The organism is Kitasatospora hibisci, from assembly GCF_043950205.1.
Taxonomy (GTDB): Bacteria; Actinomycetota; Actinomycetes; order Streptomycetales; family Streptomycetaceae; genus Kitasatospora; species Kitasatospora hibisci.
In genome coordinates, this window is the sequence record NZ_CP171642.1 from 8429742 (window position 1) to 8487412 (window position 57671).

Genomic DNA, 57671 nt, shown 5'->3' on the forward strand with positions numbered 1-57671 from the left:
CGGGATCACCGTCCAGCGCGTGCTGACCGACAACGGCTCCTGCTACCGCTCCCGGGTCTGGCGCGATGCCCTCGCAACCGAGGGCATCGCGCACAAGCGCACCCGCCCCTACCGGCCCCAGACCAACGGCAAGGTCGAACGCTTCAACCGCACCCTGCTCGACGAATGGGCCTATGCCCGGCCTTACCGCACCGAGCAGGAACGACGCGACGCCTACCCTGACTGGCTCCACACCTACAATCACCACCGCGGACACACCGCACTCGCAGGCAAACCACCCGCAAGCCGCGTCCCCAACCTCACGGGTCAGAACACCTAGGGCTTGCCTGCCAGAATGTACACCGCCATCGAGCCGGGGTCCGCATAATCGACTGTAACCTTATGGCTCGGACTCTTCATGTCGCCCTCTTTCGCTGGAGCCATGATCCCCTTCACCGGATGTGTGGGGTCAATGAACCATCCAGTCATTTCAAGGTCGCTTGAAGTGAATGCCGTGACACCGGGAGTCATGCTTTCTTCGCCGATCCCGAGACCAGAGAGGAAAGAATCGAGTCCGTCCTTTCCAGTCTTGAAAGACACCCACAGGTCGCCGCCACCCTCAACCTGGAGCTGGCCAAAGGAAGCGTTTGTCGCACTTTTTGGAACGGAAATTCCATAACGCTTCTGCAGATCAGGATCAGGAGTCCCGTTGATGGAAGGCTCAGCCCTCCGGGTGGACGCCGATGAAACGGCAGCACCTGCAGCCCCAGAGCCACTAACCTCACTTCCGCACGACGCAACTGTCAGCGTTGAAGCACCCAGCAGACATATGAGTGCTACCTTCACCGCCGGCCTCATCCAGGAACTCCTTGCATCATGGAAGAACCAACCACATCGAAGTCCCTGGCCAGCCCAACCATATTGAGGTGAGCCATCTCCGGCTGACTCATGTCGATCCACATCTTATGCACATTGTCACGCCCCTCGCTGGGAGTCCCCCAGTCGTAGCGCTTGCGAATCTCCAGCTTGTACTCAGCCCCCCCTTTCCTCCGGTTCACACCAGTCACTCGCCATTGGAAGTTGTTGAGGGCATAGAACCATCCGACACTGGAAGTACCATCGGTCTCCACCGCTTGAGCGTTCTGCCAGCCGAAGTCAAACTGATCCTTCCCCGATGCGAAGTCCGTCAAATACTCTTCAACACCCTTCTTGAAGTTCGGAATCTCATTCAGCATGCTATCCGGATGCAGCTCGATCGGCGTCCCACTTACATCCAGCCAATGCTGCAGAAGCTTGGCCGCGACATCATATGAGTTCTCCTCTCGCGCCACCCCCTGGAGACTCAAGCCAGCGACTACCTGATACATCCAATTCTTGATCTTCATGCCATGCGGACCAGGTGCATGCTTATTGAAGACCCTGCCTTCGGTATCTGAGTAGTCGTCTCCGGTTTCAGACATCAACTTCCTCATCTTCATCCGATACTTCAAAACGTTCAGCTGAGTCTCGGTAGGAGCATTGTCCTCCCAGCTCGTTCCGTCCGGACAAACAAGTGGTCCTCGGACTCCATTTCCGCCACAGTTCTGCTCTTCGGAAGCCTGCTTCTGAGCCTTCTGCTCGGCCTGCACTGCCGCCCTGATGTCCGGATCATAGAGCCCTGACGGATCGGCCTGGTTGACTGGGGCGTTATGTCCGTAGGCGTAGCTATTCCACTGTTGCGGATCGTTCTTCACAAGTAGCGGGTCCGGGCTGAGGAAGCGGCCGGTGGTGGGCTGGTACTGGCGGGCGCCGAGGTTGGTGAAGCCGGTGTTGTCGTCCTTGAGACCGCCGATGTAGCCCTTGTCGCCGGCCCAGGGGGTGGTGAGGGAGCCGGGGCCGCGGGTGACGCCCAAGGGGTCCGTGGTGCGGCGGGTCTCGGCGAGGGTATCGCGGTCGATGGAGAGGGAGTTGGTGCCGTGGTGGTCGGAGAACTGGCAGGTGAGGTTGGTGGGGCCTTGGCGGACGAGGGTGATGCCGCCGGGGATGTGGTTGTAGAGGGTGCCGGGGCTAACGCCGAGGATCTTGGCGATCGAGGTGATCGAGTTCCCTGGGTTGGGGAGCATGTCGCGGGCGGCACGGATGATCTCGGGGGTGGCGACGGTGGGTCGGCCGCCGACGCGGCCGCGGGCGCGTGCGGCGTCCAGGCCCTCGCGGGTGCCGGAGACGATCAGCTCGCGGATGAACTCGGCGAGGGCGGCGAAGACGTGGAAGACGAGCCGGCCGCCGGGGGTGGTGGTGTCCAGGCGCTCGCGCAGGGGGGGGAGAAGCCGATCTCGCGGCGCCGGAGTTCGCCGACCATGTTCACCAGGTCCTTGAGGGATCGGCCGTAGCGGTCGAGCGCGGGGACCACCAGGGTGTCGCCGGCGGCGAGGAAGGAGTGGCAGGCCTTGAGCTCGTGGCGCAGGTCATCCTTGCCGGACTTCTCGTCGGCGAAGATCCGTCGGCATCCGGCGGCGGTGAGGGCGTCGATCCGGCGGCTGAGCTTCTGCCCGCCGGTGGAGACCCGGGCGTAGCCGATGAGGATCTCGGTCCGGTGGGCGGGTTCGGCGACCAGGAGGTCGAAGGCGTCGGGCTCGAAGGGGGTGCTCACGCCGGGGATTCTGTCGGAGAACGGTGTTCCCGGGTTCTTGAACCACTCTGGTTTTTGAAGGAGTTTTGCAGGCTCTGAGGGGCCGTCGGGTGGCCGCTCGGCACTCTTCAAGAAGCGATGGTTTGTTGAACGGTCGGCGTGATGGTCAACTACTCCGGCGCGATCCCATTGATCACGCGGTCGAGGAGACGATCGAAAACCGCTTGGGGGTTCTGGTCGGCACCCGGTGCGGCCAGGGCTTGGCCGAGATGGGCATAGTTGCCGCTGGCGACGGCGGCGCGGAGGTAGCGAGTCTGGGCGTCGAGGATTTCGCCGGGAGTCCGCCCTGCCGCTTCGATCATGCGCTCTTGGGCGAGTTCGTGCGACACGTGGCTGGTCACGAACCCGGTGAGGAGGCTGAAGGTCTCCAGCCGCGCCTGGGCGTCCAAGCCGGTGGGGGTCATCACGGCGAGCACGTGGTCCAGGACGGCGAGGGTGTTTGGGCCGAGGGTCTGCCGGGCCGGGAGCGCGGCGGGAAGCCACGGGTGGCACCGCATGATGGTGCGTTGCTCATGGGCGATTCGCCGAAGGTCTGAGCGCCAGTCGCCGGATGGCTCGGTCGGCAACCGGTGCTCGCCGCTCACTTCGTCGATCATCAGCTCCAGCAGCGTCTCCTTGTTAGGGACGTAGCTGTACAGGGACATGGTCCCGGCGCCGAGCCGGGCCGCGACCGCGCGCATCGTGACGGCGGCGAGCCCTTCGGCATCGGCGATGGCGACGGCAGTCGCGGTGATCTCGGCACGACTGTGGGCAGGCGGCCTGCCGCGTCGTGGGCGTTCTGTCGCCGACCAGACCGCCTCCGGATCCAGCCCAGTGCGGGCACCTGACTGGGCTGCCGAGCCTGTGCGGGCCATGGTGACGCCCCTCTCCTTCTGACGGTCAATCCAAGCATGAGCTATTCTCGTACATCGTACGAGAAGTGGGGGCCTGCCCGCCCCATCCCAGAATCGAGGCACCGTGACGATGCCCACGCACCGCCCAGTCGGGAAGAAGCCGCCCCTGAGCACCAGGGCAATGCGGCGGTCCATGAGGGGACTTCCGCCCAAGCTGCACGACATCGCCTACGACCCCGGACTCGTCGTACCCGCAGCAGACGGCAGCCCTCTGCTGACTGACCACTACTTCCCACTGGACGGCGGGGACTTCCCCACACTGCTGGTGCGCTCGCCCTACGGCCGGGGATTCCCCTGGGCGCCGATGTACGGCATGCTCCTTGCCGAGCAGGGCTTCCACGTCGTCCTCCAGAGCTGCCGCGGCACCGGCGGCTCCGGCGGCGACTTCCACCTCTGGCGCAACGAGGCCGCCGACGGCCAGGCCACCGTCGCCTGGTTGCGCAGGCAGCCCTGGTTCTCGGGTGTTCTGGGGACCGTAGGCCCCAGCTACCTCGGCTACGTCCAGTGGGCGCTCGCCACGGATCCGCCTCCGGAGCTGCGCGCGATGGTGGTCCAGATCGGCCTGCACGATCCGCACGGCTTCTTCCACCCTGGAGGCGCCTTCTCCCTGGAGAACGCGCTCGTCGTCGCCATGGGCCTCACCACGCAGCACCAAGGCGTACCGAGCTTTCTCCGAGCGACCCTGCGGCTGCGGCTCCATCTGCGAAGGGCTGCCGCCGAGCTCCCCCTCGCCGAGGCATACCGGCTTGCCCTCGGAGGCCCGGTGCCGTTCTTCGACGGGGCCATGGACCACCCCGACGCCGGGGATGTCTACTGGGACGGCGCGGATGCGGGGCCCGCCGCCGATGGGCTGACCGTGCCGACCGCCCTGATAGGCGGCTGGCACGACGTGAATCTCGACCAGACCCTGCAGCAGTATGAGCGACTGCGGCGTGCCGGCTGTGAAACGGCCCTGCTCACCGGCCCCTGGTCGCATCAGTCGGCACTTCAGCAGGGCTGGCCCGAAGTCTTCACCGATAGCCTCGCTTGGCTGCGGGCCCACCTGTGCGACGATCGGTCAGCCCTGCGGCCGACAAGGGTTCGCGTCCACGTCGGAGGCCAACGAGCCTGGCAGGATCTGCCCGACTGGCCGCCGGTCTTCCGGAGCCGCCGCTGGTACATCGACACCGATGGCGCCCTGACCCACCGATCGCCCGGGAACACAACCGAGCCGCTGTCTTTCCGCTACGACCCGGCCGACCCGACCCCCTCCCTCGGCGGTGCCCTGGTCAGCGGGAAGGCCGCACAGACGGACAACCGCCCTCTGGAGGCACGGAAGGACGTCCTGACCTTCACCACGGCGCCGCTCCCCGAGCCGGTCACCATCCTCGGACCGGTGAGCGCGATCCTGCAGATCAGTACGGACACCGGCCACGCCGACGTGTTCGCGCGGCTCTGCGACGTCGACCCCCAGGACCAATCCACCAATGTCTGTGACGGTCTTCGGCGGCTCCAGCCCGATGAAGAGAACCCGGCCACCGTCACCGTGGCCATGAGCTCCACCGCCTACCGATTTCCCGCCGGACACCGGATCCGCCTGCAAATCAGCGGTGGAGCCCACCCACGCTTCGCCCGCAACACCGGAACCGGCGAGCCCACGGCAACGGCTACCCGCCTCGCACCCGTTCGGATCTCGCTCCACCACCCGTCCGTGCTCGTGCTCCCCATCGCGGAGGAGGCCGCAGCTGACTAAGCATTTCCGACTTCCTCATCGGGCGACGGTTCGCGCAGCGGCCGTCGTCCGGCCTCCTGCGGGCGGAAGAATGCGTAGCTGCCGAGGAAGTTGATGTGGTCGAACTGGAACGGGGACAGGCGGGCCAGCAGGTCGTCGGTGACGGGGAAGCCGTCGGCAGCGAGCTGCTTGGCGGCCCGGTCGAGGTAGAGGCTGTTCCAGAACACCACGGCGTTCAGCCCGAGTCCGAGTGCTCCGAGCCGGTCCTCCATGCCTTCGCGGTAGTTCTGCCGGAGTTCGCCGCGCTGGCCGAAGAAGATGCGGCGGGCGAGGCGGTGGCGGGCCTCGGTGATGTCGAGCTGCTTGCCGATCATGCGGCGGTAGCCGTCGTCGGAGATGAACTGCAGCAGGTGGAGGGTCTTGAAGATCCGGCCATAGTGGGCGAAGGCGTCACCCAGGCCGGTCGGGCGCCCGTCGCGGGACAGCATGCGGATCAGGTCGTGGCCGCGGACCTCGCCGGGTGTCAAGAAGCCAGCCGGCCCCCGACGAGAAGTACCAACGCGATGCTGATCAGGGGCACCGACCAATCCCGCAACAGCCGCAGCGGCACATGGTCCGTTTGGTGAGAGGCCCTCAGCCGCGGTAGGTGAACCGGCCGAGGTAGTGCAGAGAGGTGCCGTGCGGGTTGGTGACCACGTTGGGAGCGAAGACGCAGATCGCAGCATCGGCCGGCTCGGCTGACTCCACGTGCGGCAGCCACTGGTCAGCATACGAGACCTCCCGAAGGAGCACCTCAGGGGCAACCGGAGCGAGATGGCCGCCGTCTTGAGCGTGGACGGCCTCGACGCACGTCGGTTCGAGTTCGGCGATCCCGGCCTCTCCCATGAGAACGGACGGCTCCGCGTCCCCGTCCCCCGACCACCTCTGATCGACGTAGTCGCGGATGTCTTCAAAGGAGGAGAACCGGCCGCGCGAGAGGAAGACGTGCACCACGTTAGCTTCGGACACCCGACGATTGTCGCCCCACGCGGAACCCGCCCGCGACCGCCACGAGACACTGTTCACGCCTCGGGCCCGCCATCCACGAGCTCACTGTGGTCACTTCCGAAACACGGCTTAGGATCTGCGGCATGGCAACACGACTCGTGCAGATCACCATGAAGGCCCGGGACGACGACGCGCTCGGCCGGTTCTGGGCGGAGGCACTCGGCTGGGGTGTCGACAGCGAGGGCCCCGGCGTGACCAACCTCGAACCGGTCGGTTTCGTATACCCCGACCCCGAGGCAGTCTGCATCGACCTTGTCGCCCGCCCGGAACCCAAGACGGTGAAGAACCGGGTGCACCTCGACCTCGCCACCACCTCGACGGCCCATCAGGCGGATTTGGTCGCGCGCCTGAAGGACCTCGGTGCGACGCTCGCCGACGTGGGGCAGGGTGACGTCCCGTGGACGGTCATGGCCGATCCGGAGGGCAACGAGTTCTGCGTCCTGGAGCCCCGGGAGGTCTACCGGGACACCGGGCCGATCGCCGCGGTGGTGGTCGACTGCACCGATCCGCGGGCGCTGGCCCGGTTCTGGGGCGAGGCAATGGACTGGACGGTGCACGAGGTCGCCGACGACCACTCGACCATGCGATCCGCCCACGGCGTCGGCCCCTACCTGGAGTTCGTCCGCACCCCCGACACCAAGAGCGGGTGGAACCGCGTCCACCTTGACATCAGCCCCTACCGCGGTGACGACCCTGCAGCCGAGGAGGCCAGGCTGCGCGCCCTGGGCGCCGGCGACCCGGGCATCGACCAATCCGCCATCTCGTGGCGGATCCTGACCGACCCGGAGGGTAACGAGTTCTGCCTGCTCAGCCCCCGTTAGGCCCGCTCCGCCCCAGGCCGATCGCCTGCTCGACCACCACTGCGCTCGGGCCTTCGGGCCGCCCGGCCGAACGGCCCGAAGGCCCGAAGGCCCGAAGGCCCGAAGGCCCGAAGGCCCGAGCGTCAGGGTTTGCGGCGCGCCCGGGGGCCGGGGAGCGACGCCACCCGAGGCCCTCCCCCGACCCTCATGCGGGCTGCCGAGCTACCCGGCGTCCAGGGCCGCCGCAAGCTGCGGCAGCGCCCCTGCGGCGACGGCGAGGGCCAGGTGGTCGTGGTAGTCGCGGCTGTGGACGATCCGCCCCTCGCACACCCGCAGCACCTGGATGTTGGCGGCCTCGAAACAGCGCCCGCTGTCCCGGTGCTCAACCCGGTAGTCCCACTCGGCGACGACCACCTGCGCATCGTCGGTCCCCCGCACCACCACGTTCTGCGCCTCAAGGCGCAGCGGCAAGTGCGCGGCGACCTGGGCGAAGCGCTCCTCCAGCGCGGCCCGCCCCTGGATACGGCGCGGTCCGACGGGTTCGAAGACGGTCTCCACGACCGCGTCCTCGGCGTACAGCTCGCCGAGTTCGTCGAAGCGTCCTGCGGTGACGCGTTCCAGCAGCGCTTCGAAGACCTCGCGCGGCGACCGCGTTTGCGACATGATCAACCCCCTGGTTCCGTCCACCACCGGAACCGGACCGGTGACTCCGATTCGACGATACGGACTCGCCACTCCGGTTGTCCAGGGTGGAGTTTCGCCTTCCCCGGAAAGGAGTTGACCGCTTGAACGGCGCCCAGGAGCGCCCGCTGCGCGCGGACGCGGCCCGCAACCGGGCCAGACTGCTGGCCGCTGCCACCGAGGTGTTCACCACCCGCGGCATCGCCACGCCGACCGAGGAGATCGCCCGCGCCGCCGGCGTCGGGGTCGGCACGCTCTTTCGCCACTTCCCCACCAAGGAAGCGCTACTGGAGGCGGTGATGGTGCGCCGGCTGGAGGAGATCGCCACCGCGACCGCACGGCTGGCCGACAACGCCGAGCGCCCCGGCGGCGAACACGCTGACGGCGAACGCACTGACGGCGATGGCGGCGAGGACGGCAGCGGCGGCGGGGCGTTCTTCGCCGCGTTCCGTGTGGTGGTCGAACGGTCCGCGGGCAAGGACGAGTTCACCCGGGCGCTCGCCGCCGCCGGTGTGGACGCCCACGCTGCGCTGCACGCGTCGGGCACGGCGATCCGCGAGCACCTGGCCCGCCTGCTCGCCGCGGCGCAGCGCGCCGGTGCCGTGCGCCGCGAGGTGGGCATGGTCGAGCTGTTCGCGCTGCTGGTGGGCACCACCACCGCCGTGGAGCGGCTGCAGGACGACCCGGCGGCACGCGAGCTGGTGTTCACGGTGGTCTTCGACGGCCTGCGGCCGCACTGACCCCGGCAGCGCACGCCCGGGCGCCGCCGGGCGGACGTCGTGCACGCCGCCTCCCCGGCCGGCCGTGACGCCTTCGCCTCCGCTGCCCCGGTGCCACGCCGTTGCGTCCCTACGCCCACCGGCTCTGGACACCACGGCCCCCACCACCCGACCGGCCTCCCGCAGGGGCCGGGGCGGAGGTCGGTCGCCCGCCGCCCGGCCCCTCGCCGTTGCGGCGGGCCCCGCCGGAAGGGCGGTTCCCGGAACTCCTCTGCGCCCACGGGGGACTCTGTTGCTCTATTCGGTCCTGGGTCGCTGACTGCGGCATGATCGCTCGTGCGGTTGTCTCGTGGGCAGGCGGTCGCGGGGGTGGTGCGAGTGTCGATGAGAGCGGCGGGACTGCCGGAGGTCCCGGAGCAGACGGCGCTGGTCGCGGCGGCGGCCTTCCCGAAGGGGACGCTGGCGATGCGGATGCGGGAGAAGCTGGCCGAGGTCTTCGCGGACGAGCCGTTCGCACCTGCGTTCGGGGTGCGCGGGGCTCCAGGTCCGTCACCGGGGATGCTGGCACTGGTCACGGTGCTGCAGTTCGCCGAGAACCTGACCGACCGCCAGGCAGCCGGGATGACGGTCCGGGCGATCGACTGGAAGTACGCGCTCGTGCGCCACGAGGCGCCATCACTCCGGGCAAGGGTGAGAGACCCTTGCCGCTGGTCTGTCGCAGCAGACTAGCGAAGCTGGGGGCAGTCTGACCGCGGAGACGCGCGGGAGGGCGGCAAGCAGCCCCGACAACGACGGGACGCACCGGCACTGCCAGACGGTGCGGGTCCGGCAAGCAAGACGAGACGCCGTACGAGAGGAACCAGCGTCTGAAGCCCCGTAACACTTCCACCGGCTCCAATCTGGTGGATCTGGGCCGGGAAGCAGTGCTCGACCCCCGTGAATCGCGCGGGGGCGTCTCCGAAGCCGGATAAGTGCGCCGGTGGGGAGGCCATGCCGAAAGCCTGCGGCGTAGGCATGGCGATGCTGCCGGGGTACAGCTGGGCGGCTCACTCGACAACCGGATGGTGGTGAACGTGGGAAGCGGTCCGATGCCGCCCTTCCCGTCCAACAGCCAGTTGGGCGAAGGGCAGGCCCGTCGTCGGCTGACGGCACCGGGTCGTGGCGGAGTCCTCGTAGTAGTCCGAGCGCGCGAAAGGCGCGTACACGGCGAAGGAGGACAGCAAGTCAGCAGTGGAAGGACTGGAAGACCAGGAGGTTGTCGCCGGTGAACACCGACGAACTGCAGTCCGCCCTGTTCGGGGCGGAGCTACGGGTACTGGAGATCCAGACGAAGCTGCACCGTTGGGCCCGCGAGGATTCTCATCGCAGGTTCGATGACCTGTTCAATCTCGTTGCCGATCCCGCGTTCCTGCTGGTGGCGTGGGCTCGGGTGCGGGGCAACAAGGGAGCCCGCACGGCCGGAGTGGACGGTGAGACCGCCTACTACGTGGAGACCGTGCGGGGCGTCGAGGTCTTCCTCGACGGGCTGCGGACCTCGATCAGGGACCGCAGTTTCTGCCCGCTCCCGGTGAGGGAACGGATGGTCCCCAAGGCGGGCGGCAAGCTGCGTCGTCTGGGGATCGCGACCGTGACTGACCGGGTGGTGCAGGCGTCCCTGAAGCTGGTGTTGGAGCCGATCTTCGAGGCGGTTTTCCTCCCGTGTTCCTACGGGTTCCGCCCCAACCACCGGGCTCACGACGCGGTGGCCGAGGTCCGCCACCTCACCTCCCACTCCTACGAGTGGATCGTGGAGGGCGACATCAAAGCCTGCTTCGACGAGATCTCGCACACGGCCCTGATGGACCGGGTGCGCGCTCGCGTCGGGGACAGACGCGTCCTGGCCTTGGTGAAGGCGTTCCTGAAGTCCGGAATCCTCGGTGAGGACCGCGTCCTTCGGGAGAACAACACCGGAACCCCGCAAGGGTCGATCCTCTCCCCGTTGCTCAGCAACGTGGCTCTCTCCGTCCTGGACGAGCACATCGCCCGGGGTCCGGGAGGACCGGCGAGCACCTTCAACGACCGGCTCAAGCGCCGTCGTCGCGGACTGCCGAACTACCGGCTGATCCGTTATGCGGACGACTGGTGCCTGGTCGTGTCGGGCACCCGTGCCCACGCGGAGGCGCTCAAGGAAGAGGCCGCTGGGGTACTCGCCACGATGGGTCTGCGCCTGTCGCCGGAGAAGACCCTGATCACCCATATCGACGAGGGCCTCGACTTCCTCGGCTGGCGCATCCAGCGCCACCGGAAGCGAGGAACCGAGAAGCACTACGTCTACACCTACCCGTCCCGCAGGGCCCTGTCGGCCGTGATGGACAAGGTCAGGACGCAGTGCCGAAAGACAGGCACTGACCTGCCGTTCGACACCCTGCTCATCCAGCTCAACCGGATGCTGCGGGGCTGGTGCGCTTACTTCCGGCCGGGAGTGTCCAGCGCCACCTTCCAGTACCTGACCTCGTACGTCTGGGGCCGGGTCATCTGGTGGCTACGGCGAAAGCACCCCCGGATGAACTGGAAGGACCTCCGCCGGCGCTTCTGCGGCGGGGGCTGGTGGCCGGCCAGCGAGGAACGGGAGCTGTTCAGCCCGGCGAAGGTAGGCACCACGCGCTACCGCTACCGGGGATCAGTCATCCCCTCCCCATGGCCGACCACGGGATGAGAGAACTCCTCACGGGTCGACAAACGGGGCTTGTGGAGCGCCCGTTGCGCTGAGAGGCGCACGGCGGGTGCGGGAAGCGGTCCGGAGAAACGGGCCAGTCGAAAGGCCGAAACCGCGCTCCGGACCGACTTCACGGCCTGGAACTTGCCGATCCCGGCTTCGACTTCACGGTGCTGGCCAAGTTCCGAGCCCGGTTGGTCGAGCACGGTATGGAACGCCTGATCTTCGACCGGCTGGTGGAGCACTGCCGCCAGGAGGGGCTGATCTCGGCCGGGGGCAAGCAGCGCACCGACTCCACCCATGTCATCAGCGCCGTGCGGGACTTGAACCGGCTGGAGCTGGCGGGCGAGAGCGTGCGTGCGGCGCTGGAGGCGCTGTCCATCGCGGCTCCGGCCTGGCTTGGTCGGGCGATGCCGGTGGCGGAGCTGGAACTGCGCTACGCGGCCAGGGTCGACTCGTGGCGGCTGCCCACCTCGAAGACGAAGCGGGACCGGCTGGCCGAGGTCTACGGCCAGGACGCGCATCAGCTGCTGCACGCGATCCACGCACCCGACGCCCCGGTATGGCTGCGGGAGATCGAGGCGGTCCAGCTGCTGCGGCGGATCTTCATACAGACCTACTACGTACACACCGACACCCGGGGACGGGAGGTGGTCAGGAAGCGGGAGGCCGAGAAGGACGGCGTCCCGCCCGGCCAAGTCCGGCTCGCCTCCCCCTACGACCCGGACGCCCGCTGGTCCGCCAAGCGAGACGAGCTGTTCTGGTGCGGCTGGTCCGCTCCAGCAGTGCCGCCCCGAGCCGGGGTTCGAGCTGGCGGATCGCCCGTGACAGCGGCGGCTGGGCGATCCCGAGCCGCTGTGCGGCGCGCCCGAAGTGCAACTCCTCGGCGATGGCGACGAAGTAGCGCAGTTCCCTGGTCTCCATCCGGACACGGTACTTCGGATCAATACCGGGAAGGTATCGCCGCCCACCCGATCGGTCTTGGACCCCCGCCCGGGGCCGAGAGCAGCATGGTCCCCATGAACGAACGAACGATTGCGCTGGTCACCGGCGCGAACAAGGGAATCGGCTACGAGATCGCCGCAGGCCTGGGCGCCCTCGGCTGGAGCGTGGGCGTCGGCGCCCGCGACGACCTGCGCCGCAAGGCCGCGGTGGAGAAGCTGCGCGCGGCCGGCGTCGACGCGTTCGGCGTACCGCTGGACGTGACCGACGACGCGAGCGCGACGGCCGCCGCACGGCTGACCGAGGACCGGGCCGGACGCCTCGACGTGCTCGTCAACAACGCCGCCATCGCCGGAGGCGCGCCCCAGGAGCCCACCCGCGTCGACCCCGACACCATCCGCACGGTCGTGGAGACCAACGTCATCGGCGTCATCCGCGTCACCAACGCGATGCTGCCGCTGCTGCGCCGCTCCGCCTCACCGGGGATCGTGAACATGTCCAGCAGTGTCGGCTCCCTCACCCGGCAGTCGGGGACCGCCGCCGAGTCGGCCACGGGTCCGGTGGCCGTGGCGTACGCGCCGTCGAAGACCTTCCTCAATGCCGTCACCCTCCAGTACGCCCGGGAGCTGAGCGGCACGAACATCCTGATCAACGCCGGCTGCCCTGGCTACGTCGCGACCGACCTCAACGGCTTCCGGGGAGTTCGCACCCCCGAGCAGGGCGCGGCCATCGCCGTCACCCTCGCGACCCTGCCCGACGACGGCCCGACCGGCCGGTTCTTCGAGGACGCCGGCGTCGTGCCCTGGTGACGTGCACGGCCGTCATCACCCGGCGCGGCCGCCAGGGTGGGGCAGCTTCGCCCGCACCCCGGGGCCGGGGCGCCTTCGCCGCCCGCCCGACCGGCCACCGGACCCGGGTAGGCCGGCGCGGGTCGGCGACGGCCGGGTGGGGGATCGGCCAAGCCGGCCGGGGGAATCGGACACTCCGCCACCCCCGGCCGGCTCATGGCATGGCCAAGTCATGTGTGTGGGTGGTGAACTGGCGCCCCGATCCCTTGCGCAGCGGAGGAACGATGAAGCGATTCACCCGGGCGGCGGCCGTGGCGGCGGCGGTGCTGGCGGCCGTGGCGGTCAGTTCGGTTCCTGCCCAGGCCGGCAACCCCGGGGTGCTGTACAACCTGGCCTCGGGGTGGTGCGCCGACCTGCCCAACTACGGCGCGGAGTACGGCACCAAGGTGTACGAGTACTGGTGCGACGGGTCGAGCAACGACAATCAGCAGTGGAGCTTCGACTATGACGGCAATGTCTACCGCGGCCTGTCGGCCTTCACGATCCGCAACCTCAAGAGCGGCCAGTGCATGGACGTGCCGGACTACGGGGTGGTGGACCCGGGCACCCAGGTCGGGATGTACGCCTGTTCCCCGGGCGGCGGGGACAACCAGGAGTGGGTCTTCCAGCCGTCCTCGGACTACTCCGGCTACGGGGTGCTGATGAACGTCAAGACGCTGATGGCGACCACGCCGACGCTGTGCCTGGACGTCGCCAACTGGGGCGGCGAGCGCAACGGCCTGCCGCTGACCGTCTACAACTGCTACGGCGCCGGCTGGGCCTACGGCGGCACCGACGACCACCTCTGGACGCTGTCCTAGCAGTGGGCCTGCCAGGGCCTGCCGGAGTGCCCGGGTGAAGAGTCTGCCGTGCAACGCGGTGGTGGGTGTGACGAAACGCGTGCGGTGGCCGACAGCGTGTGGTGTGCAGCGCCCGCCCCGATGCGTCCCGACCGGATGCGTCCGGGCGGGCGCCGTGTTGTCGGCGCCCGCCCGGGGGGACGTACCGGAGTCGGGTCAGACCCGAATCCGCAGGTAGTGGCGGAGGCTGGTAGCTGATACGACGACAGGTGCGCTTTCGGTTTGAGAAGATTGAGGTTCCTACGCCTAATCGACTCGAACGTGAAAGTGCACCTGTCTGGTGAAGACGATATCGCGTCGCCGTACCGCCTCCCGTACTCCCGGTGGTCGCTGGACCCGTCTGAACGCCCAGGTGGGCGGGGTGGACGGGTCGCTGACCGAGAACGGCGGCCTGCTGCTGGTTGCCGAGCTGGACCGGGTGCTGGGGGTCACCGCCGCGCTGGACGCGGGGATCGGCCCGGTCAAGGAGCGCGACCGGGGCCTGTCCGGGGGCGAGTTCGCGCTGGCCTGCGCGGTGGTGCAGCTGACCGGAGAGGACCACCTGGTCGGCTTCGACCGTCTGCGCGCGGATGCGGTCGGCGAAGGGCTGCTGCCCGCACCGGTCCCGGCTGCTACCACAGCCGCCACGCTCGCGGCCCGGTTCGGGCAGCCGCAGCGGGAGGGCGTGGAGACCGCGTGCGCGAAGCTGACCGGGCGGGCGCTGGCAGCGCTGCCGGTCACCGAGCGGGCCCGGATCCTGTCCGGGCGGGTGACCGTCGACCTGGACGCGAAGGACGTCGAGGTGTTCTCCACCCGCAAGGAACAGGTGGTCCGCTCCTACAAGGGCGAGATCTCCGCACGGGTGCACGCCGCGCACTGGGCCCAGGCCGGCGTGGTACTGGTCGCGGACCTGCTGGACGGCCGCTCCGACGGCCGCACCCACGCCCTCGGCCAGATCGACCGGGCCGTGGACGCCGTCCGCGCGGCCAACGCCACAGGACAGGTCCTGTTCCAGGGGGACACCGGCTACTTCGCGGGCAGGGTCGCCGAGAAGATCGTGGCCCGTGGCGCGTTGTTCCGGCTCGGCGTCCCACGCAGCACGGCGCTGTGGCGAGCGGTCGCCCGCGTGCACGAGGACGACTGGATCGACGCCCTCGACTATCCCGACGCGCAGGCCGCCCTGCTGGACCACGCACCGGCCGGCTGGCCGGAAGGCACCCGGGTGATCGCCCGACGAGTCCGCTACGACGCGGCCGACCTCTCGGCCGACGCGCGCTCGCGTCGCTCGCGGACCGTCGGCAGGGACCAGCTCGCCCTGGTGCTGGACGGCATCGCCGATCAGGCGTTCGCCTACTCGTTCTTCACGACCAACGAGGTGCTGGACCTGGACGAGGAGATCGCGCTCGCGGAGTGGGAGTTCCGTCGCCGCACCGAGGTCGAGGAACTGTTCCGCGACACCGCCCACGGCGCCGGCCTGAACCACCTGCCCTCCGCGTCCCACGCCGTCAACGCCATGTGGATGTGGGGCGCGCTGCTGGCCTACAACCTCTCCGCCTGGCTGCAGATGCTCGCACCCATCGGCACCGCACGCCGTCGCATCGCCACCGTCCGTCGCCTGCTCATCGCCCGCGCCGCCCGGTTGACCAGCACCGGTCGCCGCCGTCGGCTCCGGTTCACCGCCGCAGCGGCCAGCCTGATCGGCCAGACACTGGCCCGCATCCGAGCCCACCGCCGCCTCCAGTCCGCCTGACCGACCGCCCCGACCGGTCCAGAACCACCCGCCACCGCCTTGGAAAGCCGCCCACCCGACGCGCCAGCCGGGCCATTGGCCTACCCACATACCCCACACTCCAGCCGACGACCAGCCAAAGAGATCAACTGACAGGCCGTCGGCCACTACCTGCGGATTCGGGTCAGAACTCCAGCACCTCGCGGTCGAGCGGATACTGCGCACGGTGAGGGCCCTCGTACGGTGAGGGCGTGATCGGCAGGACGCCGGTCGGTTGCAGGCCCAGGTTGTCGTCCCAGATCCGGGGTTCGACCTGTCCGAGGACGCGGAACCGCTGGAGGGTGAACGGCGGGCTGTCGGTCGGGAAGAACTCGGCCGTGGTCATCACCTGGAAGTGCAGGTGCGGCGTGGTGGAGTTGCCGCTGTTGCCGATCAGCCCGAGGACCTGGCCGGGCTCGACGCAGTCGCCCTCCCGGACCTTGAGCGAACCGGCCTCCAGGTGGCCGTAGAGCAGGTAGCGGCCCGGCGCGACTTCCAGGGTGACGTGGTTGCCGACGGTGTCCTCGATCGGCGGGACGGGCGGCGTGTGGGGCGGCGGGTTGTCCGGGATTGCGTCCTGGACCTCCACCACGCGGCCGCCGGCCGCGGCCGCGACCGGCTGACGGTAGCTCAGGTAACTGGTGAGCTGGGCGGGGTCGCCTTCCCAGGCCTGCCCCTGCTCGCCGACCCGGTACCAGTCGATCGCGAAGCGCTGCGGCACGCCGAAGCGGCCGTTGATCGGGGCCAGGCCGCGCCGGTGGTGGGTGTTGCCGCAACACGACTCGCTGGCGTACCAGGTGCCGGGCAGGACCGGCGCGTTCAGGTTCAGGGGCGCGGTGCGGGCGGTCGGGGTGGCCTGCACCGTCTCCTCGAACGCGGAGGGGCCGGAGGCGGTCAGGATGGCACCCGAGAGATGGTGTTCGAGGACCTCGGGCGCCGCCCGGCCGTGGTCGAGGGTCAGGTCGAGCCAGATGACCCACTGCTGGGAGCCCTGGATGACGGTCGGCGTCGGCACCGGGGGCGGCGGGGTGTACCCGTCCGCACCGGACAGGGGGTCGCCCACCGGATTGGCGGCCTCGGCCAGCGCCCGCCCGCTCAGCGAGCCGATGACCTGTCGGGTGCGGGCGTCTTTGACGTCGACACGGTCAAGCCGCACCGGCGTGCTGCTGGACAGTGCGCTCGTGGTGAGCAGTTCGTACGCCAGGTGCGTCTTGCCGTCCGTGGCGCCGAACGGCGTCGGTTCGGTCATCACCGCCGCCGTCAGCGGCGTGAACTGTGTGCCGGGCGCCAGCGCGGCCGCGCCGCTCCCGTATCCGGGCCCCGCTGAGGCCACCAGCATGCCGACTGCGAGCACGGCTGCGGCGAGCCCGCGAAACACAGGGCCGCGACCAGTGCGGTGACGAGGGTCGTGCTCTGCCATGGTGCTCTTTCATTCGTCGGGTCCGGGGCCGTGAAGGACGCCGGCACGCCCCGCGCCGAGGCGCAGGCCCATGCAACCCGCAGGCGCACCGCTTCGGGCGCAGGCCACCGGAGTCAGGTGTCGAACTACACCCGTCCAGCCGCACGCGGGTTTGCGCCGCCAACAGGACCAAAGGCGCCACTGCGCCCGCCCCTGCTGCGCCCCGCCGCCGGTGGGGCGGGCCTCTTGCCCCCCCCACTGCCGGGTCATGTACTTGTCAGGTGAGGGTGTGGGGATGCCCGGACAGGTGTGCCGTGTCGGTGTGCGGCGGTTTTGGGGGCGGTGCCGGTGGGGAAATCGGCGCCACCGGCCGCCGGCGGCGGGAAAAGGCGGGCCGGGCGGTTCCCGGGCGGGGGAGATTTGGCAGGGCCTAAACGGCCTGTGACGTTCGCTGACAGTCCTTGACAAAGCCCGACATGAGGAACGTTGCCCGCCCCGGCCGGGGCCGACAGGATGGTCATCGGCGCACCGCACCACCGCGCTTTGGCTCGATCCCCTCGCCCGTGACAAGGAGGGGCGGGAATTCAGTCCAGAGCCCGATCCGGGGGAATCCGCCCGGATAAGGAGGAGGGAACGGCAATGGCAACATCAGAGCACGGAGACAAACTCCCGATACTGCCGCACATATCCGATGCGACGCTGCGGGATTCCGCACATATGGCGGGTGTCGAATTCGGCCCCGGGGATGCGGCCCGCATCGCGGACCTGCTGGTGAGGACGGGCGTCGACCTGGTCGAGGTCGGGATGGTCGCCGGTGCGAACTCCAAGGACGCCGACCTGGTCCTCGCCACCCACGAGGCCGTCGGCCCGCAGCGCAGCATGACGCTTGTGGTGGTGCGCGACCGCCAGCAGGTGGCGACCGCCCTCGACGAGGCCGAGCGCCTGGGCGTCAAGCACGTCATGTACTCCATCCCCACCTCGGAGCAGCACGCCCGCCTCAAGCTCGGCTCCCCGAGCGCGAAGTTCCTGCAGACGCTGGCCCGTTCCGCGATCACGCAGGCCAAGGAGCGCGGCTTCCACGTCACCTTCAGCGGCGAGGACGGCGCACGCACCCCCGCCGAGCGCCTGGTGCCCTATGTGACGGCGGGCTTCGAGGCCGGCGCGGACCGCTTCCGCCTCGCCGAGACGGTCGCCTACCTGTCGCCGTGGCAGATGGAGGACGTGATCGCCGACCTCACGGCCATCGACGGCTCCGAGATCGAGATCCACTCCCACAACATGCTCGGCATGGCGGTCGCCAACTCCCTGGCCGCGGTACGCGCCGGCGCCACGTGGATCTCCGCCACGGTCGGCGGCATCGGCGAGCGTGGCGGCAACGCCCCGCTGGCGGAACTGCTCACCTCGCTGCGTGTCATCCATGGTGACACCCGGTTCGACCTCTCGCACCTGACCGAGCTCTCCAAGGTCGCGCTCAAGGGCGCGGGTCTGGGCGAGGCGTTCCAGTCCGGGCCGACCACCCCGCACTCCTTCGCCTACGAGCTGCCCGGCCAGCTCACCCACCCGGAGGCGTACGAGACGCTGCCGGCCGAACTCGTCGGTAACAGCCGCGAGCTGCTGGTCCGCACCCGCCTGACCCCGGCGCTGGTGAAGTGGGCGCTGACCGACTCCGGCGTGTTCGCCGACGTCGAGGCGTTCACCCCTTGGCTGATCAACCGTCAGGAGAGTAACGGGGCGCCGCTGCTGGATCGCGACGCGATCCGCAAGGCCGCCATCGAGTTCCAGGCCTCCTGACCCACCCCGGGTCCACCGGGACCGTCCCTACCCGGGGGCCGCCCCACCCGGGGGCGCTCCACCATGGCGGTCCCATCGCGGTGGTCCCTTCCGTGGGATCCCCTCCGGGGTGTGCCGTCCGCAGGGGCGCACCCGTGGCAGATTCCCTTCTCCGCTCCCGCGGAGCGGCGCTGCCGGGTCCTGACGCCCGATCCCGGAACACCTCTCATGTGCGGGGCCGGCCGGAGCAACCCGCGTGCACCGCCACCGCCTTGCGGGCCCTTCATCCCCCGACACCCCCTTGGGTCCCCCGGATCCCCGTGCCCTGGTCCCTGTCGCGGGCCGTCGGCCGCACGGGGCGGATCCGCCGGCACCCCGCGGCCGGTCACGGACCCGGAACCACCCTTCACCACCACACCGCACGGCCGCCAGCCCAACTGTCGTCCGCCCCAGACACGTTCGGGGGCGGGGTGTCCATTCCCGCTCCGACGTAAGCCGCACCACCGCACCACTGCACCACCGGCCTACCGGCCCACCGCGCCACTGGCCTACCGGCCCACCGTGCCACTGGCCTACTGGCCTATCGGCGCCGCAGGCCTAGCGCACGATCGCGCCGCATGGCTGTCAGCTCAACTGTTGTTCGCCCCAGCGTCGTTCGGGGGCGGGGTGTCGATCCCTGCTCCGACGTCAGCCGCACCACTGCACCACTGCACCACCGGCTTACTGGCTTGCCGCACCGCTGGCTCGCCGGCCTATCGGCGCCGCAGGCCTAGCGGGCGATCGCGCCGCATGGCTGTCAGCTCAACTGTTGTTCGCCCCAGCGTCGTTCGGGGGCGGGGTGTCGATCCCTGCTCCGACGTCAGCCGCACCACCGCACCACTGCACCACTGCACCACTGCACCACTGCACCACTGCACCACTGCACCACTGCACCACCGGCCTACCGGCCCACCGTGCCACTGGCCTACCGCGCGACTGGCCTACCGCGCGACTGGCCCACCGCGCGACTGGCTTTCTGGCCTACCGCGTCACTGGCTCGCCGGTCTTCCGGTTTGCCGCGCCACTGGCCTTCTGGCTTGTTGGCCTCATCGATGTCCGTTGTTCCGGCCTCACCCTTCTTGGAGTCCACTGATGTCCGTCGTCACTCTCTCCGGTGTCTGTCCCGAGTGCGAGACCGATCTGACCGTTCCGCCGGTCGTGCAGGGTGAGACCCTGGCCTGCCCGGAGTGCATGCTGACCCTGCGCGTGGAGGACGTGCAGGGCGGCCAGCTTGTCCTGCAGATGGTCGAGGTCCAGCTCCGTGACTGGGGCCAGTAAAGATGGCCACCAACGTTGCCATCGTGGCTGACCGGATCAGCTGGGAGGAACGCGAGCTGATCAAGGCCGGCCCCGTGTTGGGACTGAGCGTTGACTGGCTCAACGACGAATCCCTGTGTCTGGGTGGCCTGGACGCCGCGGCGATCCACCATTACGACGCCTTGCTGGTGCGTAGCCGCAGCTACACGCGCGGTGGGCTGATCGCTACTCTCGCTGAGGCTGCCGGCATTCCGGTTCTGAACACGGCCCGTGCCATCAATGCCTGCGAGAACAAGGCGTTGCTGCGGACCGTGCTGCGTGGCGCTGGTGTGCCGGTGCCCGATTACCGTCTGGTGCTGTCTCGTAAGGACTTCGCCAGGGCGTTGGAGGAGATCGGTACCCCCGTGGTCCTGAAGCCGATCTTCGGTGGGATGGGCAAGCGCGTCACGTTGATCCGTGACGGTGACCTCGCGCACTCCGTCTACGACTATGTCGAGGATCTGGGCCATGCCTTTGAACAGGCCTGCCTGGTCGAGCCGTTCCTCGCGGCCGGTAGTTCGGTGCGTTGCCTGGTCGTGGGAGGTGAGATCGTGGCCGCCGCCGAGTTCTCCAGCGCCGGTAGCGACTGGCGTAGCAACGCGGCTGTGGGTAACCAGTCCAGTGCGCTCGCCCACGATCCCGACCTCGTCAAGATCGTTGATGCTGTCGTCGCCGAACTGGGCGCCGGAATCTACGGCGTCGACCTGTTCCGCACGGATGAAGGCCTCGTCGTGAACGAGGTCAACCACGCCCCCGCTTTCAAGGGCGTGGCCTCTACCACCGCGGCGGACATCCCTACCGCCATCGGCTCGTATGTCCAGGAGATCCTCGCATGATCCGAGCAGGTGTCGTCGGAGCCTCCGGGCTGGCCGGCGGCGATCTGATCAGGCTGATCACCCAGCACCCCGAGATGGAACTGGCTTTCCTCGGGGGTTCCTCCAACATCGGCCGTCGTCCGGCCGAACTCCACGCCAACCTGCGTCTGGACCTCGGCCTGACCGTCCAGCCGGTCACCGAGGAGGCCGTCGCCGATGTCGATGTCCTCTTCCTGGCCACCCCGGCCCCGGTCTCCGCGCAGCTGTCCGAACTGCTCGCCGACAAGGTCGCGGCCATCGTCGACCTCTCCGGCGCCTACCGCATCCGCACCCCCGAGCTCCACGACCGCTGGTACCCCAAGGTCAAGCGGACCACCGACCTCGCCGACCGCTACGTCTACGGGGTCCCGGAGCTCGTCAAGGACCAACTGCCCGATGCCCGGCTGATCTCCATGCCCGGCTGCTACGCCACCGCACTGACCGTCAGCCTCGCTCCGCTGACTCTGGGCCTGGGTTTGCACCTGAAGACCGTGGTCGTGGACGGCAAGTCCGGTTCCAGTGGTGGCGGCCTGCAACTGCGTACCGCGGACCTGCACCCGTTCCGTAGCGGGGCGATCGCCCCTTACGCGCCGACCGGGCACCGCCACGCCGCCGAGGTCGCGGACTTCCTGGAACGCGCTAAGCAGGGCGGTATCGACTCGCTGTCGATGTCCGCCTACGGCGTCTCGCACGTGCGTGGCCTGTTGACCAGCGCGTACGTGTTCACGGACGAGCCGGTCACCCAGCGGGACCTGCAGCGGGCCTACACCCGCTTCTACAAGGGGCACCAGTTCGTGCGGGTGCGCCGGCACGACGAGACGTTGATCCCGGTGCCGGACCCGCAGGCCGTCCTCGGCTCGAACTTCTGCGATGTGACGGCCCTGTACGACGAGGAGGGTGGGCGCATCGTGGTCCTCGCCGCTCTCGACAACCTGATCAAGGGCGCCGCGGGGCAGGCCGTGCAGGCCGCGAACATCCGTTTCGGCCTGCCGGAGGCCACCGGCCTGACCATGCAGCCGGTGATGCCCGCATGAGCCCGAACACGAGCACGACCCCGGACGTGGCCGACGGGGGGCCGGTGCCCACCGTCGTCAAGCTCGGCGGTAGCTGTCTGGACGGCCTCGCCGACGCCTGGTGGGACGACCTGGCCGCCTACGGCCGCACCCGCCCGCTGATCCTGGTGCACGGCTGGTCCAAGCCGCTGCGCGAGCTCAACCCCCGCTACACCGAGCCGTCGGCGATCCTGCGCGACCGTTACGGCAACCAGAGCCGCTGGACCACGCCCGAGGTCATCGCCGACATCAAGACCGTCAGTGCGGCCATGGCCGAGGAGGTGTTCGTGCGTCTTTCGGCCCGGGGCATCACCGGTGAGCGGCTGCTGGGCAGCGAGGGCCTGGTCAAGGCCGGGGCGGGCGAGCGCTGGTGGTGGCGCGACAAGCAGCTCGTCGAGCTGGACAACCTGGTCGGCCCGATCACCGGGGTCGATCCGGCGCCGCTGAAGAACCTCCAGGCCGGTCACGCCTACCTGGTGACCCCGCTGGCCCGCAACGAGGCCGGTCAGGAGATCAACACCGACGCCGACCGGGCGGCCGCCGCGATCGCCGGTGCCGCCGGCGCCGCCGACCTGGTCCTGGTCACCGACGTCGCCCACCTGCTCATCGACGGCGAACCGGTCGAGCGGATCAGCGCCGCGGACGCGGCCGCGTTCCGCGACAAGGGCGCCACCGGCGGCATGCGCAAGAAGCTGCGTGCCGCGGGTGAGGCCCTGGAGGCGGGTGTGGAGCGGGTCGTCATCGGCAGCGCCAGCGTGTCGGACCTGCTCCGGGCCCGCACCGGCACCGTCATCACGCGAACCTGAGGAGCACGCCCGTGGCGCAATCCCGAGTGTTAGTGGTCAACAACGGCACCCTCTCCCTCAAGCAGCTCCGCAAGCGCTTCGAGGACCTGGGCTCGGAGACGGACGCCGTGCGCGCCGATTCCGTGCCTGCCAGGCTCGATGGCCGTTACCAGGCCATCGTGCTCAGCGGCACCAAGGTGAGGGCCTATGACACCGAGTTCTACAAGCCGCTCATCGACCTGGTCATGAACGCCGACGTCCCCGTTTTCGGGATCTGCGGCGGCATGCAGATCATCGCCGTCGCCAACGGCGGGCGCCTGGCCGACGGGCCGCAGCGCGTCGGCGGCTACGAGGTCCAGGTCGACAAGGAAGAGGCGCTCTTCACCCACGTGAAGCCGACCGTGACGGTCTTCCACCGCCACACCCTCTACCTGCAGGAGGCCCCGCAGGGCTTCCGCTCCATCGGACGCTCCGAGCACGCGCCCGTGGAGTTCCTGCGCTCCGACGACGGCCGCATCCACGGCGCCCAGGCTCACCTGGAGTTCCGTAGCGACGGCATGGAGATCCTGCGCGGCTTCGCCCAGCTCTACCAGCAGTAACCCGCACCGGCTCCGGCCCGGCACCACCGGCTCCGGCCCGGCCGGTATCGCACGCCCCGCGAAGGCCCCGGCCAGGGCCCCGCGAAGGCCCTGGCCAGGGCCCCGCGAAGGCCCGGCTAGGGCCCCGGCCGGGGCCTGGCCCGGATCCCCGGGGGAGACCAGCACCGGCCCCGCACGGCTCCACCCCGCCCCTGCCCGCCCCCGGGCCGGGGCCGGCCCGAACAGCACCGCACCACCACCACCACGACGGCCGCCGCGCGCCGCCCACGGGCGCGCGGCGGGCCCGCCTCGGCCACGACGTATCCAAGGAAACGGCAATGAGTGATCTGGAAAAGCAAGACCCCGCCTTCACCGTCCACCTCAACGGCAGCGGCGGCGACATCAAGGGCTGGGTGGTCGTCGACTCGCTGTACAACGGCCTGGCCATGGGCGGCACCCGCATGACCCCCGGCGTCACCGAGGAGGAAGTCGCCGGCCTCGCCCGCGACATGACCCACAAGTTCACCCTGGCCGGCCTGCCCATCGGCGGCGCCAAGGCCGGCATCGTCTCCGACGGCACCGACCGCGAGCGCACCTTCCGTACCTTCGGTCGCACCGTCAAGCCCCTCCTGCACGGCGGCATCCACCTGGGCATCGACATGGGCGTCACCCCCGGCGACCGCGCGATCTTCTTCGACGAGGCCGGCTACGACCCCCGCTACCGCCTCGGCGCCCCCGACATGCCCATCGACTGGCGCACCTACTACGAGCCGCTGATCGACGCCACCGGCCACGGCGTCGGCGTCGCCGCCGTCACCGCCCTGGAGGCCGGTGCCCGCACCGAGCCGGCCCGCGTGGTCATCCAGGGCTTCGGCGCGGTGGGCCGTGCCGTCGCCGAGTTCCTTCAGGCCCGCGGACACGTCATCGTCGGTGTCGCCGACATCGCCGGCACCATCAGCGCCGAGCGCCTGCCGGTCGCCGACCTGATCGCCATCACCGACGAGTTCGGCCGCATCGACCGCTCCCGCCTGCCCCAGCACGTCACCGTCTCCACCGCGCCCGACGCCTGGCTCGACGTCGACTCCGACCTGCTGATCCTCGCCGCCCAGAAGCACGCCCTCAACGACGACAACGCGCACCGCCTGCGCGCCCGCCTGGTCGTCGAAGGCGGCAACATCTCCTCCACCGAGCAGGCCCGCGAGAAGCTGCGCGCCTGCGGCGCCACCCTGGTGCCCGGCGTCATCTCCAACATCGGCGGCGCCGGCTCGGCCGCCCTGGCCGTCACCCGCGTCGTCCCCTTCGAGCTCGGGGACCAGGCCCGCAAGGCCTGGGTGTTCGACTGGGTCGCCGACACCGTGCGCCGCAACACCCGCGACCTGCTGGAGATCGCCGCCTCCCACGCCGGCGACCCGCTGCCCGAGCTGCTCGACACCCGCCGCAAGGAGCGCCGGTGACCGCCACCACCATCGCCGTGCACACCGGCCTGACCACGGCCACCACCGAGGACCGCGCCGCCGAGTACCGCCGCCGCGGCTGGTGGCGGGACGAGACGTTCCTGGACGACCTGCGCCGCCAGGCCGCCAAGCGCCCGCACAAACTCGCCATCGCCGCCCGCCGCCTGGCCGACTCGCGCACCGACACCCTCGACTACGCCGAACTGGCCCGCCTGACCGACCGGTTCGCCGGCGCCCTGCTCGAACTCGGCGTCCGACCGGGTGACTTCGTCGCAGCCCAGCTCCCCAACCGCTGGGAGATCGTGCCGCTGATGTTCGCCTGCATGCGGGTCGGCGCGGTCATCTGCCCCATCGCCCCGGTCTGCCGCGAGGACGAACTGCGCCACCGCCTGGCCCTGACCGAGGCCACCGTGTGCGTCACCGTCCCCGAATGGGACGGCTACCCACTGGCCGCCACCGTCCTCGCCCTCAAGGACGAACTGCCGCTGGAACACGTCGTCGTCCTCGGCGGCCACGCCTTCGAGGACGCCGTCGACTTCCACGACCACTTCGTCGCCGTCCCCCACGAGCAGACCTACCAGGGCCGGCTCGACGGACGTGAACTCGCCCCCGACGACCCGTTCGTGGTGCTGTTCACCTCCGGCACCACCGGCGAGTCCAAGGGCGTCCTGCACAGCCAGAACACCGTCCACTCCGGGGTACGCGGCTACGTCGACACCTTCATGCTCGGCGACGACCTGGTGGCCACCGTCACCAGCCCGCTCGTCCACTACTCCGGCTTCGGCCAGGGCATCCTGGCCGGCGTCATGCTCGGCGGCACCATCGCCTTCCAGGACGCCACCGACAACCCCGGCCTGCTGGACCTGGTCGAGCGCTACCGCGCCACCCTCCTCTACGGGCCGCCCCCCACCCTCACCCAGGTCGCCGCCGCCCAGCGCACCGACCCCCACGACGTGTCCTCCCTGCGCCACGTCGTCATCGGCGCCGCCCCCGTGCTGCAGGGCCTCGTCGACGAGCTGCGCGAGACCCTGGGCGCACGCACCTACTCACTGTGGGGGATGTCGGAGTTCGGACCGGTCACCATCACCCGCCTGGACTACAACCAGGACTGGGCCGCCCACAGCCACGGCGGACCGATCGACTCGATGGAGATCCGCATCGACAACTGCAACGACCCCAGCCAGCGGGCCTCGGTCGGGCGCCTGCGCGCCCGCGGCGCCTCCCAGGCACTCGGCTACTACAAGCGCCAGGACGTCTTCGCCGCCGAACTGACCGGCGACGGCTGGTTCGACACCGGGGACGTGGCCCGCGAGGACGGCCGCGGCGGCATCCGCGTCCTGGGCCGAGCCAAGGACGCCATCATGCGCGACGGCATCGTCCTGCCGATGGCCGAACTCGAAGCGGTCATCGCCGGCCACCCCAAGGTCACCGAGGCTGCGATCGTCGGCCCCACCGGCCACATCGACGATCCCATCCTCGCGGTCGTCGTCGCCAGCGGGGACACCCCTCCCACCCTGGAGGAACTGCGCACCCACCTGCGCGACGCCGGACAGGACGCCCGCTTCCTGCCCGAGCGCCTGGAGGTCACCCCGGCCCTGCCCAAGACCCTCACCGGCAAGGTCCGCAAGGTCGAACTGCGCAAGCTCTACGCCACCGCAGCGACCTGACCCCCGCGGGCGAGGGCACCGACTGCCCCCGCCGCCCCCCGGAGCGGGCCGGCCGCCCCCGGCCCGCTCCGCGCCCCGGCCCGCCCCCCCGGCCCGCCCCCCCCGGGCCGGGGCCCCGGCACCACCCCGAACTACCCGGCACCGCACCGAACTACCCGGCACCGCACCGAACTACCCGGCACCGCACCGAACTACCCGGCACCACCCCGAACTACCCGGCACCACCCCGAACTACCCGGCACCACCCCGAACTGCCCTGCACCGCACCGAACTGTGCGGCACCGCATCGCTGTTGCCCTGACGCGCTGCGCCGCCCGGCCCCGGCCGCCCGAGCCCGACCACCTGGAGCCCACCATGCCCGAACCCGTGCCGGTGACCATGTCGGCGACCCTGGCCGCCGACGCCGAGATGGCCCGCCGCCGCCGTGCCGGCGAACAGGTCCTCTCCCTGGCCAGCGGAGAGATCGGGCTGCCCGTCCTGCCCGAACTGCGCGAACGCCTCGCCGCCGCCGCCCACCGCAACACCTACGGCCCCGTCGCCGGCAGCCCCGCCCTGCGCGAAGCCGCCGCCGGCTACTGGAGGCGCCGCAACCTGCCCACCGACCCGGACCTCGTGGTCTGCGGCCCCGGCAGCAAGCCCCTGCTGTTCGCCCTCATGCTCGCCATCGGCGGCGACGTCGTCGTCCCCGTCCCCAGCTGGGTCAGCTACGCCACCCAGGCCCGCATGGCCGGCGCCCGGCCCCTGAACGTCCCCACCCTGCCCGGCCAGGGCGGCGTCCCCGACCCCGACGCCCTGCGCGAGGCCGTCACCACCGCCCGCGCCACCGGACGCAACCCCCGCAGCGTCGTCGTCACCCTCCCGGACAACCCCACCGGCACCATCGCCCACCCCGACACCCTGCACCGCCTCGCCCAGGCCGCCCGCGACCTCGACCTGGTCATCGTCTCCGACGAGATCTACTGCGACCTCGTCTACGACACCCCCGCCGGCCCCGCCGTCTCCCCGGCCGCCCACGCCCCCGAACGCACCGTCGTCACCACCGGCCTCACCAAGAACCTCGCCGTCGGCGGCTGGCGCACCGGCATCGCCCACCTGCCCGACAGCGCCCTCGGACGCGCACTCCACACCCGGCTGACCGCCGTCGCCAGCCAGCTCTGGTCCTCCACCACCGCCCCCGTCCAGGACGCCGCCGCCTACGCCCTCACCGAGCCGCCCGAGATCCTCGCCTACGTCGCCGCCGCCCGCCGCCTGCACGAGAGCGTGGTCCGCCAGGCCGCCCGCCACTTCACCGCAGCCGGCGCCCAGGTCGAACCCGTCCGCTCCACCTGCTACCTCTACCCGAGCTTCGAACCGCTGCGCGAACACCTGCACGCCGCCCACGGCATCACCGGCGCCACCCAGCTCGCCACCCACTTCGCCCAGCACCACGGCGTCGGCCTGCTGCCCGGCACCGCGTTCGGCGACAGCGACGACCTGCTGCGCGTGCGCACCGCCACCAGCCAGATCTACGGCACGACCGAAGCCGAGCAGAACGCCGCCCTCACCACCGCAGCCCCCCTCGAACTGCCCTGGATCAAGGCCGCCCTCGACCGCCTCGCCGACGTCCTCACCGACCTCACCGGCAACCCCGTCCCCCACCACGACACCCCCGCCCAGGCGACCCCCACCCCCGCCCCCGCCCCCGCCTGAGCCCGCAGCCCCACCCCCCCGCAACCCCCCCTTTGCCCGCCCCCGATTCCCGACCCAACCGCGGAGGTTCACGCCCCATGTCCGTCATCGTCAGCGAATACACCTACCGCGGCCGGCGCTACGTCAGCCTCGGCATCCCCACCCCCGGCGAGCCCCAGACCCTCCACCACGTCGCCGACGGCGCCCTGCGCGCCGCCTTCCTCACCGACGCCGGCCCCCAGGCCGTCACCGCCCTCGTCGACGCCGCCGAGACCCTCACCGTCACCGCCGGCGACCCCGAACTCCAGCCCCTGCCCCCGCTGCTGCCCACCACCGCCGGCGGCCAGGCCCTCGTCAGCGGCTTCCTCGGCACCCACAAGGCCAAGTCCGAAGCCATCGTCGGCTACAACGACCAGCCCCCCGTGCCCAAGTGGTTCTTCAAGGGCCTCGGCTCCTGGCTGCGCATGCCCGGCCAACCCCTGGTCGTCCCCGCCGAGCCCGTCGTCATCATCGAGGAAGCCGAAATGGCCCTCGTCTACGTCAACGACGACCAGGGCGTCCCGCACTACGCCGGCTACACCTTCGGCAACGACCTGTGCGACATCGGCCTGCACCGCATCGACCCCGGCTACACCGCCTCCGGCAAGCTCTGCGACACCGCGTTCTCGCCCCACCTCTTCCTCGGCGAGCCGCCGCGCGCCGCCACCGGCCGCGTCACCATCGAGCGCGACGGACGGCCCGCCTGGGAAGGCAAGTTCGACTGCGGCGCCGACGCCCTGTGGTTCCGCGTCGACGACCTCGTCGACCGCGCCTTCTCCTTCCCCGCCCTGCGCCGCCCCGGCCTGGTCAACTACGTCCTCACCGGCGCCGACCTGTCCAGCTTCCACGACGGCTTCCACCTCACCGACGGCGACCACATCGTCATCGACATCGCCAGCCACGGCGTCGTCCTGTCCAATCCGCTCCAGTTCGGCGGCACCACCTCGTCCCTGTGACCGGGCACGCCCCCGCCAGGTGACCCCCGAACCCGAACCCGGCCCCGGGCACCCGGGGCCCGAAGGCGCGGGCCCGCGGCTGCGGCTGCTCGCCGCGCACCTGCGTACGGCCCTGAACCGCGGCATCGCCGCAGCCGCCCCAGCCACCGCACCGGGCCCCGCACCGGGCCCTCGGCCGAGCGGCCGGCGCCGCACACGGGCCCCTTCGAACCACCCGCCGGCCCTGCCGGCCAGGCCGGTCCGACCCCGGCTTGACCCTCACATTAATGGAAAGGTTTCAGTATCCCGTCATGACGAACAGCAAGCCGTCTCATGGAGGTAGTGCGATGAGTGACCTGACCGGCAAGGTGGCCCTGGTGACCGGCGGCAGCCGCGGCATCGGCGCGGCGATCGCCAAGCGCCTGGCCGAGGCGGGGGCGTCCGTGGCCGTCACCTACGTCAACGCCGAGGAGCAGGCCCGCGAGGTCGCCAAGCAGATCGAGGCGGACGGCGGCACGGCCCTGGTCATCCAGGCCGACCTGACCCGGCCCGCCACCGCGGCCCAGGCCGTGGAGCAGACCGTGCGCGAGCTCGGCGGCATCGACATCCTCGTCAACAACGCCGGCTTCCTCGCCTACGGCCCGCTCAGCGAGGTCACCGCGCAGGACATCGACCGCGTCCTCGCCGTCGACGTCACCTCGATCATCCTGGCCGCCCAGGCCGCCGCCCCCCACCTCGGCCAGGGCGGACGCATCATCAGCGTCGGCTCCTGCTTCAACGGCCGCGTGCCGGGCGGCAACTTCGTCCTCCAGGCCACCGCCAAGGCCGCCCTGGTGGGCCTGACCAACTCCCTGGCCCGCGAGCTCGGCCCGCAGGGCATCAACGTCACCACCGTCGACCCGGGCCCGATCGACACCGACATGAACCCGGCCGACGGCGACACCGCCGACTTCCAGCGCGGCCTCACCGCCCTGGGCAGCTACGGCAAGGCCGAGGACATCGCCAACGCCGTCGCCTTCCTCGCCGGCCCCGGCGGGAACTACATCACCGGCACCGCCCTCGCAGTCGACGGCGGCTACACCACCTGACGGCGATCCGTCACCCTTCCCCGGGGGTGACGGATCGCAGCGAACGAGGCTCCCCGGCAGTCGAAGCGAGGCGTGCGACCTCCACCCGACCCCCGGGGAGCCTCGCCGCACCCCGGCCGGCCGCACAGACCTCGGACAGGCCCCCGCACAGGCCCCTGGGCAGGCCCCTGGGCAGGCCCCCGCACAGGCCCCTGGGCAGGCCCCTGGGCAGGCCCCCGCACAGGCCCCCGGACAGGCCCCCTGGGCAGGCCCCCGGGACAGGCCCCTGGGCAGGCCCCGGTGCCGGCACCACCGGCGGCCCGCAGCCACGCCCGCAACCGCGACCCCCCGATCCCGCCCCTGCCCACCCCCCCCGGGGCACCGAGGGGCCCGCCGCAAACCCTGCCCGCGGCGCGCGCCGACACCGGCCGGGCCGTACCGCCCCCGCCCAACACCCCCGCCCCGACCGTGCACCCCCACCCGGGTGTCGGCGCCGCCCCCTACAGTCGGCACACACACCGCAGGAGTGCTGCGATACGGCACAAGGAGGGAAGACGTCGTGGGCGACGGAATCCGATGGCTGCCCGAGGGCGGCGAAACGGGCTACCTGTCCGGCGTGGCGATGGCCCGCGGTATCGACGCGCAGGAGCTGGCGCTGCGCATGGGCGCACAGCCCGGGGCGGGGACCGAGCCGCTCACCGACGCCGAGGTGCTGCAACTGGACATGACGATCTACCGGCCCGGGAACAGGGGCGACGGAATCGTCCGCATCGGCGAGCACGCCGGGTGGGCGTTCGCCTTCGAGTACGGTGACTCCACCGGGTCCGAGCGCCTGGAGGAGATCTCCCGCGGCGGGGCCGAGGTCGTCCACTACACCCCGGTCAGGGAACATCCGCCCGCCCTCGTCTGCTACGCCCGCGACGGCCGCCACGTCTGCGGCTTCGGCCTCGGCGAGGAGAGCACCCGCTGGGGCGAGGAGCCCGACCTGCTGCTGCCCGACCTCGTCGCCGCCGGCATCCTGGACCCCGAGGGGAACACCTGCCGACGCCCCGACGGCGAGCACTACACGGCGCGCAACCGCCGCACCCTCGCCGTCGTCGAACAGCGCTTCGGACTGGACCTGCCGCAGACCCTGCTCACCCAGGCCCTGCTGCCGGCCTACGCGGTCATGGGCACCCCCGACATGACCACCGAGGACCCCGACTTCGACGCCGCCCACGCCTGGGCCACCGCCAACGGCCACCCGCTGCCCACCGGCCGGCTGCGCCTGCTCCCCGACGCCACCCGGCAGGCGTACCGGCGCGCCACACGCCACTGACCGCACCCGGCACCCGGTCCCGGCACCCGCACCCGGCACCCGGTCCCGGCACCCGGCACCCGCACCCGGCACCCGGCACCCGCACCCGGCATCCGGTCCCGCATCCGGCGCTTCGCCGGGGGACGACACGGCGAAGCCGCGCGGGGCGGCGGCGAGGGCCTCTTCGGCCCTCACCGCCGCCCCGCCCGGGATGCTGTGGCGGCCCCTGCGGGCCGCGCGTGTGACCTGACGTCAGGGCCACGCCGGCCCGGCGTCCGTCAGCCAGCGTCGAGTGCGCGCCGGCCGGGGAAGCCGTGCACCCGCGCCGCGACCACCACGGCCAGGACCGGCACCAGCAGGCCGAACACCGTCCACGGCAGCGGTCCGGCGCCGGAGGAGTTCAGCAGCAGGCCGCCGATGATGCCGCCACCGGCCATCGCCACGTTCCACAGCACCACCAGGATCGCCTGCGCCGCGTCCGCCGCGTCCCCGCCCGCCTGACCGGCGGCCGTCTGCAGCAGCGTCGGCACACCGCCCCAGCCCAGCCCCCACAGCGCGGCCGCCACGTACACCAGCGCGTGGGTGCCCGAGAACGCGCCCAGGACCGCGACCGCGACACCGACCAGCAGCGTGCTCGCGACCGTCAGGCTCCGCAGGTGCCCCTGGATGTAGGTGCCCACCACCCAGATGCTCACCAGACACGCGACACCGAACACCAGCAGCACCGCGTCCGTCCGGTCGCCCATCCCCACGTGGTCGAGGAAGGAGGCGATGTACGCGTAGAGGATGGTGTGCGCCAGCACGAAGACCAGCATCACGAACAGCACCGCCGTCACCCCCGGCACCTTCAGCGTGCTGCGCACGGGGATCTTGCCGCCGCGCTCCTGCCCGGGGTAGTCGGGCACGATGGCCGTGATCCACACCAGCAGCAGCACGGTCAGCACGGTCATCACGAGGAACGCCATCTGCCAGGACGCGACCCGGCCCAGGAACGTACCCGCCGGCACCCCGACCGACAGGGCGAGGGGGATGCCGGCCATCGCGATCGCGATCGCCCGCCCCTCCAGCGCGGGGGCGACCATGCGCCGGGCGTAGCCGGCCAGCAGCGCCCAGGCCAGGCCCGCGGCGACACCGGCGAGGAAGCGGGCGGCCAGGGTGAGCGGGTAGTTCGACGACACGACGGTCACGGTGTTGGCGACCGCGAAGCCGCCCATGGCGGCCAGCAGCAGGCGCTTGCGCGACCAGCCGGCGGTGGCCGCGGACAGCGGGATCGTCGTCAGCACCGTGCCCAGCGCGTAGATGGTCACCGTCTGCCCGGCGGCCGACTCGCTGGTGTGCAGGCTGGAGCTCATCTCGGGCAGCAGCCCGGCGGGCAGCGTCTCGGTGAGGCTGGTGATGAACACGGCGACGGCCAGCGCGAGCAGTGCCGCCATCGGCAGCTTCTGGCCCTCGGCGGGCGAAGCGCCTACGGTGTCAGGCGCACCGGTGGTGCCCGGTGCCTCGGGGACGGGGGGTGCGGGGGTGGCGGTGCCGACGGACGGCTCGGTGCTCCTCATGATGGGATGCTGAAACCTTTCCATTAATGTGAGGGTCAAGTCCGGTGGGCGCGGGGTCGGGACGGGCGGTCCGCGGACCGGGCGAGCGGCCGCAGCGCCGCAAGGGGCCGTGCTCCCCGCCGCATCGCCGGGAGCGAGGTGGCGTTGTCAACTTGACTGGATTCTGGGCTGGTTGAGGGCTTTCCGGGACCGTCGGGCGGTCCGGCCGTCACGGGGCCGCCGCAGCGCTGGAAGCGCCCGGGGGAGAGGGGCGCCCGGGGAGGGGCGCCGCAGTAGGGGCGGGGGCGGAGCAGGGCCGAAACAGGGACGGGGCGGCACAGCGCAGCACAGGGCGGGGGGGTTACAGGCGCAGGGTGTGGATGCCGCCGTCGACGGACAGGACCGTCCCGGTGGTGCCGGTGGCCGAGGCGGCCAGGTAGGCGATGGCCTCGCCGACCTCCTCGGGCCGCGTCAGGCGTCCGATGGGGTGCCGGTCGTCCAGGGCCGCCCGCGCCGCCTGCGGGTCCGGGGCCATCGCCAGCACGCGCGTGATCCACGGCGTGTCGACCGCGCCGGGGGCGACCGCGTTGACCCGGATGCCCTCGCGGGCGTGGTCGGCGGCCATCGCCAGCGTCAGCGAGTAGACGGCGCCCTTGGAGGCGGAGTAGAGGGTGCGCTTGGGCACCCCGGTCCACGCGAAGATCGAGCAGGTGTTGACGATCGCCGCCGCCGGCGACTTGCGCAGATGGGGCAGGGCCGCGCGGGCCAGGCGTACCATGCCGACGACGTTCACGTTCAGCACGCGCAGCCACTCCGCGTCGTCGTTGTCGTCGATACCGCCCTGGGCGGCGATGCCGGCGTTGTTGACGACGACGTCGATGCGCCCGAAGCGCTGGACGACCTGCTCGACCGCGGCGCGCACCGACGCGTCGTCGGACACGTCGCAGGCGATGCCGACGGCCGGGGCGGCGACCTCGTCGGGGTTGAGGTCCAGGGCGGCCACGTGCACGCCCCGGGCGATCAGCGCGGCCGCGGCGGCCGCCCCGATCCCGGACGCGCCGCCGCTGACCACGGCCACCAGGGCGTCGGGCGAATCGGGCGTTGGTGCTTCGCTGTTGGCGGCCACGGTCGGCCCCTCCTTGAAAGGTGCGCTCACAGACGGACGATGAAGAACAGCGGGCGGCGAACAGCCCTAGCGGGCGGCCAGTTCGCGCTCCAGCCGCTGCACCAGCGGGTGCGCCGCGGCGAAGCCGGACAGGCCCGCGGTGCGCCGGGCCCACCATGCCGAGGCGAGGTTGGAGGTGATGAGCGTGCGCGAGGGGTTCGCGCCGGCGAGCTCGGTCGCGGCGCGCAGGGTGTGCATGCCGGTGCCGGTGAACAGCACCGTCGCGTCGTCCGCCACCTCCGCCTCGGCGATCCGCTGCCGGATCGTCTCGGTCGTCACCAGGTACGGGTTGAACCCCACGTCCTGACCGGCCTCGTCCACCGCGGACGGGGTGCAGACGATCCGCTCGACCGTCAGGCCGGCCTTCTCCCAGTAGTCGCGGGACAGTTCGGTCAGCCACGGCGCGTACGGGGAGATCAGCGTCAGGTTCGACGTCCCCAGCGCCTCGCACAGGTCCACGATCGCCCGCGTGGAGGAGGTCACCGGCGAACCGAACCGCTGCGACAGCTCGGCGACGAAGTCGCGGTCCCCGTCCGGGTCCAGCAGGTAGTGCGAGGCGTTGCACGCCACCACCGTCGCGTCCAGCCGCAACTGCCCGAACGTCGCGAGCACCTGCGCCAGCACCTCGTTGTACATCTCCATCGTTTCCCGGTTGAATTCCGCGGTCACCGGGAAACGCGTGGTGTACACATTCATCTCGGGGACGAGATAGCTGTGGTACTCGGGCTCCGCAATAGGGTTCTCCGGGGGCACGACGAGACCGAATCGGGGCAGCGGAAAGATGTCCATGCCAGCACGGTAACAGCCGTCAAAGCCCCCAACTCCCGTGATCTCCCGGTCTTGACGTTCCCCCGCGCCAACCTTGAAAGATCTTTAGATCTTGACGTCCCTTGACATCCCCAAGCGATTCCTTGACATCGGGCGGAAGTTCCCGCCACCGAAATCCGGAGAAGGGCGGGGGAGTGGTCCTTCCGGTGGTCCCGCCGGCCGCTGCGAGGAATGTCGGGGCACATCCCGGGAAATCCGGGCGCGGAAATCGTCCGTGCCGCGGAGGCGCTCTACCCGACGGCGCCTCCTGCCGGGGAAGCGGCGGGCCGAAGCGCCACCTCGACGTTGCCGGCGGTCTGCGGGCCTACGACGTCGTCCCACTCCTGGAGGCCTCGCGTGCGCCGCCCCGCCGGGCAGCACCGCACCCGCACCCGCACCCGCACCCGCGCACCGCACCCGCACCCGCGCACCGCCCGGGTGGTGCAGGGCGGACGCCCAGGGGGCGCAGGACGCTGTGGAGTCGCACGGGCCCGGGGCGCTCGGCCGCGGAACCGGCCTGACACGCCATCGGCCGGATCCGGGCGCGGCCCGGCTGCGCCGCCGAGCACCCCCGGCCGTGCGTCACCGCACCCCGTCATAAGCCTGGGTTCTCGGATCCTGCGGATGTCGGCGTTGATGATCACCCCGGACGGCTGAAGGATCGTCAGCGGGCCGGAAACGGGCCTGCGTCGGCCGTGGCCGGAGCGCCCGCCCGCAGCGCCACCATCCCGTGGCCGCACCCCGGCCGCCGTCCACCCCGGCGCCGCACCCGCGGCGGCCCGAGCCCCGCAGACCGGAGCCCACCCGCGACCATGACCGGCACCCCGGCAGTGCCCGCCACCTCCACCGCCGACGCTCCGCTGCCGCTCAGGCGCCGGCTCGCCGTCGTCGCGATGGCGGTCGGGACGTTCGCCCTGGTGACCGTCGAATCGCTGCCCGTCGGGCTGCTGCCCTTCGTCGGCGGGGACCTCCACGTTTTTGAGGGGACCGCCGCTTTGATGGTGACCGTCCCCGGCCTGGTCGCCGTCGTCACCGCGCCCCTGCTGCCGGTGGTGATGGGACGCCTGGACCGCCGGATCGCCCTGGTCGCCCTGGTCGCGCTGATGGTGCTCGCCAACGCGCTCTGCGCGCCGGCCCCCGACTTCACCGTCCTGCTGGGTTCGCGCTTCCTCGTCGGCATCAGCATCGGCGGCTTCTGGGCCCTCGCCGCGGGCGTGGCCGTGCGGCCGGTGCCCGAGCGCCTCGTCCCGCGCGCCGTCTCGGTCGTCTTCGGCGGTGCGACCGCCGCCAACGTCCTCGGCGTGCCGGCCGGCACGCTGATCGGCGGCCTCGCCGACTGGCGCACGGCCTTCGCCGCCGCCGGCGCGCTGGGCCTGCTCGTACTCGCCGCCCTGCTCCTGCTGCTGCCCACCCTGCCCGCCCGGCAGGCCGTCCGGCTGCGCGCGCTGGCGCAGCAGTTCGGCCACCCCCCCCGGTGGTGCGCGCCGGTGTCCTCGCCACGTTCCTCCCGGTGGGCGGTCACTTCGCCGCGTTCACCTGCGTCAGCCCCGTCCTCCAGGACGTCAGCGGGATCGGCGAGGGCGCGATCGGCCCGCTCCTGCTCGGCTTCGGCGCGGCCGGCATCCTCGGCAACTTCCTCGCCGGCGCGGCCGCGGAACGCAACGTCCGCGCCACCGTCCCCACCGTCGGCGCCGTGCTGACCGCGGTCCTCGCCGTCTTCCCCTCGCCGGCCGCACCCCCGCCGGCGGGACCCTGCTGCTGTGCCGGGGACTGGCCTTCGGCGGCGTACCGGTCGGCGTCCAGACCTGGATCCTCAAGGCCGTCCCCGGCTCCGCCGAGGCGGCCACCGCCCTGAACACCTCCGTCTACACCCTCGCCATCGCCCTCGGCGCGCTCGTCGGCGCGATCGTCGCCACCCACCTCACCCTCGACGGCGTCCTCACCGTCCTGGCCGTCCGGAACGCCCGCCGCAGCCGACCGGCCGCCGGCCCGCCCACGAACCCGTCCCTCCCCCCGAACAGGAGCACCGCACCATGAACACCCCGGCCGACACCACCAGCCGCGTCTGGCTCGTCACCGGCGCCAGCCGCGGCCTGGGCCGCGCCTTCACCGAGGCCGCCCTGGCCGCCGGCGACCGCGTCGCCGCCGCCGCACGCACCCGGGCCCCGCTGGAGGAGCTCGCCACCGCCCACCCCGGACGGGTCCTGCCCCTGCAGGTGGACGTCACCGACCGCGACGCTGCCTTCGCCGCCGTGCGCAGGGCCACCGACCACTTCGGACGACTCGACGTCGTCGTCAACAACGCCGGGACGCTCTCCATGGGCATGGTCGAGGAGTTCACCGAGGCCGAGGCCCGCGCCCAACTCGACGTCAACTTCTTCGGCGCGCTCTGGGTCAGCCAGGCCGTCCTGCCCGTCCTGCGCGACCAGGGCCACGGCCACCTCGTCCAGGTCTCCAGCATCGCCGCCCTCGGCGGCTTCCCCAGCACCGGCCTCTACAGCGCCAGCAAGTTCGCCCTGGAAGGCCTCAGCGAAGCACTCGCCAGGGAAGCGGCCGGCTTCGGCGTCAAGGTCAGCATGATCCAGCCCGGCGGCTACTGGACCGACCTCTACACCGCCATGCGCACCACCGCCCCCCTCGACGCCTACACCCCGCTGCGGGAGGAACTCGCCAAACAGTTCGCCGACGGCTCGGTCGACAGCGACCCCAAGCTCGCCGCAGCCGCCCTGCTCACGCTCGTCGACAGCGACGAACCGCCGCTGCGCCTGCTGCTGGGCAGCATGGTCTACGACCTCGCGTTCGACATCGCCCGCACCCGCATGGACACCTGGGCGCAGTGGGAGGCCGTCAGCCGCGCCGCGGAACACGCCGTCCCCGCCCCGGCCGAGGCGGCCGGCGAGGCGGTGACCCGACCGCAGCAGGGCAGCCGGTGACCCGACCGCCCCCGAGACCGGGCCCGGCTATTCGGCGAGGACCAGCTCCGCGAGCCGGCGGGCGGCCGGCGCCGGATCCGTGGCCGGACGGGTCGCCCCGGCCGCCAGGGCGCCGTCGATGAGCAGCAGGAGCTGATCGGCGGCGGCCGCGGGCCGCGGATGCCCGAGCGCGGCCAGCTCGTGCTCCAACAGCCCGGTCACCCGCACCCGGTACTCGCGGGTCACGGCGTGCCCGGGATGCTCGGGATCGGTGAGGGCGAGGTCGGCCGCCAGGTAGCGGCAGCCGCGGAAGTCCTCCCGCGCGATGACCTCGCCGATCCCGTCGAACACGGCCAGCAGCCGCGCCCGCGGGTCCTCGCCGGCCGCCGCCATGGTCCGCACGTAGGCGGCCTCGTCCGCCTCGGCACTGCGCCGCAGGACCTCGGCGATCAGCCCGTCCTTGCCGCCGAAGTGCTCGTAGAGCGAGCGCCGGGCCACGTTGGCGCCCTTCAGCAGGGCGTCGACCCCCACGCCGACGCCCTGGCTGTAGGTGAGCTGCTGGGCGGCCTCCAGGAGGCGCTCGCGGGGCCCCGGCGCGTGGCGTGTGCGTGTGGTGGTCATGGCGGACAGCCTGCCACCGGTTGACGAGTAGATCAACCGGTCTATATGGTTCACGGCAGATAGACCAACCGTTCTACTTCTGAGGGGTTCCGGCATGTCGTTCCGCACCACGGCCGAGGTCATCGACCGCTTCAACCGCGCCTTCACCGAGCACGACGCCTCCCTGCTCACCGACCTGATCGCCGACGACTGCGTGATGGAGGCCAACCAGCCCGCCCCCGACGGCGCCCGCTACGAAGGCCGCACCGCCTGCCTGGAGTTCTGGCAGGCCCTCGCCGACGACCGCACCACCCGCTTCGAGCCGGAGAACGTCCTCATCTCCGGCGAACACGCCACCGTCCGCTGGCGCTACCGCTTCGGCGACGGCCCCACCGACTCCGTCCGCGGCGTCAACCTCACCACCGTCCGCAACGGATTGATCGTCGAATCCCTCGGCTACAGCAAGACCACCGGCGACGTCCCCCTCGCCGCCGACGGCCTCGACGCGGCCTGAACCCACAGCCGCAGCTGCGCCCCGGGCCTCGGCCCCGGGGCTCAGGCCGCGGGGCGGGTGGCGCGCAGGACGCCGACCTTGTCGATGCGGTGCTCCGGGTTGCCGTTCGCGTCACGCCAGCGGTTGCCCGCGGCGTTGTCCTCGGGAGTGGCGCACGTCGAGATGGTGATCATCGCCTGGACGGCGCTCTCGCCCGGCCGACCCGGGACGGCGGCGCGCTGCTCGGCCAGCGACCCGGGGGAGCGGAACGACGTGCTCCTGGTCCCCGTGATCACGTACTCGTACTCGGTGCCGCCCGCCGTCACCAGCACGACGTCGCCCTCGTGCACGGAGGGCAGGTCCCGCAGCGGGCCGCCGGCCGACAGGCGGTGGGCGGTGACCAGGTAGTTGCCCACCTCGCCCGGCCCGACGCCGCCCTGCTCGCCGTAGGGGCTCGCGGCCACACCACGGTTCTGGATCCGGGTGCCGGGACCGTCGTCGGTGGTGCCCCGGTAGGGGACCACCGACAGCCCGGCCAGGCGGATCGACGGGATGGCCAGCGTGGCGGCCTCGGTCCGCGCGGCCGCGCTGTCGGGGGCCGACGGCGAGGCGGGAGAAGGGACGGTCGCGGTGGCGGCCGGAGCCGAAGCGGACGGGCCCACCGAGGCCGACGCCGACGACACCGCCGCCGGGGCCGACACCGCCGCCGGCCGACCGGCCGCCGCACCGCCGCCGTCCGCACAGCCCGCGAGCAGGCCCGCCCCGGCGAGCACGGAGGCGAGGACGAACGCACTGGGAATGGCGGGCACGACGGGCATGGTGTTCCTGCAGACGAGAGACGACGGACGGAAGGGACGGCGGGCCGCCCATGGTGCCTCGCCGACAGTGCCAGGCGGCGACCCGGACGGCCCCGAGCGGCCAAACGTTCGCTTCTCGTTATCTTCCCCACCCCCACCCGCCCCGCGCAGCCCGAGCAGGTAGCACGGCCCCGGCCCACGCCCGTCGGCGACGGCGGAGAAGATGTCGATCATGACACTGCTGCCGATCACCGCCCCCGCGTCCCTGCCGGACCTCCACCACCTCGACCCCGAAGCCGATGACTGGGCACTCACCACCCACCACGCGGTGGCCACAGCAGCCGGCGACACCTACGTCCTGGCCGCCCTGCGCCGCTACCGCGGACACGCGGGCCACCAGATGATCACCCGCTACGCCCCCGACGGGACGCCCACCGCCACCGCCGTCTTCGGCCAGGCCCCACCGGGCGCCATCCCGACCGCCATCCCGGAGGGCGACGGGCCGACCCTCGCCGTCCTGCCCGACGGTACGCTCGCCCTCAGCTCCAAACCCGGCAGCACCCACCTCCTCACCCCCGACCTGGACCACGTCTTGGTCTCCTGGCCGATGCCCTGGGGCCGGGACAAACAGCACGACCCCGGCCACGACCCGTTCGCCGCCTCCATCGCCGTCACCCCCGCCGGCCGGCTGCTCTGCATGACCTCCGAGTACAAGCTCAGCCACTGGGCCGGCGCCCACCCCAACATCGTCGCCCTCTCCGAACCCGCCACCACCCTCACCCCGGGCCGCAAACCCGAGCTGCGCGCCATCGCCACCCTCGACGCACGCGCCGACCGCCAGAGCGACACCGACGCCCACCCCCACGTGCGCCACGGCGACGCCCCGGTGCTGCGCGCCAACCGGCCCACACCTTCACTGACCGAGGCCCTGTCCGAACTCACCGGCACCAGCGGCAGCCTCTACGGCTACGAAGACTCCACGATGACCCGCCCCGCCGCGCTCGGCGACGACCTGTTCGTCGTCCCCGTCTTCGGCAAGATCTACCGCTCCAGCAACCGCGGACAGCAGTTCAGCTTCGCCCTCCTCGACGACCACGGCACGCTGCGCGGCCGCCTCGGCGGCCTGCACCTGCGCGAGGACAGCCCGTTCACCCGCTTCGACTTCACCGTCGTCGCCGACCCCCACCGCGCCCGCGCCTTCCACCTCAACCGCTACGGCCTCTACGCCTGGAGCGCCGACGGCGAACTGCGCGCCCGGATGCCCACCGCCGACAAGCCGTTCAAGCCCCTCGTCCACTTCACCCTGCTGGAGTGCACCCCCGCCGGCGAACTCCTCCTCGCCCACCGCAAGCAACACCTGCTGCTGCGCATCCCGGTCCCCCAGGACCTCGACGGCCTCGCCCCGGAGGTCGAGGCCGCCCTGAAGTCCTACGGACGCGAGCGCACCGCACTGAAGAAGCAGTACACGCCCGTCAACTGGCTCTGGACGGACAACACCGCACCCATGCACCATCTCTGACAGTCACTCAACTCCGGCCTCTCTCCTCCGCCGAAACGCCGCGACCTCCCACCGGACCACAAGTCCAGGGGAGGCCACGGCATTCCAGTTGTACGGCGGCTCGGCCGCGAACCGCGCCGAGCCGCCGCCGGTTCAGCTCACCTGCGCACGCACCAGCCACCGCTGGTTCGCATTGCCGGTGCAGGCCCACACCCCGAGCGCGGTGCCGTTGGCGTCCGCCCAACCGGGCAGCTCCAGGCACTTGTCGGAGACCGGGTTGTAGAGCGTCCCGTCGAAACGGCGCACCCAGGTCTGGGCGTCGTCGTTGGCACAGGACTGGAAGGACACCTTGGTGCCGTTGCCCGCCGGCTTGTCGTTGGTGGCGACACAGCGGTCCGCGCCCGCGATCTTGATCTTGTTGTTGGTGGTCAGGGTGAAGTGCTGCGCCTCGCCGTTCCAGCAGTTGAACAGCGCCACCGACGTGCCGACGGTGCCGCCGAAGTTGTCGAGGCACTTGTTGGTGTTGAAGACGCTGCGGATCTGGACGCTGGACCCGGCCGTGGCCAGGGTGTTGGCCTGCTGGTCGGTGAACGCGTACGGGTAGACCCGCACGTCGCCGATCGCGCCGTTCAGCCGGGCGTCGGGCCCGGGGTAGCGGGTGGTGGTCTCGCCGCCGATGTTCAGGCTGCCGGTCGCCTTCCAGCTGGAGGGAACCTTCGCCGAGCCGGCCGCCCGCCCGTTGACGTACAGCGTCGCAGCCTGGGTGTCCTGGCTGTAGGTGCCCACGAGGTGGGTCCAGGCGCCGACCTGCGGCTGCTCGCCGTCCACGGCCGTGTAGTAGGCGGCGGGGCGCAGCTGGTCGGAGGAGGCCAGGTTGAACACCCACCTGCCGTACGCCGGGGAGTACTGCAGGTAGAACGGGCTGCGCTCGTTGCCGGCCTGGGAGAGGACGGTCTGGTAGCCGCCGGTGTTGTTGAGCTTGACCCAGGCGGCGACGGTGAAGCTCTGACTGGCGTCGATGCCGGGCTGGTTGGTGGTGCGGTAGAGGGTGTTGCCGTCCAGGGCGGTGGCCTTGCCGGCCGCGCCGTTGTGGTCGGTGGTGCGGGTGAAGGTGTTCGGGTAGAGCGCGTTGGAGGCGTTGCTGTCGACGGCGGTGGCGCCGTCCAGGGCGTACCAGAGCGGGTTCACCGAGGTGTCGGCGGCGGGCGCGGGCCCGGCCTGCCAGGTGAAGGAGGCATTGGCGGTGCCGGGGTCGGTGGCCTCGCCCCACCAGATGTCGATCTGACCGTTGCCGCGCTTGCCCCACAGACCGGGGGAGCCCTTGCCGGTGATGTCCCCGTCGGAGCCGAGGACCGGCCAGGTGTCGGGGGAGACGGAGCCGATGACGGAGGCGCCGGAGATCCCGGTCAGGGTGGGGACGGTGACGACGTTTCCGCTAGCGTCCTTCACGGGCCTTCCGTTGCTGTCCGTGGCCGTCACGGTGCCGGTGGTGAAGGCGCGGGCAAGCAGTGCCCCCTTGCCGCCATCCGCGGCCGCCTCCAGGTTGCGGGTCCACAGGCCGGGGTGGCCCTGCTTGGCCCAGTCGCCAGGGGAGATGAGCTCCTTGTCCTTCCATCCGGCGGCGGCCAGGCGGACGGGCTTGCCCAGGGTGTTGTTCGAGACAGTCGGGTAGTACCAAAGGGCGGCGTCGGTGCCGTTGTTGATGCTCTCGACCGTGAGCAGGCCGCTCTGGTTCTTGAACTTCAACCGGTAGTCGAGGTCCGTGCTGACCGGGTCACCGAGGGCGGCCACGCGCAAGGTGGTGGACCAGTCGGCGGCGTTGTAACCGGCTGCGGTCCGCCAGGAGCAGTCCTCGGTGGCCGTCGGAACGCATTTCGGCTTCTGCAGGAGGGTCTTGGAGTCGACACGGCCGTAGTAACCGGTGTTGCCGGGGTTGCCGTAAATCCAGAGGTCCTTGTCCCCCGGGGCGTGGGCGACGATGTCGTCGATGTTGTTGCCACCGGTGAACGTGCCGCGGTGGGCGAACTGGATGTTGCCCCAACCCTGGCCGGTCGGCGAGTCCTCGCGCTTGGCCACGAGGGAGACGGCCGGGCCCTTGGCGAGCGGGTTACCGGCCACGGCATAGGCGCGCAGATCACCTGCCTGGTCGGGAGTCACGATGTCCGGCGCCCCGTCACCCGTGACGTCGCCGAACACCGGCGGCGGGCCGTCCGGATTCCACGGCACGTAGAACGCGTACTGCGCGACCGGCGAGACGTTGCGGGCGTTGTCCATCACCTGCAGGTACACGATGTTGGTGCCCCACCGGCCCGGCAGGACGCTCACACCCCCTTGGGGAAGGGACGAGCCGCACTGCCACTGGGCGCCCGAGAGCTGGGGATCCCAGGACCAGCGCGCACACATCACACCTGAGGGCGTACCGCCGCTCGGCGCGGTGTCGACCGCGGTGAACGGGACGGTGCCCCACTCCCCGACCTTCTTCCTGGTCACCTGCCCGTTGCCCGAGGGCGGGAAGCGGTCGGCGAGTTCGGCTTCGGGAAGCGTCGTGTAGACGTCCGGGACCGAGAGGCTCGGCGGGGTGAGGTCCACCCCGAACCGGCACGCCGGCGCGTACCCGGAGGACGTGTAGCCGTCCGTGGCCACGGACCCCCAGCCGTAGACGTGGCCGTCCTTGATCACGTCGGAGCGCACCTGGAAGGCGGCGTTGCCGCCGTTGCCCACCAGACCGGACTGCCCGGAATCGACGACGGGCGCACCCGGCAGGCTGTAGTCCCAGATCTTCGACCACGAGTACAGGGAGTTCTGCACGGGGCTGCGCACGGTGGCGTTCAGAGAGACCGCGCCGTTGAAGTTGCTGCCCGCGCTCATCCAGCCGACCGAGGATCCGTCGCAGCCCTGGTTCTCGGCCCAGGGTGACGCCGTGGCCGGCGGCGGCCACACGTAGGTGTTGGTCGGAGTCTCCGGGGCACGGTCGTACTCAACGACGACCACCGGCCTGTAGTCGAGCCGCTTGAAGGCCATCCGGTTGGACTCGTCGGGGGCGAACAGGCCGAAGGTCAGGTTCTCGTGCGTTGCCGCCCGCTCCTGGTAGATCGACGTGACGTCGTACTTGAACTCGACGTTGTCGTAGCAGCCGGTGGCGCCGGAGCCGGCGACATCGGCGCGGCCGAGCCGGTTGCCCACTGTGACGGGCGAGTTGTTCCAGGTGGTCCGGTCGTCGATCGGCCCGGTGAGGTAGAGGTCGACCGGGTAGGTGGTGGTGCAGGAGAAGTCCGAGGACTCGTACTCCCAGACCGACATGGTGGCCTTGTTGATGACCGCGCCGGCGAATCCGCGGGTGTCGATCTGGAAGTAGGACCGCTCGATGCCCTTGACGGTCTGGAAGCCCTGGTAGCCGACACCGGGGTGGGCGTACTGGTCGTTGGTGTTGGTGGTCGTCTGCCCGTAGCGCGGCGTGTTCGGGTAGGCCTGCTGGGTCCAGGTCCAGGCGTTGCCGCTGCGGGAGTCGTAGATCCAGCCCGGGTCGATGAACCACGGTCCCTGGCCCTTGCCGAGCACCGAGCCGTCGGTGGTCAGCTCGATGGCGTTGCCGGTGGCCCTGGTCGGCATGGCCGCGACCCGTGCACCGATGCCGGGCCCGTCCGCGCTGCTGGCCTTGTCGGATTTGGCGGGCACGCCGGTCTGCGGCTGGCCTCCGGCATCGGTCGATGCGGCCTGCGCGGCCGCGACCGACTTGCCGACGGGTGCCGCGGAGGCTGTCGGCGTGGCGGCGGTGCCGGAGCTGTCCCACATGCGAGGGACGGGGGCGTGCCAGCGGACGGTGCCGTCCTTGCCGGTGGCGGTGAGGTTGCCGGTGCCGTCGGCCTGGACGGTGACCCCCTGGCCGCTGGTGCCGAAGCGGACCGTCTTGAGCTGGGGGTTCTGGGCGGCTTCCGCGGTCTTGACGATCAGGACGGTGCTGAGGCCGCCGAACTTGTCGGCGGTGACCTTCAGGTCGATGCCGGGGGCGACCTCGGGGTAGACCAGGCCGTCGCCGTCCTCGTCGATGGTCGGCTCGGTGAGTGGGAACGGCGAGTCGATCGAAAGAGTCTCGCCGCCGGGGCTGGTCAGCGTGCCGAGCGGGCCGCTGCCGCCACCGGACAGGCGGACACCGGAACCGGCCGCCTTGGGGTGGTAGCCGCCGGTCGGGTCGGCGACGAGCCTGGCGTCGAGGGCGGCCCAGGTGCCGTCCTGCTGCTTGATCCGCTGTTGCTCGGGGTGCTGGGCGCGGGAGAGATGGCCCTCGGGGGTGGCCACCGTCTCGCTGTACTCGTCCGTCAGCTCCGGCACGGACACGGGCTTTCCGGTGGCCTTGGCCTGGGCGATCGCCCGGTCGGCGGCCGAGGCGGGAGGCCTGTCCTTGGTGTGCTTGGCGTCGGCGGCGGCCATGGCGGCCGCCAGGTCCGGGGGAAGTGCCCCGGGCGAGGCGGCGGGCGCGGCGAATGCCGGGCCGCCGAACGCGACGGGCGCCACGGAGGTCAGGGCCAGGACGAGCCCGACGGCCGCGGCGGACACACGCGGTGACGGGATGTGCGGACGAAGACGCGCGCCGGAGCGAGCCCCGGGCGGAGCGGCAGGCATGTGGAGAGGTCCCCCCTCGGGATGGCGATCGGGCCTGGTCGTGGCCGGTATGTGAAGACCACGGGCAGGGGTCGCCAACAAGCTGCCGCACTGGCAAACCAGTGGTCAACTCGATTAACTGTTCGACCGTCCGATTTGAGGGTGGGCGAACCACTTTGCTGTCCGTGTGAGATGAATCACCATGCGTATTGATTGATCATCTCCTCGACCCGAGGGTGCTCGATCCCATACTCTCCGCCACAGTCGTCCGTCCACGCCCTGTCGAGGCGTGGCTGCCTATGGGGGGTAGCGATGTCCGTTCGCCGTGTCCGTTTGTCTTGGCCGGCAGGGAGGGGAGCGCCGCCACCGCAGCGGCCTGGGGCCTCTCGTGTCGCTTTTGTGAGTGCACTGGCGTTGCTGGGTGCTCTGGTGGCGCCCGTTGCGCCGGCGTTGGCTGCGCCGGTGGCGGACAAGAACAAGGACAAGGTGTGGTCGCCGCCGAACACGCCGTTGCCGAAGACGCCGTCGGTGGCGGGTTCGGTGGAGAAGCCGAAGTCGGTTGCGGCGAAGAAGGGTTCGCCGGACTGGGTGCCGCCGAAGGCCGCGGCGAAGGTGGCGGCGGGTTCGGCGGTCGCGTTGCTGGACGCGGCGCCGGCGGTGGGCGCTCAGGCGATCCGCAAGGGCGCGGACGGCGTCGAGGTGCGGGAGCCGGCGGCGGGGGCGTCGAAGCAGGCCGGTGAGCTGCCGGTGTGGCTGGCACCGGTGGCACCGGAGGCCGGGGCGAAGGCGGCGGATGCACCGTCTGCGGACGCCCCGGCGCCGGCCAATCCGCCGGTGAAGGTGGCTGTCGCGGATGCGAAGGCGGCTTCGGCGGCGGGTGTGCAGGGTGCGCTGGTGTCGCTGGCCCGGAACGAGCAGGCGGATGCGGCGAAGGCCCGGGTGGGCCTGGATCTGTCGGGTGTCGGCTTCGGTGGTGACTTCGCGCAGCGGGCGCGGCTCGTCTCGCTTCCCGCGTGTTCGCTGACCACGCCGGAGGTGGCGGGCTGCCTTGAACGCACGCCCGTTGCGTCGCACTATGACGTGCAGGCGAAGCGGCTCGTCGCGGACGTCGACCTGCCCGCGGTCGAGGTGGCGTTGACGAAGGGCCAGAGGGCGGACGCCAAGTCCGCTGACGTTGCGCTGTCGGGCGGGTTTGCCGCCGGGGCTTCGGCGCCGCTGGTGCTGGCGGCCGAGGGTACCCCGTCCAGTGGTCTGGGTACGTACTCTGCGACGTCGTTGTCGCCGAGTCAGGCGTGGACGGCGGGCAGCTCGTCCGGGTCGTTCACCTACAGCTATCCGATCCAGGTGCCGCCGACGCTGGGCGGTTCCGCGCCGCAGGTGGCGCTGGGCTACGACTCGGCGTCGGTGGACGGGCGGACGTCGTCCACCAACGCTCAAGCCTCCTGGATCGGTGACGGCTGGGACCTGAACTCCGGGTTCGTGGAGCGTTCCTACAAGCCGTGTGACAAGGCGGGGATCGCGGGTTCGGGTGACCAGTGCTGGGGCGGGGCGAACCTGACCCTCTCACTCGGCGGCCACTCCGGCGAGCTCGTGCCGGACGACGCCTCCTGTGTATCCGGGGACCCGAAGAACGAGCAGTCCATGTGCACGTGGCGGCTGAAGAACGACGACGGTACGAAGGTCGAGTTCCTCACCGGTGCCACGAACGGCACCTGGAACGGCTCGTACCTGAAGGTGACCGACACCGCCGGCACCGTGTACTACTTCGGTCTGAACCATCTGCCCTCCGCCACCGGCGCCCCGACCGCGGTCGGCCCGGAGTCGAGGTCGGCGTGGACGGTGCCGGTGTACTCGCCGAACGCGGGTGACCCGTGCTACGACGCGGCCAAGGGCAAGGGCTCGTGGTGCCAGACCGCGTGGCGCTGGAACCTCGACTACGTCGTGGACGTCCACAACAACCTGACCACCTACACGTATGCGCCGGAGACCAACTGGTACGCGCGCGGCGGAGGCCAGAACCGCGGCTCGGGCACGAACACCGAGTACACCCGCGGCGGCACGCTCGCCTCGATCGCCTACGGCCAGCTGCTCTCCGACCAGCTCGGCGCCAACGGCGCCTACCAGGCGGCGTCCAGGATCGACTTCGGCATCGGTGAGCGCTGCGTGGCCGGCGAGGCGGCCTGCGCACCCGCCCAGCGCACGGCGGCCAACGCCTCGAACTGGCCGGACGTTCCGCTGGACAAGCAGTGCGCCGAGCAGGGCACCTGCTCGAACTACGGGCCGAGCTACTGGTCGACGCAGTGGCTGAACACCATCACCACCTCGATCCGCTCGGGCGGCGCCTACCGTCCGGTGGACCGCTACGAGCTTGCGCACGTGTTCAAGTCGCCGTCCAACTCGGGTGAGAACACGCAGATCCCGTGGCTGCAGACGGTCAAGCGGATCGGCAAGGACACCTTCAACGGGCAGAGCGAGCAGGAGCTGCCCGCCGTCACGTTCGCAGACCTGCTGCTGCCCAACCGGGTGGACGGTCTGGTGCCGGCCCGGCCGCGCTACAACCGGCCGCGCATGGAGCTGATCACCACCGAGACCGGCGGCACCATCGGCGTGGAGTACAAGCAGAACTCCTGCCAGCGCACCACTGGCACGATGCCGGCCTCCGCCGACAACAACACCTTGGCCTGCTACAACGTGAAGTGGTACGACACGGGCGTGGCGGCGATGGTGGACGACTGGTTCCTGCGCTACCCGGTCGCCTCGGTGACGGTGGACCCGAACTCCAACCTGATCGCGGGCGCGGTGACGAAGACCACCTCCTACGAGTACGGTGACGCCGCCTGGCACCGCAATGACGGTGCGCTGGTGGACGACAAGTCCCGTACGTGGGACCAGTTCCGTGGGTTCGCGAAGGTCACCGTCGTGACCGGCTCCGGTCAGGACGGCAAGAAGTCCAAGTCCTCGACCAGCTACTACCAGGGCATGGACGGGGACCTGAAGGCGGACGGCAGCAAGCGTTCCCTGGCGGTCGCCGGTCCGACCAGCGGCGCCAAGACCGACTCCGACTGGCTGTCCGGCCGGGTGCTGGAGTCCGACGTCTACGCCGACGCGGACGCCACCGCGCCGCAGTCGTGGACCGTCAACACCAGCAGCGGACCGTCCGACACGGCCACGCACAAGCGCTCCGGCCTGCCGGATCTGGTGGCCCGCTACGCGGCGACCACCTCGACCAGCGTGGCTACTGCGAAGACCAGCACCGGCACCCGCACCACCTCGACGGTGACCACCACCGACGCGGCGAACGGCAACCGGGTCGTCAGTTCATTGAGTACGGCTGACGGCACGCCGGACGTCTGTACCCGCAACTCCTACGCCGCCAGTAGCAATACCCAGATGACCGGCCTGGTCTCCGCAGTCCTCACGGTTTCAGGAAACAATGCCTGCACCGTGACACCGACTTCGGCGAACACCATCTCCGGTTCGCGCGCCCTCTACGACGGTCAGGCGTTCGGCAGCGCCGGGGCTAAGGGCGAGGCGACGGGTACCCAGGTCCTCGACCGCTACGACGGCTCCGGGACTGCCCAGTACGTGACCACCAGCACCATGACCTACGACGCGTACGGCCGGTCAGCCACAGCGACGGACCCGACCTCCACCGATACCGCGAACCCGAGCGGCACCACGGTGGTCACGAGCTACAGTTCAGCGAACCCGGGTGAGCTGCCCGACCGGACCGTCGCGGGGACGCCGGCTCCGGCGGGTGCGTCGGATGCGGGCGCGAAGCGCGCCACCACGGTGACGCTGAACCCGGCCCGCGGGCTGCCGCTCACCACCACCGACCCGAACGCCCGTATCGTCACGCAGTCCTACGACGGGCTCGGCCGGCTGAAGGCCGTGTGGACGCCGGGTCGGGCGACCAGCGAGAGTGCCAACTACACGTTCGACTACAGCGTGGACGGCACCGCAAGGCCCTCGGCGATCACCAGCCGCACGCTGCGCTCGGGTGGGAAGGACGCCGTGTCCACGCAGATCATGGACGGTCTGGGCCGGGTCGTGCAGACCCAGACCGATCCGGCGATCTCCGCCTACCACGGCCGGCTGGTCACCGACACCTTCTACGACTCCCAGGGCCGCACCAACCGCACCTACAGCACCTACTACGACGACACCTCCGGCCCGAGCACGGTGCGGTTCAACGCGACCCCGGCGCAGGTCCCGAACCAGACGTACACCGAGTTCGACGGCATGGGCCGTCCGGTGAGCTCGCAGTTCATCGCCCTGGGCGTGGCGCAGAACATCACGACCACCGCCTACCCGGGCGCGGACCGGGTCGACGTGACCCCACCCGCCGGGGCGACCGCGACCAGCACGGTGACCGACGCGCGTGGCCGCAGTGCCCAGTTGTGGCAGTACCGCACCCCGGGCGCGACCGGCCGGCAGGCCGACGCCGACGTCACCACCTACACCTACACGCCGGGCGGGCAGGCCGCCACGCGTACGGATGCCGCGGGTAACTCGTGGAGTTACGGCTACGACCAGCGTGGCCGCCAGGTCCGCGCCGACGATCCCGACACCGGTGTCTCCACCCGCACCTACGACGGCGCGGGTCGTCTGGCGACGACCACGGATGCGCGGGGTCAGAGCGTGGCGATCACCTACGATCTGCTCGGCCGCAAGACCGGTACCTACAACGGCACGATCACTCCGGCCAATCAGCTGACCGGCTACACCTACGACACCGTCGCCAAGGGCCAGCCGGCGAGTTCGACCCGCTACGTCGGCGGCGCCACCGGCGCGGCCTACACCAAGGCCGTCACCACGATGGACCAGGCGTACCGGCCAACCAAGACCACCGTCTCCATCCCCGGCAGTGAGATCGGCCAGAGCGGGCAGAAGACCTTCGAGTACGAGGCCGTCTACGACCCGATCACCGGCGCCATGACCAACGAGTACCGGGCCGCCGCCGGCAACCTCGCCGACGAGTCCATCAACTACAAGTACGAGGCCTATGGGCTGCTGCACGACATCGGCGGGGCGGGTGACGTCTATCTGCGTCAGTCGGACTGGGACGCCTACGGGCGCAACATCCGCTCGACGGTGAACCCGTTCGGCTGGCAGATCGTCGCGACGAACACCTACGACGAGTCCACCGGGCGTCTGCTGACCCAGTACATCGACAAGCAGACCTCCACCACCGGCACCGTCCAGAACACCACCTACGCCTACAACCAGGCCGGCCAGATCACCGCGATCCGCACCATCCCGAACAACACCCCCGCGGCGACCGACCTGCAGTGCTTCACCTACGACCACCTCGGCCGCCTCACCACCGCGTGGAGCGACACCGGCCGCCTCGACCAGCCCACCCCCTCCCTCGCCGGACAGGGCGCCTGCGCCAACACCACCCCCACCAGCGGGGCCACCGCCCCGGCGAAGACCACGGTCGGCGGCAGCGCCGCCTACTGGCAGGACTACTCCTACGACCTGACCGGCAACCGCACCAAGCTGATCAACCACGACCCCGCCGGAGACGTGGCGAAGGACCTCAAGACCGAGCAGACCTTCCCCGCCCCCGGCACCCGCAACACCCCCACCACCGCGGCCGGAACCGGCGGCGGCACCGGCGGCCCCCACGCCCTCACCACGGCCAAGAACACCTTCGGCTGGAGCCCGGGCACCCAGGGCAGCGACCAGTACGACGCCGCCGGCAACACCACCAAGATCACCAACCCCGGCGGTAACAAGGAACTCAAGGCCGGCTTCACCCTCAAGTCCGGTGAGACCGTGCGCTCCAACGGCGCCCAGCTCACCATGCAGACCGACGGCAACCTCGTCCTGACCTCCCTGCGCTCCGGCCAGGCCGTGTGGGCCACCAACACCCAGGACCACCCGGGCGCCTGGGCGACCATGCAGGACGACGGCAACTTCGTCGTCTACGACCCCCAGCGCATCGCCCTCTGGTCGTCGAAGACCTACGTGGGTGCGGGCAGCGGCTACTTCGCGGTACTGCAGGACGACGGCAAGTTCATCGTCTACGCGCCGGGCTGGCAGTCCAAGTGGAGCACTCCCACGTGGAGTGCGGTCGACGCCGCGAACGGCGCGACCCTGACCTGGGACGTCGAGGGCAAGCTCGCCTCACTCACCCAGGGATCCGCCACCACCAGTTATGTCTACGACGCCGACGGCAACCAGCTGATCCGCCGCAACCCCGGCAAGGTCACCGTCAACCTCGGCGGCGGTGACGAACTCACCTACGACACCAACAGCAAGACCAGCACCGGAACCCGCTACTACACCATCCCCGGCAACATCACCCTCGTCCGCCAGGGCCCGGACAAGCTCACCTACCAGTTCTCCGACCACCACGGCACCAACTCTCTTTCCCTCGACCGCGACTCCCTCGCCGAGACCCGCCGCACCACCGACCCCTTCGGCAACCTCCGCGGCCCCGGCTCCCTCACCACCCCCTGGGCCGGCGACAAGGGCTACGTCGGCGGCCTCAAGGACGACACCACCGGCCTCACCAACCTCGGCGCCCGCCAGTACCAACCCACCACCGGCCGCTTCCTCAGCCCGGACCCGATCTTCGACGCTGGCGACCCTCTCCAGTGGAACGCCTACGCCTACAGCAACAACAACCCCGTCAACCGCTCCGACCCCAACGGCCTCAAATCCGAAGAATGCGGCACCCTCTACAAGTGCGGCTCCGCCGGCACGATCACCATGGCCAACCACGCGGAAACTACAGCCGAGTACGTATCCGAGACCGTGCGGAGCCGCGAGGAGGAGACCCAGCCAGCGGCACTAGCGAAGGTGCGACCAAAGAAGTGGACAGACCTCGATTCGGCGGACTTCTTCCGCGCCGAGACCTACATGTTCGGAGAAATGAAGAAGAACAAGGACGATCCGCGGGTGAAGGCGATCAATGAATCCCTCCACCCTGACACGTCCATATTGAGCTCGATAGGCAGGGCCCAGAGCAACTCCAATACCCCGATTGGTGGTTTGGCGATGTGGGGGGCACAGGTCTGCCCCCACTGCGATTGGGACCACAAGGATATCCTTGACGAGATGTTCAACATGAAGGCCAAGGACAACTACTGGTTCGAGGTTCCCGGGACTAAGAAGCGGCTCATGTACGACATCTGGTCGAACATCCATTACGGCTACGTCGGTCGCGCGGCCGGGATCAGCGGTAAGACCCTCGTCGACGGCGCTTCCAAGCTCGAGAGCTGGCTCGTGGGGAGGGATGACAAGAGCGATCACATCACGATGCAGCTCGGAGTCGACCTGTACGACCGCTATGGTGACAACCTTACGCAGGGGCAGCTGCACAACGCCATCTTGGGACTGACTGTGAATCCCGATATGAATGTGAAGGATCTCAAGTGACACGGCTCCTACCGAAGACCCGGCTCGGGCGCTCAGTGCTCTTTGGGGTCGGAACCATTCTCCTGATCGGAGTCTTGCTCTGGAACCTTCCACTCGCCGGACAATGGCGAGAGGCAAGCCGGGGAACGGAGCTTTTGCTCCAGGCCCCGCCGAAAGCGGAGTCTTGGCAGCGGAAGCCAGACAAGGACCCCGGCGCGCCCTACATGCGCGGCCTCAGCAATCGCGTCGAGCGCCTCTTCCAGCAGGATAATGCAGACCCATTGGCAGGGACGCTCATTCAAACGGTAATGGAGTTCGATTCCCCGACATGGGCCTGGCTGGTCTTCAGAGAGGGGTCTCCGGATGAACGGTATTCACGGTACGGGACCATCGATCGAACCGCGTTGGACTCTAGCCAGGAGGCCGACGAGCAAAAGTACTTCTGCCTTCGCTCGGATGATGGCGGGTGTGATCGGCGATACGCCTGGCTGCGCTATGGCCAGTACCTGGTCGAGATCGAAATTATAGGCCGAATCTCTGCGGAAGCCTCCTCCGATATGCTGCGACAATCGCTAGTTGGAGTCGACGCGGCCGCGCGAAGCATCTGAACATATTGAGGTGCTGCTGCCCGTAGGCAGCAGCACCTCAATTATTGAGACACATCAGGCCGACCGTGATTCCATTTCGCAAATCTAGCCTCGATCTTTCGTGACGGTCCGTCAGTTTGCTGGCGGGCCGTTTCGGCTATTTGGGCTGGTGAAGCGCAGGGCGGTGGCCCGACTGTCGCGCCGGGTGGGCGCCGGGTTCCACGGCTCCGGAGGTGCGGATCTCGCTGGGGCAGGTGGGTTGTCGCTGGTCAGCCCGGTTGCGGCAGAGCTCGGAGGCGCTCGAACGCGGTGGTGATCACGCCGGTCCAGGGCCAGTGGCGGGCCAGCCGGAGCCAGTGGCGGCGGCCGGTGGTGACGAGCCGGGCGGCGGCGGAGAACAGACGAAGCCGCAGGCGCTTGGGCTCCCAGCGGCGGGCGTCGCCGTCCAGGGCGAGCATGGGCATCCAGGCGAGCAGGTCGAGGGCGATCTGGACGATCTCCAGCCAGATGCGGTTCTGTGCGGCGTCGTGCAAAGGCAGGTTGCGCAGGCCGGTGTCGCGGGCGGCGCGGATGCGGTCCTCAGTGCGGGCGCGCTGGCGGTGCCGCAGCTCCAGAGCGGCGATCGGCGTGCCGGTGGTGTTCGTCGCGAAGCAGGTCAGCCGCATGCCGTCGGCGTCGGTGAAGCGCAACTGGGCTCCGGGGTGCGGACGTTCCTTGCGGACGATCAGCCGCATGCCCTTCGGCCAGCCCTTCAGGACATCGCCGCCGAGTTCGGCCACCCAAGCGCCGTCGCGGACGGAGCCGTCCGGCACCACGGCCGGTGTCCAGGCCGAGGCCGGAACGAGGAGGACGGCTTGGTGGATCGCCTCCGTGATGGTCATCCCGACCGAGTAGGACAGCCACCGCCCCCGTGCGGTCAGCCAGTTGAGGAAGTCGTGTGTGCCGCCGCCAGAGTCGGTGCGAATCAGCGTGCTTCGCCCGCGCCGGTGCTTCTTCGGCAGCTGGGCCAGCGCCAGGCGGGCGGCGGCGATGTGGTCGGCGGCGGTGTTGCTGCCCGCGTTGCCCGGCCGCAGCAGGCCCGCGACCGGCTCGCCCGAGCCCTGTCGGCCGTGGTCGACGAACGCGAGCAGGGGGTGGTGGCCGAAGGTCTTCTTCCATGTCGCGGTCGCGTCCTGTTTCTCGGAGTGGGCCAGGACCAGTACGCCGTCGATGTCCACGATCACCCCGCCGCCCGCGTTCGGCGCGGTCCGGCCGGCCAACGCCCAGACCCGCTCGCGGACTTCGGCTTGTGCCCGCCGCAGGGCCGTCAGTGCACGGGGGCCGGCTGCGGCGAGCGTGTCGACCAGCCGGGAGACGGTCGGGTCGGACGCGACCGGACCGAACAGGGCGGGTTCGGCCCGCAGCACCGCCATGTCCGACAGACAGTCCCCGCCGAGCGCGACCGCCAGGGCGAGGTCGAGCAGGATCTTGCCCGGGTCGTGCACCGCCCGAGGCTTGCGCCATGGCTCCAGGGCCACCGATAAGGCGGCATCCAGGCCGATCCGGCGGGCGGTCTCCACCAGCAGCACCGCACCGGCCTGCGACACCGCACCCCCGCCGCCGCCCCGGACGCGGACAAGCGGGTAGGACCCACTACGCTTCTTCACCTGGAGAGTGCTTCTTTCACTGCGGCGACAGGACCCTAGACAAGCCCTATCGTCCCAGGTCAGAAGCACTCTCTTGCGCTCTGGCGAACAGTCAGATCATCACCTCGTGAAAGCCCGAGGCTAGACGGCTTCATCTTTCAAAAGTGGTGCCCGTCCAAACCGCGACTAGATTCCGGTGGATGGGCGGTGACGGTGGGCGGAGTGCCGCGGATCGTCTACGCCGTCACCGTTCCGAGGGACCTGCCCGGGGGCTACCGGGTCGTCGCGACGAACACCTACGACGAGTCCACCGGGCGTCTGCTGACCCAGTACATCGACAAGCAGACCTCCACCACCGGCACCGTCCAGAACACCACCTACGCCTACAACCAGGCCGGCCAGATCACCGCGATCCGCACCATCCCGAACAACACCCCCGCGGCGACCGACCTGCAGTGCTTCACCTACGACCACCTCGGCCGCCTCACCACCGCGTGGAGCGACACCGGCCGCCTCGACCAGCCCACCCCCTCCCTCGCCGGACAGGGCGCCTGCGCCAACACCACCCCCACCAGCGGGGCCACCGCCCCGGCGAAGACCACGGTCGGCGGCAGCGCCGCCTACTGGCAGGACTACTCCTACGACCTGACCGGCAACCGCACCAAGCTGATCAACCACGACCCCGCCGGAGACGTGGCGAAGGACCTCAAGACCGAGCAGACCTTCCCCGCCCCCGGCACCCGCAACACCCCCACCACCGCGGCCGGAACCGGCGGCGGCACCGGCGGCCCCCACGCCCTCACCACGGCCAAGAACACCTTCGGCTGGAGCCCGGGCACCCAGGGCAGCGACCAGTACGACGCCGCCGGCAACACCACCAAGATCACCAACCCCGGCGGTAACAAGGAACTCAAGGCCGGCTTCACCCTCAAGTCCGGTGAGACCGTGCGCTCCAACGGCGCCCAGCTCACCATGCAGACCGACGGCAACCTCGTCCTGACCTCCCTGCGCTCCGGCCAGGCCGTGTGGGCCACCAACACCCAGGACCACCCGGGCGCCTGGGCGACCATGCAGGACGACGGCAACTTCGTCGTCTACGACCCCCAGCGCATCGCCCTCTGGTCGTCGAAGACCTACGTGGGTGCGGGCAGCGGCTACTTCGCGGTACTGCAGGACGACGGCAAGTTCATCGTCTACGCGCCGGGCTGGCAGTCCAAGTGGAGCACTCCCACGTGGAGTGCGGTCGACGCCGCGAACGGCGCGACCCTGACCTGGGACGTCGAGGGCAAGCTCGCCTCACTCACCCAGGGATCCGCCACCACCAGTTATGTCTACGACGCCGACGGCAACCAGCTGATCCGCCGCAACCCCGGCAAGGTCACCGTCAACCTCGGCGGCGGTGACGAACTCACCTACGACACCAACAGCAAGACCAGCACCGGAACCCGCTACTACACCATCCCCGGCAACATCACCCTCGTCCGCCAGGGCCCGGACAAGCTCACCTACCAGTTCTCCGACCACCACGGCACCAACTCTCTTTCCCTCGACCGCGACTCCCTCGCCGAGACCCGCCGCACCACCGACCCCTTCGGCAACCTCCGCGGCCCCGGCTCCCTCACCACCCCCTGGGCCGGCGACAAGGGCTACGTCGGCGGCCTCAAGGACGACACCACCGGCCTCACCAACCTCGGCGCCCGCCAGTACCAACCCACCACCGGCCGCTTCCTCAGCCCGGACCCGATCTTCGACGCTGGCGACCCTCTCCAGTGGAACGCCTACGCCTACAGCAACAACAACCCCGTCAACCGCTCCGACCCCAACGGCCTCAAATCCGAAGAATGCGGCACCCTCTACAAGTGCGGCTCCGCTGGCACAATCACCATGAAGAACGCGGCTGAGACGACTGCCGAGCGGGTTGACGATTCTGCCTATCAGCGCCTCGTTTCGAGTGATCCAGGTTTCGAGGAAGAGCGAAAGGAGATGAGGCATCAGAATGGTCTTCGGGCGGGCCGCGACTATCGAGCCAAGACGAGCTACCCGTTCAATTGGGACAAGGATGGCCGTCACCCGTATGACCGGAAGAATTACGAGCCGGCTAGTAAGACAGAAATGGCACAGTGCGGGAACCATCCAGTTGACTGTTGGGCCGCGCATGAGGTCAAGGACCGGGCTGTTGAGCTCACGGAACTTACTTATCAGGGTGGACCAAGGGG

General features: G+C 70.5%; 40 protein-coding genes and 3 pseudogenes (2 of these 43 cut by a window edge). 27 read left to right on the plus strand and 16 right to left on the minus strand.

Annotated features, from left to right (window positions below; genetic code table 11):
- Positions 1-319: pseudogene (locus ACF9IK_RS36670) on the plus strand (integrase core domain-containing protein); its annotated part reaches 128 nt to the left of the window's first position; the annotation flags it as partial.
- Here the strand turns inward: ACF9IK_RS36670 and ACF9IK_RS36675 are convergent.
- From ACF9IK_RS36675 to ACF9IK_RS36690, 4 genes are all read right to left on the minus strand, one after another.
- A complete protein-coding gene (locus ACF9IK_RS36675; RefSeq protein WP_395298382.1) occupies positions 316-825 on the minus strand; it encodes a hypothetical protein in 510 nt (169 codons plus the stop codon). The pseudogene ACF9IK_RS36670 and the gene ACF9IK_RS36675 sit on opposite strands and share 4 nt — an antisense overlap.
- An 8-nt stretch (positions 826-833) precedes the next feature.
- Positions 834-2273, minus strand: a complete 1440-nt coding sequence (locus tag ACF9IK_RS36680) for an RHS repeat-associated core domain-containing protein (protein ID WP_395298785.1) — start codon at positions 2271-2273, stop codon at positions 834-836.
- Entirely contained in the window at positions 2186-2608 is a 423-nt protein-coding gene (locus ACF9IK_RS36685) for a recombinase family protein (RefSeq protein WP_395298383.1), read from the minus strand. Before ACF9IK_RS36685 ends, ACF9IK_RS36680 begins: the two co-directional genes overlap by 88 nt.
- A gap of 149 nt (positions 2609-2757) precedes the next feature.
- Complete coding sequence (locus ACF9IK_RS36690) at positions 2758-3501, minus strand: TetR/AcrR family transcriptional regulator (RefSeq protein ID WP_395298384.1); 744 nt, start codon at positions 3499-3501, stop codon at positions 2758-2760.
- A gap of 160 nt (positions 3502-3661) precedes the next feature.
- Here ACF9IK_RS36690 and ACF9IK_RS36695 point away from each other — a divergent pair, with 160 nt between their 5' ends.
- Positions 3662-5272, plus strand: a complete 1611-nt coding sequence (locus ACF9IK_RS36695) for a CocE/NonD family hydrolase (RefSeq protein ID WP_395298385.1) — start codon at positions 3662-3664, stop codon at positions 5270-5272.
- Here the strand turns inward: ACF9IK_RS36695 and ACF9IK_RS36700 are convergent.
- Together ACF9IK_RS36700 and ACF9IK_RS36705 are read right to left on the minus strand one after the other, a co-directional pair.
- Positions 5269-5778 (minus strand): Tn3 family transposase, encoded by a 510-nt coding sequence (locus tag ACF9IK_RS36700; RefSeq protein WP_395298386.1) that lies wholly within the window; start codon positions 5776-5778, stop codon positions 5269-5271. The genes ACF9IK_RS36695 and ACF9IK_RS36700 overlap by 4 nt on opposite strands.
- A gap of 106 nt (positions 5779-5884) precedes the next feature.
- Positions 5885-6259: a hypothetical protein gene (locus ACF9IK_RS36705; protein ID WP_395298387.1), complete on the minus strand. Its 375-nt coding sequence runs from the start codon at positions 6257-6259 to the stop codon at positions 5885-5887.
- 122 nt (positions 6260-6381) lie between these two features.
- Between ACF9IK_RS36705 and ACF9IK_RS36710 the strand changes: the two genes are divergently transcribed.
- Positions 6382-7119: a VOC family protein gene (locus ACF9IK_RS36710; protein WP_395298388.1), complete on the plus strand. Its 738-nt coding sequence runs from the start codon at positions 6382-6384 to the stop codon at positions 7117-7119.
- Between the two features lie 201 nt (positions 7120-7320).
- Here ACF9IK_RS36710 and ACF9IK_RS36715 read toward each other — a convergent pair whose 3' ends face one another.
- A complete protein-coding gene (locus ACF9IK_RS36715) occupies positions 7321-7761 on the minus strand; it encodes a nuclear transport factor 2 family protein (RefSeq protein WP_395298389.1) in 441 nt (146 codons plus the stop codon).
- Between the two features lie 122 nt (positions 7762-7883).
- Between ACF9IK_RS36715 and ACF9IK_RS36720 the strand changes: the two genes are divergently transcribed.
- From ACF9IK_RS36720 to ltrA, 3 genes and pseudogenes are all read left to right on the plus strand, one after another.
- A complete protein-coding gene (locus ACF9IK_RS36720; RefSeq protein ID WP_395298390.1) occupies positions 7884-8519 on the plus strand; it encodes a helix-turn-helix domain-containing protein in 636 nt (211 codons plus the stop codon).
- Positions 8520-8882: 363 nt separating this feature from the next.
- Positions 8883-9155: pseudogene (locus ACF9IK_RS37095) on the plus strand (IS5/IS1182 family transposase); the annotation flags it as partial.
- Positions 9156-9762: 607 nt separating this feature from the next.
- Complete coding sequence (ltrA, locus tag ACF9IK_RS36730) at positions 9763-11193, plus strand: group II intron reverse transcriptase/maturase (protein WP_395292928.1); 1431 nt, start codon at positions 9763-9765, stop codon at positions 11191-11193.
- 765 nt (positions 11194-11958) lie between these two features.
- Here the strand turns inward: ltrA and ACF9IK_RS36735 are convergent.
- Positions 11959-12117: pseudogene (locus ACF9IK_RS36735) on the minus strand (LysR family transcriptional regulator); the annotation flags it as partial.
- A 95-nt stretch (positions 12118-12212) separates the two neighbouring features.
- On the opposite strand from ACF9IK_RS36735, the gene ACF9IK_RS36740 reads away from it, so the two are divergent.
- From ACF9IK_RS36740 to ACF9IK_RS36750, 3 genes are all read left to right on the plus strand, one after another.
- Entirely contained in the window at positions 12213-12944 is a 732-nt protein-coding gene (locus ACF9IK_RS36740; protein WP_395298391.1) for an SDR family NAD(P)-dependent oxidoreductase, read from the plus strand.
- A 263-nt stretch (positions 12945-13207) separates the two neighbouring features.
- Positions 13208-13783 (plus strand): RICIN domain-containing protein, encoded by a 576-nt coding sequence (locus ACF9IK_RS36745; protein ID WP_345328283.1) that lies wholly within the window; start codon positions 13208-13210, stop codon positions 13781-13783.
- Positions 13784-14102: 319 nt separating this feature from the next.
- Positions 14103-15551 (plus strand): IS1380 family transposase, encoded by a 1449-nt coding sequence (locus ACF9IK_RS36750; protein ID WP_395292307.1) that lies wholly within the window; start codon positions 14103-14105, stop codon positions 15549-15551.
- A 163-nt stretch (positions 15552-15714) separates the two neighbouring features.
- On the opposite strand, the gene ACF9IK_RS36755 is transcribed toward ACF9IK_RS36750, so the two are convergent.
- The gene (locus ACF9IK_RS36755) at positions 15715-16989 is read right to left on the minus strand and encodes a M23 family metallopeptidase (RefSeq protein ID WP_395298392.1); all 1275 of its coding nucleotides are present in this window, start codon (positions 16987-16989) and stop codon (positions 15715-15717) included.
- A 618-nt stretch (positions 16990-17607) separates the two neighbouring features.
- On the opposite strand from ACF9IK_RS36755, the gene ACF9IK_RS36760 reads away from it, so the two are divergent.
- The 12 genes from ACF9IK_RS36760 to ACF9IK_RS36815 all read left to right on the plus strand — a co-directional run bounded on the left by ACF9IK_RS36760 (position 17608) and on the right by ACF9IK_RS36815 (position 31490).
- On the plus strand, positions 17608-18759 hold the full coding sequence (locus tag ACF9IK_RS36760; RefSeq protein ID WP_395298393.1) for an isopropylmalate synthase: 1152 nt from the start codon (positions 17608-17610) through the stop codon (positions 18757-18759).
- Between the two features lie 1110 nt (positions 18760-19869).
- Entirely contained in the window at positions 19870-20055 is a 186-nt protein-coding gene (locus ACF9IK_RS36765; protein WP_395292421.1) for a lysine biosynthesis protein LysW, read from the plus strand.
- A gap of 2 nt (positions 20056-20057) precedes the next feature.
- A complete protein-coding gene (locus ACF9IK_RS36770) occupies positions 20058-20909 on the plus strand; it encodes an ATP-grasp domain-containing protein (RefSeq protein WP_395292420.1) in 852 nt (283 codons plus the stop codon).
- Complete coding sequence (gene argC, locus ACF9IK_RS36775; protein ID WP_395298394.1) at positions 20906-21961, plus strand: N-acetyl-gamma-glutamyl-phosphate reductase; 1056 nt, start codon at positions 20906-20908, stop codon at positions 21959-21961. Before ACF9IK_RS36770 ends, argC begins: the two co-directional genes overlap by 4 nt.
- Positions 21958-22785: an acetylglutamate kinase gene (locus ACF9IK_RS36780; RefSeq protein ID WP_395298395.1), complete on the plus strand. Its 828-nt coding sequence runs from the start codon at positions 21958-21960 to the stop codon at positions 22783-22785. The genes argC and ACF9IK_RS36780 overlap by 4 nt, the downstream gene beginning before the upstream one ends.
- Positions 22786-22796: 11 nt before the next feature.
- Entirely contained in the window at positions 22797-23363 is a 567-nt protein-coding gene (locus ACF9IK_RS36785; RefSeq protein ID WP_395292418.1) for a type 1 glutamine amidotransferase, read from the plus strand.
- Positions 23364-23680: 317 nt separating this feature from the next.
- Entirely contained in the window at positions 23681-24796 is a 1116-nt protein-coding gene (locus tag ACF9IK_RS36790; RefSeq protein WP_395298396.1) for a Glu/Leu/Phe/Val dehydrogenase dimerization domain-containing protein, read from the plus strand.
- Entirely contained in the window at positions 24793-26463 is a 1671-nt protein-coding gene (locus ACF9IK_RS36795; RefSeq protein ID WP_395298397.1) for an AMP-binding protein, read from the plus strand. The genes ACF9IK_RS36790 and ACF9IK_RS36795 overlap by 4 nt, the downstream gene beginning before the upstream one ends.
- Before the next feature lie 354 nt (positions 26464-26817).
- Positions 26818-28152: a pyridoxal phosphate-dependent aminotransferase gene (locus tag ACF9IK_RS36800; protein WP_395298398.1), complete on the plus strand. Its 1335-nt coding sequence runs from the start codon at positions 26818-26820 to the stop codon at positions 28150-28152.
- 77 nt (positions 28153-28229) lie between these two features.
- The gene (locus ACF9IK_RS36805) at positions 28230-29126 is read left to right on the plus strand and encodes a fumarylacetoacetate (FAA) hydrolase (RefSeq protein WP_395298399.1); all 897 of its coding nucleotides are present in this window, start codon (positions 28230-28232) and stop codon (positions 29124-29126) included.
- Between the two features lie 326 nt (positions 29127-29452).
- Entirely contained in the window at positions 29453-30193 is a 741-nt protein-coding gene (locus ACF9IK_RS36810) for an SDR family NAD(P)-dependent oxidoreductase (RefSeq protein ID WP_395298400.1), read from the plus strand.
- 538 nt (positions 30194-30731) lie between these two features.
- Entirely contained in the window at positions 30732-31490 is a 759-nt protein-coding gene (locus tag ACF9IK_RS36815) for a DUF6461 domain-containing protein (RefSeq protein ID WP_395298401.1), read from the plus strand.
- Positions 31491-31747: 257 nt separating this feature from the next.
- On the opposite strand, the gene ACF9IK_RS36820 is transcribed toward ACF9IK_RS36815, so the two are convergent.
- From ACF9IK_RS36820 to ACF9IK_RS36830, 3 genes are all read right to left on the minus strand, one after another.
- Positions 31748-33025, minus strand: a complete 1278-nt coding sequence (locus ACF9IK_RS36820) for an MFS transporter (RefSeq protein ID WP_395298402.1) — start codon at positions 33023-33025, stop codon at positions 31748-31750.
- 340 nt (positions 33026-33365) lie between these two features.
- Entirely contained in the window at positions 33366-34130 is a 765-nt protein-coding gene (locus ACF9IK_RS36825; RefSeq protein ID WP_395298786.1) for an SDR family NAD(P)-dependent oxidoreductase, read from the minus strand.
- 66 nt (positions 34131-34196) lie between these two features.
- The gene (locus tag ACF9IK_RS36830; RefSeq protein ID WP_395298403.1) at positions 34197-34958 is read right to left on the minus strand and encodes a maleate cis-trans isomerase family protein; all 762 of its coding nucleotides are present in this window, start codon (positions 34956-34958) and stop codon (positions 34197-34199) included.
- 830 nt (positions 34959-35788) lie between these two features.
- Here ACF9IK_RS36830 and ACF9IK_RS36835 point away from each other — a divergent pair.
- Both ACF9IK_RS36835 and ACF9IK_RS36840 read left to right on the plus strand, forming a co-directional pair.
- Positions 35789-36676 (plus strand): MFS transporter, encoded by an 888-nt coding sequence (locus ACF9IK_RS36835; RefSeq protein WP_395298404.1) that lies wholly within the window; start codon positions 35789-35791, stop codon positions 36674-36676.
- 333 nt (positions 36677-37009) lie between these two features.
- The gene (locus ACF9IK_RS36840; protein WP_395298405.1) at positions 37010-37909 is read left to right on the plus strand and encodes an SDR family NAD(P)-dependent oxidoreductase; all 900 of its coding nucleotides are present in this window, start codon (positions 37010-37012) and stop codon (positions 37907-37909) included.
- A gap of 27 nt (positions 37910-37936) precedes the next feature.
- Here ACF9IK_RS36840 and ACF9IK_RS36845 read toward each other — a convergent pair whose 3' ends face one another.
- Positions 37937-38509 (minus strand): TetR/AcrR family transcriptional regulator, encoded by a 573-nt coding sequence (locus ACF9IK_RS36845; RefSeq protein WP_395298406.1) that lies wholly within the window; start codon positions 38507-38509, stop codon positions 37937-37939.
- Positions 38510-38603: 94 nt separating this feature from the next.
- Between ACF9IK_RS36845 and ACF9IK_RS36850 the strand changes: the two genes are divergently transcribed.
- A complete protein-coding gene (locus ACF9IK_RS36850) occupies positions 38604-39002 on the plus strand; it encodes a nuclear transport factor 2 family protein (RefSeq protein WP_395298407.1) in 399 nt (132 codons plus the stop codon).
- 41 nt (positions 39003-39043) lie between these two features.
- Here ACF9IK_RS36850 and ACF9IK_RS36855 read toward each other — a convergent pair whose 3' ends face one another.
- Positions 39044-39799: a class E sortase gene (locus ACF9IK_RS36855; RefSeq protein WP_395298408.1), complete on the minus strand. Its 756-nt coding sequence runs from the start codon at positions 39797-39799 to the stop codon at positions 39044-39046.
- 211 nt (positions 39800-40010) lie between these two features.
- On the opposite strand from ACF9IK_RS36855, the gene ACF9IK_RS36860 reads away from it, so the two are divergent.
- Positions 40011-41297, plus strand: a complete 1287-nt coding sequence (locus ACF9IK_RS36860; protein WP_395298409.1) for a hypothetical protein — start codon at positions 40011-40013, stop codon at positions 41295-41297.
- Positions 41298-41429: 132 nt separating this feature from the next.
- On the opposite strand, the gene ACF9IK_RS36865 is transcribed toward ACF9IK_RS36860, so the two are convergent.
- On the minus strand, positions 41430-45830 hold the full coding sequence (locus tag ACF9IK_RS36865) for a LamG-like jellyroll fold domain-containing protein (RefSeq protein ID WP_395298410.1): 4401 nt from the start codon (positions 45828-45830) through the stop codon (positions 41430-41432).
- A gap of 507 nt (positions 45831-46337) precedes the next feature.
- On the opposite strand from ACF9IK_RS36865, the gene ACF9IK_RS36870 reads away from it, so the two are divergent.
- On the plus strand, positions 46338-53264 hold the full coding sequence (locus tag ACF9IK_RS36870) for an RHS repeat-associated core domain-containing protein (RefSeq protein WP_395298411.1): 6927 nt from the start codon (positions 46338-46340) through the stop codon (positions 53262-53264).
- An 835-nt stretch (positions 53265-54099) separates the two neighbouring features.
- Here the strand turns inward: ACF9IK_RS36870 and ACF9IK_RS36875 are convergent.
- Positions 54100-55476 carry an IS1380 family transposase gene (locus tag ACF9IK_RS36875; RefSeq protein ID WP_395298412.1) on the minus strand — a complete coding sequence of 459 codons (1377 nt, stop codon included), beginning with the start codon at positions 55474-55476 and terminating at the stop codon, positions 54100-54102.
- A gap of 186 nt (positions 55477-55662) precedes the next feature.
- Here ACF9IK_RS36875 and ACF9IK_RS36880 point away from each other — a divergent pair, with 186 nt between their 5' ends.
- Positions 55663-57671, plus strand: the 5' portion of a protein-coding gene (locus ACF9IK_RS36880) for an RHS repeat-associated core domain-containing protein (protein ID WP_395298413.1). 358 nt of this gene lie beyond the right edge of the window; 2009 of the gene's 2367 nt are visible here — the first part of the coding sequence; it begins with the start codon at positions 55663-55665; its stop codon lies beyond the right edge, outside the window.

Coding starts and splice junctions, on each gene's coding strand:
- ACF9IK_RS36690 (WP_395298384.1), bottom strand. CDS start 3,501: ATGGCCCGCACAGGCTCGGCAGCCCAGTCAGGTGCCCGCACTGGGCTG.
- ACF9IK_RS36695 (WP_395298385.1), top strand. CDS start 3,662: ATGCGGCGGTCCATGAGGGGACTTCCGCCCAAGCTGCACGACATCGCC.
- ACF9IK_RS36710 (WP_395298388.1), top strand. CDS start 6,382: ATGGCAACACGACTCGTGCAGATCACCATGAAGGCCCGGGACGACGAC.
- ACF9IK_RS36715 (WP_395298389.1), bottom strand. CDS start 7,761: ATGTCGCAAACGCGGTCGCCGCGCGAGGTCTTCGAAGCGCTGCTGGAA.
- ACF9IK_RS36740 (WP_395298391.1), top strand. CDS start 12,213: ATGAACGAACGAACGATTGCGCTGGTCACCGGCGCGAACAAGGGAATC.
- ACF9IK_RS36745 (WP_345328283.1), top strand. CDS start 13,208: ATGAAGCGATTCACCCGGGCGGCGGCCGTGGCGGCGGCGGTGCTGGCG.
- ACF9IK_RS36755 (WP_395298392.1), bottom strand. CDS start 16,989: ATGGCAGAGCACGACCCTCGTCACCGCACTGGTCGCGGCCCTGTGTTT.
- ACF9IK_RS36760 (WP_395298393.1), top strand. CDS start 17,608: ATGGCAACATCAGAGCACGGAGACAAACTCCCGATACTGCCGCACATA.
- ACF9IK_RS36765 (WP_395292421.1), top strand. CDS start 19,870: ATGTCCGTCGTCACTCTCTCCGGTGTCTGTCCCGAGTGCGAGACCGAT.
- ACF9IK_RS36770 (WP_395292420.1), top strand. CDS start 20,058: ATGGCCACCAACGTTGCCATCGTGGCTGACCGGATCAGCTGGGAGGAA.
- argC (WP_395298394.1), top strand. CDS start 20,906: ATGATCCGAGCAGGTGTCGTCGGAGCCTCCGGGCTGGCCGGCGGCGAT.
- ACF9IK_RS36780 (WP_395298395.1), top strand. CDS start 21,958: ATGAGCCCGAACACGAGCACGACCCCGGACGTGGCCGACGGGGGGCCG.
- ACF9IK_RS36790 (WP_395298396.1), top strand. CDS start 23,681: ATGAGTGATCTGGAAAAGCAAGACCCCGCCTTCACCGTCCACCTCAAC.
- ACF9IK_RS36800 (WP_395298398.1), top strand. CDS start 26,818: ATGCCCGAACCCGTGCCGGTGACCATGTCGGCGACCCTGGCCGCCGAC.
- ACF9IK_RS36805 (WP_395298399.1), top strand. CDS start 28,230: ATGTCCGTCATCGTCAGCGAATACACCTACCGCGGCCGGCGCTACGTC.
- ACF9IK_RS36810 (WP_395298400.1), top strand. CDS start 29,453: ATGAGTGACCTGACCGGCAAGGTGGCCCTGGTGACCGGCGGCAGCCGC.
- ACF9IK_RS36820 (WP_395298402.1), bottom strand. CDS start 33,025: ATGAGGAGCACCGAGCCGTCCGTCGGCACCGCCACCCCCGCACCCCCC.
- ACF9IK_RS36830 (WP_395298403.1), bottom strand. CDS start 34,958: ATGGACATCTTTCCGCTGCCCCGATTCGGTCTCGTCGTGCCCCCGGAG.
- ACF9IK_RS36835 (WP_395298404.1), top strand. CDS start 35,789: ATGACCGGCACCCCGGCAGTGCCCGCCACCTCCACCGCCGACGCTCCG.
- ACF9IK_RS36840 (WP_395298405.1), top strand. CDS start 37,010: ATGAACACCCCGGCCGACACCACCAGCCGCGTCTGGCTCGTCACCGGC.
- ACF9IK_RS36845 (WP_395298406.1), bottom strand. CDS start 38,509: ATGACCACCACACGCACACGCCACGCGCCGGGGCCCCGCGAGCGCCTC.
- ACF9IK_RS36850 (WP_395298407.1), top strand. CDS start 38,604: ATGTCGTTCCGCACCACGGCCGAGGTCATCGACCGCTTCAACCGCGCC.
- ACF9IK_RS36855 (WP_395298408.1), bottom strand. CDS start 39,799: ATGCCCGTCGTGCCCGCCATTCCCAGTGCGTTCGTCCTCGCCTCCGTG.
- ACF9IK_RS36860 (WP_395298409.1), top strand. CDS start 40,011: ATGACACTGCTGCCGATCACCGCCCCCGCGTCCCTGCCGGACCTCCAC.